This window comes from Aeromonas sp. 30P, assembly GCF_051919805.1.
GTDB lineage: Bacteria > Pseudomonadota > Gammaproteobacteria > Enterobacterales > Aeromonadaceae > Aeromonas > Aeromonas veronii.
In genome coordinates this window covers 4707501-4763637 of the sequence record NZ_JBQBEA010000001.1, presented here as the reverse complement: position 1 = coordinate 4763637, position 56137 = coordinate 4707501, and the positions used below count along the sequence as shown (strand labels likewise).

The following is a 56137-nucleotide window of genomic DNA, read 5'->3' as shown; positions in this document are numbered from 1 at the left end:
GGCGGGATCACCAGCCGCCGCGCCACCTTGTTGGCGATGGCCGAGCCGTGGTACTGGCGTACCAGATAGAGGCAGCAGTCCAACCCGGCGGCAGTGCCTGCCGAGGTGACCAGCCCATCGTCATCCACATAGAGGGCGTTGGTATCGAGCTGCACGCAGGGAAAGCGGCGGCAGAAATCCTGTTCGTACTCCCAGTGGGTCGATGCTTTGCGACCATTAAGTAGGCCGGCGTAGGCGAGCACATAGGTGCCAAGACAGAGCCCGACCAGCCGGGCACCTCTGGCTCTGGCGGCAATCAGGGCATCGAGCAGCGCTGCGGGTGGCCGTGCTGCCGGGTCGTGCCAGAAGGGGATGACGATGATTTCCGCCTCGGCCAGCACCTCCAGCCCATAGGAGGCCTGAATGGTGAAGCCTTGTGCCGAGTGTGCGTGGCGGTTGCCATCGCCGCAGCAGATCTTGAGCTCGAACAGCGGCTGGCCCGGCAGAATATCGCCGAAGATGAGGCAGGGGACGGCGCAGTGAAAAGGGCTGAAGTGATCGAAGGTCACCACGGCAACGATCGGGGTGGTCATGGTGTTGGATCCTCTCTACGCGCAGACCACTCATCATAAGCGTCAGGCTGTGAAAGCCGAAGGGCCATGTCTGGCATGGCCCTCTTGTGGATCATAGCGATATCGCCTCGCCATCTTCTGGCACCCGTACCCGATCCATCATGCCCCGTTCCGCCAGATAGTCGCGCAGCTCCTGGCGCGACAGCACGGCGTGGTTGACCGCCTCCATATGGCTGGCGATCAGCGTGGCCTGCGGTGCGGCCTGATAAACGGCGGCGACATCCTCCTTGCCCATGATGATGGAACCGAGTCCGGGCACCTGTGCATCGCCACAGTTGAGGATGATGACCTCGGGTTGATGCTGTTGCAGGGCTTGTTCGACCGAGGGATGCCAGATGGTATCACCGGCCAGATAGAGGCACTGCTCATCGGGGTGGGAGAAGACCACGCCGCATACCTCTCCCATGCGCTCGCCCAGTACCGCCATCAACGGGTCGCTGCCGTGCTGGCCACCGGTCTGCTGCAGGCGAATGCCGGCAAACTCGGGCTGGTCGCTCAGCAGCCGCACATCCTCAAAGCCACTGGCACGAATGGCATCGGCATCTTTTTTATGTTGTACCAAGAGCGGCAGATGTTTGGGGATCAGGGCTCTGGCGGCGTCATCCCAGTGGTCAGGGTGATCGTGAGTGACGATCACGGCGTCCACATCGACCAGCTCATCGATCGGTAGCGGCAGCTCGACCAGCGGATTGCGCAGATGGCTGTTGGCGGTGCCCTCAAAGCCGGGGAAGGCTCCCTTGGCCGAGAGCATGGGGTCGATCAGAAAGCGGGTGCCGGCATAGTCGAGCAGCAAGGTGGCGTTGCGAACCTGAGTAATCTTCATGGGATGGCTCCATGTTGGCTGGTGGGTATGCAACCAATTATGGGAGACGGAGCGAGTTGTCATCAGTGGCCCACGGGTCGATTATCATCACTATCGGGCCAACAGGTTGATGTTCTACAGGTCGGCGCGGCCATTTAAAAATTTGAAAAAATCCCCTTGAAAGGAAAAAGTGAGCCCCTATATAGGTAACAAGGCCGGAACGCTCGACAGAGGTTTCGACCAGGCGCCCGTCCATAAGGAGGGCAAAACATCCGTTATCGCTCACAAGAGGGTAATACTATGCGTTCTATCGACTTTTCTCCGCTCTATCGTTCTGCCATCGGTTTCGATCGTCTGGCCAATCTCATCGAATCTGCGGCCAGCAATGGCAATGCCGGTTATCCCCCCTACAACATCGAGCAGCTGGGTGACAACGACTACCGCATCAGCATGGCGGTGGCGGGCTTTACCCAGGAAGAGCTGGAGCTGAGCTTCCAGGAAAATCTGCTGACGGTGAAGGGCAACAAGCAGGCCGATACCGAGCGCAACTATCTCTATCAGGGGATCGCCGAGCGTGGTTTCGAGCGCCGCTTCCAGCTGGCCGACTATGTGCGGGTGAAAGGGGCCGACCTGAAAAACGGCTTGCTGCACATCGAGCTGGTGCGTGAAGTGCCCGAGGCGATGAAGCCGCGCAAGATCGAGATCAACTGCTGATAGCCTGAATTCACTGAAATTTTAAAATTTCCCGGGTGCCGATGACGGGCCTGTGGAGAGTTGAACCTGTTGCTTATTAGAAGGATAGGATTATGCGTAACCTCGATTTCTCTCATCTCTATTCCAACGCCGTCGGCTTCGAGCGGATGGCCCGTGAGCTGGAAGGTCTGTTCGAGCAGAAGACCGCCGCTTACCCCCCGTACAACATTGAAAAGCGCGATCAGGATGGCTATCGCATCACGGTCGCCGTGGCTGGCTTCGAGCGCGAAGAGCTGGAGCTGGAGACCGAAAACGGCACCCTCAAGGTGAAGGGGCGCAAAGGGGCTGCGGCTGGTGAGCGTCAGTTCCTCCATCAGGGAATTGCCGAGCGTGACTTCGAGCTCGCCTTCAAGCTGAGCCAGCACGTGGAAGTGCAGGGCGCCAAGCTGGAGCATGGTCTGTTGACCATCGATCTGGCTCGCGAGTTGCCCGAGGCGCTCAAGCCCCGAGCCATCCCCATCGGTAAACCCGAGCAGCTGGCGTTGCCCAGCTAAGCAAACCGGATCGCGATAAACAACAAAGGCCTGCATTTGCAGGCCTCTCCGCTATTTACTTGATCCCATGCAGGGCATTCTCTGCGGGTAAATCGAGAGGGGAAAACCGTCCTTCACGCAGTTCGCTTAGAGCATAAAGCAATCTTCCCATCCGGCCATTTCCATCAGTAAAGCCATGGAAACCAACAACTGCTGCAAACAGTTTTTTGCCCAGTTGAGGATCCTGGTTATCAAGCGTAGTCAGATGCTTCTCCAGCACAGCAGCTCCACCGATGCTCGATGGCAGGCTGCCTCCACTGATCGCTGGCCCACGATAGTCCCGTGTGAGATTGGGAACAAGCTGGCGATGAAGTTGCTTGAGAACCGAGCTGTCTGTCAGGTCTTGAGACCCCTTACTATATTCCTTGAGCAAGGCGGTAAAATTGTTCCACTCATTGCCACCGGATGTTGATGCCTTAAGAATCCATGCCGCTGCGCGATCCACATTGTCGGTAAAACCGGTTGGATTGTAGAACGATTCGTCTAGGGTGCCAGCAAAGACGCCTTGACCCAGATTCTGAGTGAGAAGTGCTTGCTGGTGTTGTCGGGCTGCTTGCAGGTTTTTCACTTCTATCTGCAACAGAGGATCAAGGGCGTTGATTGCCTGTGCTGCTGAGGGTTGCCGGTAAAGTTGATCCAGGCTGGTCATTGACTGTTTTGGATCGGTCAGCTTGTTCAATAGCTGAGTCAGAGCCTGTTCTCCAACTAGGGAGAGCAGTTCATTACCGGTTGGGCTCTGCCTGAGCGCTTCTGACATAGCCCGTTGAAACAGCATGGTATGCTCGTTGTCATGTGCAGTTGGTTGCTGGGTTCTCAGTCGTTCCAGCACATCTTCCGGTGTTGCAATAAGACGGTCTTTAAACAGCATGCGAGCATGTGCAACAGAATTGTCACTTTGCAGGCGCTGTTGTTGGGCGCCTGGGGTCGAGAAGATCTGCTGAGTTGCCACTTTGGCGATTGAGGCTGAAGAGCCCTGACTGAACAGCTTGCCAACACCCTCAAAAAAGCGAGCAATCTTGCTGTTCTGAGGATGGGAGCGCAAAACCTGCTGCAGGTTGGCATCGATGTGATACTCCTTGCCAGCGATCTTAAGGGTACCCTCATTTTTAAATTGTTCCTGCTGCTGTTGCGTAGCATGCAGCAAGGCGGTCACACTTTTAAATTCGATCATGAATACCTCTTTCTGTTGGGATTGTCGGGGTAGTGCGAGGTAGCGAGGCTACGAATGTACGTGTCCACTCGATGAAAGTGCCCACATGCTGTGCTAGCTGACAGCCTGTCATTCCATCCAGCATATGGCGTCGATAGGCAATCAAATGGAGCTCGGGATGCCAGCCAATACCTGGTTCTTTGTCGAAAGCCGGGTTCAAGGCTGCAGTGAGAATGCGCTGCTGCAACTCGGTATTATTGAATGAGAAGGTGGGGAGCATTAAAGGGGCCATGATGAGCAAGACACATGGCTCCAGGTGCAAGATGAGTGGCAGTTCGCGGTCGATAAGAAGCGGGCAACTGCCGCTCTCATCAACGGCAAGCGAAGATAGTTGTAACTCTGTGGCCAGTTCGGCCAGCAGTATTTCACCAATACCCATGATTAGCCCTTCAATATGATGATATGGAAGGGGATTCTAAGTGGGCTTCTTATATATCTCTGTCTGATTCAGTCCGGCTTTTTTAGAGTCAGATTGATACTCAGCGTCAGTTTCATGCATAGAGGGCGTTGATCTCGTCGGCCAGAATGGCGATGCCGCGACGCACCAGCTCCTCGCTCTGGGAGTAGTTGAGGCGGATGCACTCCTGGCTGTGACGCCACTCGGGGTCATCAATGCCGGGGAAGAAGTAGTGACCCGGCACGATCAGCAGGTTCTTCGCCTTCAGTCGCTCATAAAGTTCCTGACAGTGGATCGGCAAGCCCTCGAACCAGAGCCAGAGGAAGAGGGCCCCTTCCGGTTTATGAATGTGGAAGCGCGGGTCGGGGATCGCTTCGCGCAGCAGCTGCACCGCCAGCTCCGCCTTCTGTTGATAGAAGGGTTTCACCACCTGTTCGCTGAGGGCGATGATCTCGCCGCTCTCGATCATCGGGATGGTGATGGCGGGGCCCAGACTGCCCGGTGCCAGATTGATGATGCCGCTCAGGTTGGTGATGGCCTGAATGATCTTCTCGTCGGCAATGACGATGCCGCAGCGGGTGCCCGGCAAGCCGAGCTTGGAGAGGCTCATGCAGAGGATGGTGTTGGCGTTCCAGAACGGCTTGGCTTCGCTGAAGATGATGCCCGGGAAGGGAACGCCGTAGGCGTTGTCGATCAGCAGCGGGATTCCCTTGTCGCGGGCGATCTGGTCGAGGTGTTCGATCTCTTCGTCGGTCAGCACGTTGCCGGTCGGGTTGGTCGGGCGGGAGACGCAGATCACCCCGATATCGTCACCTACCTGCAGGCTCTCGAAATCCACGTGGTATTTGAACTGGCCATCGGGCAGCTTCTCGATGGTGGGCTTGTAGGCCACGAAGTAGTCGTCGGCCAGCGCTGAGTCGGCATAGCCGATGTATTCAGGGGCGAGCGGGAACAGCACCTTCTTCTTGCGGCCATCGGCAAATTCGCCAGCCAGCAGGTTGAACAGGTAGAAGAAGGCATTCTGACTGCCGTTGGTCAGGGCGATATTGCGGGCCGAGATATCCCATCCCAACTCCTTGCTGAGCAGGGCTGCCAGCGCTTTGGTGAACCTGTCTTTGCCCTGTGGGCCGTCGTAGTTGGCCATCGCTTTGACCAGCTCGCCGTTGTCGAGCAGGGTATTGGCCTCGGCCTGAAAGCGTTCCAGCATGGCGGGGATCGGGGCCGGATTGCCGCCACCCAGCATGATGGCGTCCGGATTGGTCAGCCCCTGATTGAGGTCATCCATGAGTTGGGTAATACCGGCGTGGCGAGTGAACTTCTCGCCGAACAAGGAAAATTCCATTCAGTGACAGATCCAGATTTGAGTTACGGGGATGTAGCACCATAGCTCAGTTTAAAAGCGGGTGTCGATCAAAAAGATGGGACGTTCCACGTGGAACATGGTGCAAAAATCAAGCGTGGTTAAAAGCACCAACTGTTGGTTTAAAAATGACCGAGCGGGATGCATTTTGCGACTCAATTTGGTATCGAGATATATTTAATTTAAACAAAATCATCATGTTATGAATTGCGTGAGGATTGGCACAACTATTGGAATAGCTATCGGTCATCTCAACCATACCGGAGCAAACCAGATGAAAAGCCTGATCGCTACCCTGATTGTGAGTGCCCTGAGCCTGAACGTGATGGCCAACGAAAACCCGCGGCCCGAGCTGGAGAGTGCCAAGCTGGAACAGGATGTGCAGAGCGAGTTGCAACAGGCATCCCATGCCGTGGTGCAGGATGCGTTGCATAACCTCAAGCCGCTGGCGCTGGATACCCTGGTTGTGGAAGCTAGTCAGGCTGTGGCGACTCACCCCGAGAGTTGAGGTAGCGCAGGGGGGTCTGTCCTGTATGTTGTTTGAAGAAGCTGATGAAGGCGCTGTCGCTGGAGAACTCCAGCGCAGCGGCAATCCGGCTGATGGACTCGCTTTCGGCCAGCAGCTCCATGGCGCGCAACAGCCGCCACTGCTGACGCCACGCCTGATAGCTCATGCCGGTCTCCCGCATGAAGATGCGGCCAATGGTCTTGTCACTGGCACCCACCCGTTCGGCCAGCCGGTTGAGCCGATCGGGCAGGGCATCCCCCCGTTTCAACTGCTGTAGCCAGTCGCCCAGTCTGGGATCGGTCGGCAGCGGCAACTGCCACGATTCCCGCGGTGCCTGCCCCAACTCCTCCATAAACAGTGCCACCGTCCGTTGTTGCTGCTCTTGCGGTTTGTCCCACGGCCAGAGCGCCATCCGTTCGATCAGTTCGTGCAGCAGCGGATTGACCGCCAGCACTTCGACCGTGCCGGGCAACTCGGGGTGCGGCTGGAAGTAGAGGGAGCGGTAGGCCACCACACCGCGCATCAAGATCCGGTGTGAGGTGCCTGCAGGCAGCCAAGCGGCGCGGGTAGGCGGCAGCAGGCAGACCCGACCTTCCAGCTCCATGGTCATGCAGCCGGATTGGGCGAACAGCAGCTGATGGCGCTGATGTTGATGCAGGCCCGAGTCGTGCCAGCCGAGGGCGGAGGCAATGCCGATCACGCTGCCCGTCAGCTGGTCGGGGTCAAAAGGGTGATCGGGAAGAATAAAGGCCATATGTCCGATTTTTGATGTTTATAGTCCTGTTTATTGTAATCAGACAATTGGCATCTCTCTAGAATGGCGACCTCTTGTGAAGGAGGTTTGTCATGAACAACAAGTTGCCACCGCTCTGGCTGGTGGTGGGATTGATGATGTTTCCCCAGATTGTGGAGACCATCTACAGCCCGGTCCTGACCCACATCGCCACCCAGTTTCGGGTGAGCGAGGGGCAGGCATCCCAGACCCTGTCGGTCTATTTTCTGGCGTTTGCGGTGGGCGTGGTCTGCTGGGGACGGCTCTGCGATCTGATTGGGCGGCGTCCCGCCATGCTGGCCGGTCTGCTCACCTATGGTGTCGGCACCCTGCTGGCGCTGCTGGCCAACCAGTTTGAAACCCTGCTGCTGGCCAGGATCATCTCGGCCTTTGGCGCTGCAGTGGGTTCCGTGGTGACCCAGACCATGCTACGTGACAGCTATCAGGGTAGCGATCTGGCGCGGGTCTTCTCGGTGATGGGCATTGCGCTCTCACTCAGTCCGGTGCTGGGGCTGCTGAGTGGCGGGCAGCTGGCGAGCGGGTTCGGCTATCTCGGGGTGTTCAGTGGTTTGCTGATACTGGCGGTAGGCTTGCTGCTGGTTGCATGTTGGCAACTGCCGGAAACCCGTCCGGCCACCACCCTGCAAGTCGCACTCTGGCCGCTGGCGTGCCGGATGATGAAGGATGGCGGGCTCTGGCGCAGTGCCATGCTGGTCGCCCTGTTCAACACCATGCTGTTTGGTTACTACAGTCTGGCGCCATTCCTCTTTGCTGGGTTGGGGTTGAGCACTGGCGAGTTTGGTTACTCGGGGATCTTGCTGGCCTTGGCGACTCTGCTCGGCAGCCTGCTCAACAAGCATCTGCTGGGGAGGGGGTGGCTGCCGTCATCTCTGGTCAGATTGGCTTGCGCTCTGGCGCTGGTTGCCGGGCTGCTGGTATGGGCGACTCAGGCCAGCCTCTGGTTCCTGTTGCCCATGATGGGTGTAGTCATCGCTTTTGGGCTGGCGATCCCCAATGTGCTGAGTCAGGCGCTGCTGGCCTATCGCGAGGTAGCGGGCAGTGCTGGTGCCCTGTTCGGGCTTGGCTACTACCTGCTGCTCAGTCTGGGGTTGGCGGTGGCGGCCGGATTGCAGGATCTCGGCCTGTTGCTGAGTGGCTGCGGTTTGCTGGCGCTGATTTGCTGCGGGCGCCGTTCCACGTGAAACATCAGTTGCCGATAAAGCGGTAGCCGATACCGGATTCGGTCTCGATAAGCGTCGGTTGCTGGGGGTTATCCCCCAGCTTTTTGCGCAGACTGGCGATGACGATGCGCAGGTAGTGGGTATCCTCCTTGTGGCTCGGCCCCCAGATGTCGTTGAGCAGCTGGGTCTGCATCACCAGCTTGCCGGGGTGGCACACCAGCGCCTGCAGCAGGGCGAACTCCTTGCGGGAGAGAGGGATCTCCTCGTCTTTCATGGTCACCTTGTGGCTGCTGACATCCAGCGTCAGGCCGCATTGGGGGAAGTGGCGCCGCTCGCCGCTGCTGACGCCAGCCCGCTGGCGCAAGAGCACGCGAATGCGGGCCATCATCTCGCCGATGCCGAACGGCTTGCTCATGTAGTCGTTGGCGCCGGCATCCAGCAGCCGCACCTTCTCCTGCTCCGAATCGCGGGCCGACAGCACCAGCACCGGGTTAGGGTGATGCTCGCGAATGGCTTGCAACACCTGAATGCCATCGCCATCCGGCAGGCCGAGATCGAGGATCACCAGATCGGGGTTGAGATGGCGATACTGCTCCAGCCCTTCATTGACCCCCACCGCCTCACTCACCTGATGCCCCTCGGCAATCAGGCTGATCCGCAGAAAGCGACGGATCGCCGCTTCATCATCTATGACCAGAATGTGCGCCATCGAACCTCCAGAGGCGAATGGTGGGAGGGGCTGAGTGACCCGAGCTGGCGGTCAGCCATCAGACCTCCGGTGAATTGAGGGCGAGCGGCAGGGAGATGCGCATGCAGGTTCCGTTGCCATTGGGACCGGAGAAGGCCCAAATCTTGCCGCCGTGGGCCTCTATCATAGCGCGGGAAATGGCGAGGCCAAGCCCGGTGCCACGGCTGCCGCAATCACCCACCGGCTGGGTGTAGAAGAGGTTGAAGATCTTCTCCCGATCCGACTCGGCGATACCGACCCCGATATCGATGATGTCGATGATGAGGTCGGGTTCGGCCACCATCACCTTGAACTCGATGGGGGTACCTGCCGGCGAGTAGCGGGAGGCGTTGTCGAGGATGTTGACCAGCACCTGCTCGATCAGGGCGCCATGGACATAGAGCTGGGGCACATGCTGATCGATGTGTACCAGCAGCTTGTGCTGGCGCCAGGAGGAGTCGAGCCGCTTGCGGGCGCTCTCCACCAGATCGGTCAGGTCGACCCAGTCCCGCTTCAACTGGAAGTCGGGGGAACCTATGCGGGTCATATCCAGCAGGTTCTGCACATAGCTGTGCAGGCGGCGTGCCTCGTCCTGTACCGAGTGGAGCAGTTCGTTGCGATCATCCGGCGGGATCCGGTCACCATATTCCAGCAGAGTGCTGCCGGCACCCATGATGGTGGCCAGCGGCGTCTTCAAGTCGTGGGAGACCGAGGAGAGCAGGGCGGCCCGCATCCGGTCGGTTTCCGCCTGCAGCTGGCTGTCGGCCAGCCGCTCGTTGAGGTCGATCCGCGCCAGCGCGGCGCGAATGTCGGTGAGCAGCGCCTGCAGCTGATGTTCGGCAGAGGAGGAGAGCGGATTGGCCAGCGTTATACCGATCACCAGGTCATCGCTGAGGTGGTGATACTGCGCCTCGGCGGCATTGAGGGTGGCGGTGTGGGCACCGGCGCTCTGCTTCTGGGCCAGACACCAGTCGATGGCCGCCTTGTCGGTCTGGCCGGGTCTGTGCTTCTCGTTGCCGAGGCGGTCGTGAAAATCCTTGTCGATCACTACGGTCGGCTGGCCAAGCGCCAGCGAGATCGCTTGTGCCCCTTGTCTCAGGACCTCCTCCGGGCTGCTGGCGGTCGCCAGCCCCTGACTGAGGGAGAGCAGGGCATTGCCCAGCTGCTGGGTCTCGCGCAGGCCTATCAGCTGCTGGCGCTGGCGGGAGGCGAGGCGCCCCGCGGTCATGCCGACGATAAGCAGCACAAACAGGGTGAGCAGGTCGCTGTGGTTGGCGACGCTCAGGGAGAAGTAGGGGGCGGTGAAGAGCAGATTGTGGGCGATAAAGCCCAGCACCGCCGCCAGCGTTGCGGGCACCAGACTGGTGGTAAGGGCTGTCGCCAGCACCCCCAGCACGAAGATGAGCGGCAACGCTGCGGGGGGCAGCCAGTAGGAGAGTCCCCATGCAATGGCCGAGGTGATCCCCATGATGGCCACCGCCAGCAGGCTGTGGTGAATATCCTTCGGGGTCGGGACGCGCATCCCCACTTCGGGCTTCTGCTTCTCGGTATCGACCAGCGTGATTTCGAGCCCCTGCGCCTGCTTGAGCAGGTGCTGCACCAGCGAGCGGCGCCATGGCGCCTTGTGAGGTTTGCCGAGCAGAAGCTGGGAGACCTGCTGCTGTTCGGCGGTCTCCAGCAGGGTGTTGGCGACCGCCGGACTGGAGAGGGTCAGCACCTTGGCGCCGAGGTGGGAGGCGAGCGCCAGCGCCTGCTCCACATCGGCCGAGCGGCGGCCATTGCTGTCGACATGCACTACCAGCCAGGGGAGTTGGCGGCGCTGGGCAAAGCGGTGGCCGTAGCGCACCAGCGCCGAGCCGTGCAGGTCACCGAGGCAAACCATCAGCTTGCCCCGCAGCGGCAAGGTGCTCTTGCCTGCTGCCTGCCACTGCAGTTGCAGATCGCCCTCCACATGGCTGGCGGCGGTCTGCATCGCAAGCTCCCGCAATGCGGTGAGGTTGTTGAGGGAGAAGAAGGATTGCAGCGCCGCCTTGGCCTGATGGGGCACATAGACCTTGCCCTCCTTGAGGCGGCCGAGCAGCTCCTTGGGGGGCAGGTCGATCAGCACCAGACTGTCGGCTTCCAGCAGCACCTGATCGGGCAGGGTCTCTTTCACCCTGACCCCGGTCAGCTGCCACACCAGATCGTTGAGACTCTCCAGATGCTGCACGTTGAGGGTGGTGTAGACGTCGATCCCGGCGTTGAGCAGCTCCTCCACATCCTGCCAGCGCTTCTCGTGGCGGCTGCCGGGGGCGTTGCTGTGGGCCAGCTCGTCCACCACGGCGATGGCCGGTTTGCGGGCGAGCAGGCCGTCGAGATCCATCTCCTCCAGTCGCTGCTGGCGGTGCATGTGGATCTTGCGCGGCATGATGGCGAGCTTGTCGAGCAGAGCCAGGGTCTCCTGCCGGCCGTGGGTCTCCACCACGCCGATCAGGATGTCGACCCCCTCCTTGGCCTGTTCCCGCACCGCCTGCAACATGGCGTAGGTCTTTCCCACGCCGGGAGCTGCGCCGAGAAACACCTTCAGCTTGCCCTTGTGCTCCTGTTCCAGGCTCGCCAGCAGGGCGTCGGCCCTTACCTCATCACGCATCCCCATGCTCCTGCATCAGACTCGTCTGCAGGGCATCAGCGCTTGCTACATCAGCCATTGTTATCCCTATCGAGCCAACCGCCCGTTGCGAAAATCGAGGTCATCACCAAACCGGAATGGGCGCCATCAGGCGCCCTTTTTGTGATCCAGTTGCAGATTCAGCTGGAGAATGTTGACCACCTGCGGGCCAAGGATACCAGCTTGTGTGGCCGACTTGACCTGCTCCGTCAGTTGGGCGGGATCCAGTCCACGTTCTTTGGCGACGCGGTCGACCTGAGCCAGCACCGCATCCAGCGGCAGGTGGGGATCGAGGCCGGAGGCGGAGCGGGTCAGCATGGCGGGGGAGCGGGTTCCAGGCTGTGCCTTGGCCACCTGTTCTGCGAACTCTGCCCGCAGCGGTGAACTCATCCCCAGATTGCTGGCGCTGCCGCCTATGGTGTTGAAATCGCTGGCGGAGGGGCGGGGATGGAAGTAGTCAGCCCGCTCGAATTTCTGCCCCAGCAGGGCGCTACCGATCAGTTGCTGCTTGCTGTCGGTCAGCTGGCTGCCGTTGGCCTGCCAGGGGAACAGCAGTTGGGCCAGCCCGGTCACCGCCAGCGGATAACCCACTCCCAGCAGCAGGGTCAGGGTCAACAGGGTTCTGATTGCTATCATGATTCTCTTGCTCCAAAAGGATGGTTGGGGATGCGGGTCTGACCCGCATCCCGGTTATGTCGTTACACCAGACCCAGGCCGGTAATGACCAGATCGATCAGCTTGATGCCGATAAACGGCACCAGCAGGCCGCCGACACCGTAGATCAGCAGGTTGCGGCGCAGCAGGCTGGCGGCCGACCCCTTCAGGTCGACACCGCGCAGTGCCAGCGGCACCAGCGCCACAATGATCAGGGCGTTGAAGATGATGGCCGACAGGATGGCGCTCTGCGGGCTGCCCAGCTGCATCAGGTTCAACGCGCCCAGTTGCGGGTAGGCGGCGATGAACAGGGCTGGCAGGATGGCGAAGTACTTGGCCACGTCGTTGGCGATGGAGAAGGTGGTCAGGGCGCCACGGGTCACCAGCAACTGTTTGCCGACCAGCACCACATCCAGCAGCTTGGTGGGGTTGGAGTCGAGATCCACCAGGTTGCCCGCCTCCTTGGCGGCCTGGGTACCCTCGTTCATGGCCAGCCCCACGTCAGCCTGTGCCAGCGCGGGCGCGTCGTTGGCGCCGTCACCGCACATGGCGACCAGACGACCATCGGCCTGCTCCTGACGGATATAGGCGAGCTTCTTCTCCGGCGTCGCTTCGGCGATGAAGTCATCCACCCCGGCTTCGGCGGCGATGGCGGCGGCGGTTTTCGGGTTGTCACCGGTGATCATCACGGTGCGGATCCCCATATGGCGCAGGATCTGGAAGCGAGCCTTGATACCGGGCTTGATGATGTCCTTGAGGTAGACCACCCCCAGCAGTTTCTCCTGAGTGCAGACCAGCAGCGGAGTCCCACCCTGACGGGCGATGCTGTCGACTGACTTGAGTACCAGCTCAGGTACCGCCTTGCGGTCGAGGCTGAGGTAGTTCAACACGGCATCCACCGCACCCTTGCGATATTGATGACCGTTGCGATCAAGTCCGCTCAGGCGGGTTTCGGCGCTGAAGGGGATCACCTTGTCGCTCTCCAGCTGGCTCGGCTTGGCCATGCTCTTGCTGGCCAGAGTCAGGATGGATTTGCCCTCCGGGGTGTTGTCACCCAGCGAGGCCAGCATGGCGGCTTGTGCCAGCAGGGCGGGGTCGACGCCCGGTGCTGGGATCAGTTCGTCAGCCATCCGGTTGCCGAAGGTGATGGTGCCGGTCTTGTCCAGCAGCAGGGTACGCACGTCACCAGCCGCTTCCACGGCACGGCCAGACTTGGCGATGACGTTCAGCTTCACCAATCGATCCATACCGGCAATACCGATGGCGGAGAGCAGGCCACCAATGGTGGTCGGGATCAGGGTGATGAAGAGGGCGATCAGGTAGAGGCGCGGTACCTGGGTGCCGTTGTAGTCGAGGAACCAGGGCAGGGTAGCCACCACCAGCAGGAAGATCAGGGTCAAGCCCACCAGCAGGGCGTCGAGCGCCATCTCGTTGGGGGTCTTCTGGCGCTTGGCCCCTTCCACCAGTGCGATCATCCGATCCAGCGTACTTTCGCCCGGATTGTTGCTGACGCGCACCCAGATCTCGTCGGAGACGACCGTCGTGTTGCCGGTCACGCCGCTGCGATCGGTACCCGATTCGCGGATGACGGGGGCGGATTCGCCGGTGATGGCGGCCTCGTTGACCGAGGCGATGCCGGCGATCACCTCGCCGTCGGCCGGGATCATCTCGCCGCTGCGTACCAGCACCAGATCCCCCTTCATCAGGCTGGTGGCGGGTACCCACTCGCCCTGACCATCTTTGGCATTCGCCACCCGACGGGCCTTGAGCTGGCTCATGCCCGCTTTCAGGCTGTCGGCGCGGGCCTTGCCGCGCCCCTCGGCCAGGGTTTCCGCGAAGTTGGCAAACCAGAGAGTAAGCCAGAGCCAGGCGGTCAGCTGCCAGGCCAGCGAGGGGGCGACGCCGGAGAAAGGCTGCCCCAGCAGGGACTCCACGGTCGCCATGACTGCGGCCAGCCAGAGGGTGAACAGGATGGGGCTGCCAAACAGCGCCTTGGGATTGAAGCGATAGAGGGCCTCAACCATTGCCTGGATGATCTGTGATTTCTGTTTTTTGCCCTTCACCAACATGGTGTCGGTGCTCATTGCAGTGGACTTGCTCATTGGAAAGCTCCCAGCATCAGATAGTTGGCCATTGGCATCCGGATGGTGATCGACAGGGTCTGGTTCATCAGAATGCACCTCCGATCAGACTCAGATGTTCGGCCACCGGGCCCAGTGCCAGCACCGGCAGGAAGGAGAGGCCACCTATCAGCAGGACGGTGATGATCAGCAGGGTAACGAACAGCGGGCCGCTGATGGGGAAGTCCCCTTCGCTCGTCTCCTGACGGCGCGCGCGGGCCAGCTGACCGGCGATGGCCAGTACCGGAATGATGTAGCCGAAGCGACCGAGCAGCATGGCCAGACCGATGGCGATGCACTGCCAGTTGTCACCGGCGGCAAAACCGGCGAAGGCGGAGCCGTTGTTGCCGGCAGCCGAGGCATAGGCATAGATGAGGCGTGACAGACCGTGCGGGCCATCATGGCCGATGATGGTGCTGGCATCCGGCATCAGCAGGGTGACACCACCGATCACCAAAACCCCCACCGGCATGACCAGCATGCTGGCGACGACCCACTTCATTTCGGTGATGCCGAGGCGTTTGCCCAGATAGGTCGGGGTGCGCCCTACCATCAGGCCGCACAGGAACACGGTCAGAAGCACGAACAGCATCATGCCGTAGATACCGGAGCCGACCCCGCCGAAGATGACCTCACCCAGCAGCATGTTGATCATGCCCACCATGCCGCCGAGCGGAGTAAAGCTGTCGTGCATGGCGTTGACGGCACCGTTGGAGGCGGCAGTAGTCGCCACTTCCCAGATGCTGGAGAGCACAGGGCCGAAGCGGCTCTCCTTGCCTTCCCAGTTGCCAGCCATGTTGCTGGCGTCAGTAGTGAGCTGGGCGAGGGCGGGATCCGGTTTCAGCTCCTGGGAGAGGGAGACGAAGAGCCCCAGCACCAGCATGAGGGTCATGGCACCGAGAATGGCGCGGCTGTGGGCCATGTCCTTCACATAGCGGCCCAGAGTAAAGACCATGGCGGCGGCGATGGTGAGCAGGGCGACCATCTCCAGCCAGTTGGAGAGGGCTGTCGGGTTCTCGAACGGATGTGCCGAGTTGATGCCGAAGAAGCCGCCGCCGTTGGAGCCAAGCTGCTTGATGGCGATCTGCGAGGCCGCCGGGCCGAGGGGCAGCAGCTGCTCCTGACCTTCCACACCGTGGAACGACAGATAGGCGGAGAGGCTTTGCGGCACACCTTGCCATACCAGCACCAGCGCCATGATCAGCGCGATGGGCAGCAGCACATAGAGGCAGAAACGCACCAGATCCTGCCAGAAGTTGCCAAGGTTGATGGTCTGCTGACGGGCGATACCGCGGAACAGGGCAATGGCGACGGCGGCGCCCGTCCCTGCGGAGACGAAGTTCTGGGTGGTCAGGCCCACCATCTGGCTGAAGTAGGAGAGGCTGGCCTCACCGGAATAGGCTTGCCAGTTGGTGTTGGTCATAAAGCTGACCGCGGTGTTGAATGCCAGTTGCCAGCTCAGACCCGGCAGTTGTTGCGGGTTGAGGGGCAGCAACCCCTGAGCCATCAGGATCAGGAACAGCAGACCGAAACCGGCGCCGTTGAAGGCCAGCAGGCTGAGGGCGTAGGACTTCCAGTCCTGCTCCCGTCCATCGGTGCCACAGCAAGCCAGCGTGGCGCGCTCGACCGGTGCCAACCAGCGGATTTTGCCTTCAAATACCCGGTAGATGTAGTTGCCCAGCAGCGGTGCCGGCAGCAGAACCAGCAGCACGAAGGCCACCGGATAGATTATTTCTTGCCACATGTTCTAGTTCCTCACTCGTGACTGCGCGTGAGTGCGCGCATCAGATAGGCCATCAAGGCGAGGACGAGCAGCAGATATAGCCAATTCATATCGACTCCATTGAGATAATTAGCTGCGAGAGCCGATGTAAGACCATATCGACTCTGTTGGTGTCATTGACGCTGAAAAGGGTATGTAAAACAGGCGTAAAGGCGCCATAAAGCGCCATGTGGCAGGCGTAAAATCGGCGTAAAGAACGACGGATTTGCGAGAGAAATAGCGAGGAGGGATCAAAAAACCCGGCCTGAGCCGGGTTTGGGAGAAGGGGTTAGATGGTTGTCGAAGCCGGCTCCTCGTGAAAGGTCAACTTCAAACGTACCTATCGCATTGTCACGAACTCTTCAGCACTGGTGGGATGAGGCATGGGAACGCAGTTGTTGAAGTTGGCCTGATAATGACAGGCCAACTTCATCTGCCCTTAACGCATAGTGACGAACTCTTCTGCACTGGTCGGATGGATAGCCACGCAGTTGTCGAAATCAGCCTTGGTGGCACCCATCTTCATGGCGACGCCGAAACCTTGCAGGATCTCGTCCATCGCAAAGCCGATACCGTGCAAACCGACCACCTTCTCTTCCGGGCCGACGCAGACCAGCTTCATCCGGGTGGGCTGGCGATGCTGGGTCAGCGCAGAGTACATGGCGGTGAACTGGCTGCGGTAGACCTTCACCTGGTCCTCGCCGTATTCGGCGATGGCTTCAGGTTCGGTCAGGCCTATGGTGCCGATGGGCGGGTGGCTGAACACCACGGTCGGCACCAGATCGTAGTTGAGGTGCTCGTTCGGCTTGTTGTTGAACAGCCGTTCGGAGAGGCGACGGCCCGCAGCGACGGCCACCGGGGTGAGCTGGATGCGACCGGTGTTGTCACCCACTGCATAGATGTTGGCGACGGCGGTGTTCTGGAACTTGTCGGTCGGGATAAAGCCCTTCTCGTCCAGCGCGATGCCTGCGGCAGCCAGATTGAGGTTGTCGGTAGCCGGTACCCGGCCGATGGCCCAGATCAGGCAGTCGACGGTGAGGTGGCGACCATCTTCCAGTTGCAGGGTCAGGCTGTTGTCAGCGTTTTTGAGCACGGCTTTGGGAATGGCGTGGGTGTGCAGCTTGGGCCCTTCCTGCGCCATGATTTCGACCAGTGTCTCGTGGATCATGGGGTCGAAGTTGCGCAGCGGCGCGTGCTTGCGCACCACCAGATGGGTCTCTGAGCCGAGCGCCTGCATCACCCCTGCGATCTCGACTGCGATGTAGCCCGCACCCACTACGGCAACCCGCTTGGGTTGGCTTTGCAGGTCAAAGAAACCGTCGGAGTCGATACCCAGCTCGGCTCCCGGGATCGCCGGAATTTCCGGGCGGCCACCGGTAGCGATCAGGATATGATCGGCCGTGTAATGCTCGCCATTGACCTCGATGGTGTTGCTGCTGACGAAGCGGGCGAAGCCCTTGATGACGGTGATCTGGTTCTTGCCCAGCACGTTCTGATAGGACTGGTGAATGCGGCCGATGTAGGCCTGGCGGGACTCGACCAGCTTGGCCCAGTTGAAGTGGTTGAGGGTGGTGTCAAAGCCGTAGTCGGCGCCATATTTCAGGGCATCGGCGATCTGGCCTGCATACCACATGGCCTTCTTCGGTACGCAGCCTACGTTGACGCAGGTTCCACCCAACTCTTTGGCTTCAATCAGGGCAACTTTCTTACCGTACATGGCAGCCCGGTTGGCAGAAGCAATACCGCCGCTGCCGCCGCCGATGGCGATATAGTCAAAATGCTGTGCCATTGCGAGGTTCTCCGCTCATTAAGAATGCAATCACAGCATGATGGGGATAAAGCGGCTGGCTCACAAGAGCCAGCGCTCAGTTATGTTGGATCGGCAGGCGAATATGGAACTGGGCGCCCTGGCCCGGTTCGCTGGCACAGCTGATACGGCCTTTCAGCAGTTGCACCACCAGGTTGTAGATGATGTGGGTGCCCAGACCGCTGCCGCCCTGACCCCGCTTGGAGGTAACGAAGGGATCGAAGATGCGCGGCAAGATTTCGGGCGGGATGCCGCGGCCGTTGTCCGAGTAGTCGATAAACAGCTCCTCTCCCTGCTGTTCCACCTTGATGGTGATCTTCTTCGGTTTGTCCCAGTTGTCGAACCCGTGGTTGATGGAGTTGAGGATCAGGTTCGAGTAGATCTGGGTAAAACTGCCCGGGAAGGAGAAGATAGACAGCTTGGGATCGCACTGGATATCCACTTCGCACTGGCTCTTCTTCAGTTTGTGGCCAAGCGATACCACCACCTGATGGAGGTTGTCGGCGAGACTGAAGTTGTAGCGCGCTTCCGATGACTGATCGACCGCTACCTGTTTGAAGCTGGCAATCAGCTCGGAGGCGCGCCGCAGGTTGCTCTGCAGCAGCTGCATCGACTCGTCGAGGTTGACGGTGAACTCGTTGAGATAGGAGCGCGACAGCTGCTTGGAGTCGATATGAGACTTGAAGTCGGCGACCCGCTCCTGCAGGTAGGAGGAGGCGGTCACGCTGATGCCGATGGGGGTATTGATCTCGTGTGCCACCCCGGCCACCAGCGAGCCGAGGGAGGCCATCTTCTCCGACTCCACCAGGGTTTGTTGGGCCTGTTTCAGGTCGTCGTACGCCTTGCCCAGCTGGTTGTTGGCTTCGCTCAGGCTGCGGGTACGCTCCACCACCTTGCCTTCCAGCTGCTCGTTGAGCTGGATAATCTCCCGCTCGACCTTTTTCAGCTGGGTGATGTCGTAGCCGAAGCCGATCTGGTACTTGAGGTTGGGACCATCGTAGAAGGGTACGAAGGTCCATTGCAGTACCAGCTCATGAGCCTGCTGGTCATGCATGATGACCTCTTTGTCTGATAGTGAACCTTCCGCCGCCAGAATATCGTTCAGCTCTTCCCGTTGCGCTGGGCTGACAAAGAGATCCAGCCAGTTGTGCTGCAACAGCTCCTGCTGGTGGTAGCCGGTCAGCAGTATGGCTGCCGGGTTGATGCTGGCGATGGTCAAATCTGGTTCCATGCAGCAGATGACCATGTTGGCGGAGTTGATCAGGGTGGCGGAGAAGTCCCGCTCCTTTTGCAGTTGTTCGACCGCCTGATGGCGGGCAACCAGCTCGTCACGCAGTCGGGTACGCATCTGGTTGAGGGTGGAGACCAGGGTATCCAGCTCATCGGGTTTCTTGCGTGGCTGCGGGCGGCCTTCCAGCTCCAGCGCCATGTCGAGCCGATCGAGGTTGAACTTCTGGGCGTAGTTGGCGATGCGGTTGATGTGCCTGACCACCAGATAGTAAATGATGATCAGGATGCAAAATGAGACCACCAGGGTCTTGATGGTCTGGCTGACCATGATCAGCACCGATTTTTCGATGAGGCGCTGGTAGATCTGCTCGAGAGAGGCGGCAACGAACAGCTTGCCGACGATTTCACCCTGATAGGTGAGGTTGAATTCGCGGGAGATATCATAGCTTTCCCGCTCGACCCCCTGGGTCAGCAGCGGGACTTCGGAGTTGCCGAGCATCTCCTTGACCATCACGAACTGCATGTTGGGCAGGTTCATGATCCCTTCAATTTGCACTTTGACCTGCTCTTCATCCAGGTTCCACAAGCTGGCGGCGATGGGTTGCAGGAACGAGGCCTCGATCTGGCCGATGCTGTCTTCGATGACGGCAACATCCTTGCGGTAATCCCAGGCGAGTTGCAGCGCCGTAATGATCATCGCCAATACGGTACTGCAGACCAGAATGTAGGAGAGCAGGCGATATGAGAGTCCGTTGCGGCCTACGGCCCTGGCGGTCTTGGTGAAGAGTCCTGACATGGCGTCCTTGCGGTCTGGATGTGGTGTTTTTTAGTTTAACTGCTTCATGCACTTATGTCGTCTTTCCTGCGAAGCATAAAAAAGGCCCCGTATCGGGGCCTTTGCATGTGATTGATGATTAATGTCCACCGTTTGCTTTGGGCGGAATGGTTTCATCGAATACCGGCAAGGGTTTGTGCTCGGAAGCCAGATAGGTGTAGATCACCGGCAGTACGAACAGGGTAAACAGGGTACCGATGGCAAGACCAGCCACGATGACGATACCGATACTGAAACGCTGTGCCGCACCGGCGCCAGCGGCGTAGAGCAGCGGGATCAGACCGGCAATCATGGCGGCCGTGGTCATCAGGATCGGACGCAGACGCACCTTGGCAGCCTGCATCACAGCTTCCATCCGGTTCATGCCGCGCAGCAGCTGCTCTTCCTTAGCTACTTCACAGATCAGGATACCGTGCTTGGTAATCAGACCCACCAGAGTGATGAGGCCCACCTGGGAGTAGATGTTCATGGTCGCCATCCCCCATGCCAGGGCAATCAAGGCCCCGCTGATGGCGAGTGGTACAGAGACCATGATGACCAGCGGGTCACGCACCGACTCGAACTGGATTGCCAGCACCAGGAAGATGATGGCCAGTGCCAGCGCGAAGGTGGCATAGAGCGCATTGCCTTCGGTGACGAACTGACGGGCTTCACCCATGAAGTCGTAACGATAGCCTTGCGGCAGCTTCTCGTCGGCGGTGGTCTGGAACCAGTTGATCGCATCACCCATGGCCACGCCCGGAGCCGGAACGGCGCCTATGGTGGCAGAGTTCAGCTGGTTGAAGTGGGGCAGGGCGCGGGGCTCGCCAACCACTTCAATGCTGATCAGGCTGCCGAGCGGGATCGACTTGCCGTCGGCGGCCCGCACGTAGTAGCCCTTGATGGACTCCGGATTGAGACGGTACTTGCGCTCGACCTGCGGGATCACCTCGTAGGAGCGGCCATCCAGGTCGATACGGTTGACGTAACCGTCCGCCATCATGGTGCCCATGGTGATTCCGATATCCTGCATGGTGATGCCGTAGGCACCCGCCTTGTCCTTGTCGATGCGGATCTTCATGGTGGCGGAGTCGTAGTTCAGATCGAGATCCGAATAGACGAACTGACCGTTACTCTGTGCCGCTGCCAGAATTTCACCGGCCACCAGGAACAGGCTTTCGAAGCTGTTCGGGGTGGTGATGACGAACTGGATCGGCAGACCACTCGATGCACCCGGCAGTTCCGGGAACTGGAAGGTGGTGATGGCCATACCTGGGATGTCTTTCACCAGATTGGCGACCCGGTCCAGCACCTCTTTCTGGCTCGCTTCACGCTGGCTCCAGGGCACCATGGAGGCGATACCGAACGCCTGGTTGGCGTTGAACACCCCTGAGAAGACCTGGGAGAAGGCGATCTCGGGCTGGTCGTCCAGGATCTTGTTCACATCCGCCATGGTGTTTTCGATGTAGTCCAGGTTGGCGTTGGACGGTGCGGTACCCAGCACGGCCATTACCCCCTTGTCCTCTGACGGTGCCAGTTCGCTCGGGATGAACTTGAACAGCAGCGGCAGGCTGGCGAAGACGATGACGGCGAATACCACGATGACGGGGCGCTTTTTCATCACGGCGTGCAGCATGCTGTCGTAGCGATCGGTCATCCGCTCCAGCAGGTGGTGGACTGTGCTCTCGAATTTGCCCGGCTTCTCGTTGGCCTTGAGCATCTTGGAACACATCATCGGTGACAGAGTCAGGGCGATGATGCCCGAGACGAACACGGCGCCAGCCAGAGTCAGGGCAAACTCCTTGAACAGGGAGCCTGTTATACCACCCATCAGGGCGATAGGCGCGTATACCGCCGCCAGGGTGACTGTCATGGCGATAACCGGTACCGCGATCTCGCGGGTACCGATAATGGCGGCCCGGAAGGGTTCTTCCCCCTCCTTGATATGGCGGTCGACGTTCTCCAGCACCACGATGGCGTCATCCACCACCAGACCGATCGCCAGCACCATCGCCAGCAGGGTCATCAGGTTTATCGAGAAGCCGAACATATCCATCATCATCACTACGCCGATAAGACTGAGCGGAATGGTGATGATCGGGATGATGACCGCGCGGAACGAACCGAGGAACAGGGTGATGACCACCAGAACGATAGCGGCTGCCTCCAGGATGGTCTTGATAACCTCGTGGATGGACTCGTTGATCGCCACTGTTGAGTCATACATCACGTTGAGACGCATGGTGCTCGGCATATTGCGCTCAAGGCTCGGCAGCAACGCCAGCACATCGTGGGCGATGTTGATGGGGTTGGCTGTCGGCGCAGCGTTGACCGCCATGACCACTGCTTCGCGGCCGTTGGCGCTGGCACGATAGATGTCGTGGCTCTTCTCGAGGGTCACCTTGGCAATGTCGGAAAGGCGGATCACCTTGCCGTCACGGGTAGCAACGACCAGACGCTTCAGCTCGTCGACATCCTTGACCTGGGTCTCGGCGTTGCCGTTGAACAGGGTGAAGTAACCGGTCGCCTGACCTGTCGCGGACTGATAGTTGTTGCTGTTGAGCACCGTCATCACGTCACTGGCAGTCAGGTTGAAGGCCGCCATCTTGGCCGGATCCAGCCATACCCGCAGGGCAAACTCGACACCACCGTAGAGATCAACCTTGGAGACCCCGCCCACGGTAAAGAGCTGCGGCTTGATAACCCGCTCCAGATAGTCGGTGATCTGGCTGGAATTGAGCTCCGGGCTGGTAAAGCCGAGGTAGAGCACCGCCGTGGTTGAACCGGTGGAGGAGGTGACCGACGGGTCTTCCGCCTCTTTCGGCAACTGGGAGCGCACCGAGTTCACCTTCGCCAGGATGTCGGACAGCGCGGCGTTGGGGTCGGTGTTGAGCTTCATGTACGCAGTGATGGTGGAGCTACCCAGCTGGCTGGAGGAGGTCATGAAGTCGATGTTGTCGGCTTGCGCGACCGCCTGTTCCAGCGGCTGGGTGATGAACCCCTGGATCAGATCAGAACTGGCGCCATAGTAGCCAGTGCTGACGGTGATCACCGTGTTGGTCACCTCGGGGTATTCCCGTACCTGCATCTTGAAGATGGCCTGAAAGCCCAGCAAGGCGATCAGGAAGCTGAGCGAGATCGCCAGCACAGGCCGTTTTATAAATATGTCAGTAAATCGCATCGCAGATCTCCGCGCTTACAGCATCGGGGTTTGTGCCGGAACGGCCAGGGCATCGTTCTCGACCACATGCACCTTGGTGTCGTTGCTCAGGCGAACCTGACCCGACAGTACGATCTGGTCACCGGCCTGGATGCCGGAGAGCACATGCACATCGTTGCCACGGCGCTCACCAGCCTTGACCACAACCTGCTTGGCTCGCAGCACTTTCACCTTGTTACCCTCTTTGTCGGTCTCTTCGCCCTCTTTGAGCACATAGACGTTCTGACCGTAAAGGGTGAAGGAGATAGCGGATTGCGGGATCACGATCTGATCTTTCACCGTCGGCAGAATGATGCTGGCGCGGGCGAACATACCGGAACGGAGCTGGCCGTCGTTGTTCGGAATGTCTGCCTGTACCTGGATCAGGCCGCTCTGGAAGTTGACCGCAGGCTCGATGGCGGTGATGTGACCATCAAACTGGGTTTGCGGATAGGCATCCACATTGATCTTGATGGTCTGGCCCAACTTGATTTTGGAGATATCGGTCTGGGGCACGGTGAAGCGCAGGCGCATCACGCTGGTATCTTCCAGGCGCACGATATCTGTGCCCGGCTGCAGATACTGACCGAGGAACACATTGCGCAGGCCGACCACGCCGCTAAAGGGCGCACGGACTTCACGACGGGCAATGGTCGCCTTCAGACTCTCGATATCCGCCTCCAGCGAGCGATAGGCCGCTTCCGCCTCATCCAGCTGCTCTTTGGAGATGGAGCTGGTCTTGTAGAGGTTCTGGAAACGATCGAACTTGGCTTTTGCCGCCGGTAGCTTGGCCTGGGAGGCGCGCAGATTGGCCCGCTCCACGGTGGAGTCCAGGCTCAGCAGCAGTTGGTCGGCCTTGACCGGCTTGCCCGACTCGAAGGTGATGGCGTCAATGGTACCTGCCAGTTCGGTGGAGAGGGTCACCCCCTGATTCGGCTCGATGAAGCCGATCGCTTCGATGGTCGGTACCCAATCCTGCGCCTTGGTCACCATGGCGGTGACGGGGAACTCGGGTTCCGGCCGGTTGGCCATGTATTGGGCAATCATCTTCTGTTTGAACAAATTGAAGCCGATGACGCTGCCAAACAAGGCGATCGCTATCAGCAACATAATGGCCATCCACTTTTTCATGAACAGGCTCCTGAGGTGGAAAGATTGGGGGATAAAATGGCATTCCAGCTGGCCCGGATCGCGGTTTCCAATTGCGATTCGGTCAGCGTGATGTTGTGAACCCTGCACTGCAGGGCTAGATGCATGACACTGTCCAGACTCAACACCTGGAGTGCCCGTATCGGTAAATCAATAAACAATCCTTGTTCAACGCCCTGTTCAAAAAATCGGTCCAGAGGCTCCCAGGCGGCCAGAATGACAGGATTGGTCTCCAATTCTGCCCCTAGCGGAGAGCTCTCGTACTGCAATTTGCACCGGATAGCGTTGGGTTCGTTAACAAAAATGGCATGAATATTGAGCCATAATTGGCGAAATTGTTGAAATGAAACTTTATCGATTGCTACATCGGCCATGACCATGGGCACACACTGCAAGATAGTGTGCTGGTGCAGTTGCCGGATCAGATCATCCTTGTCGCCGAAGTAGCGATAGATGGTGCCGGTGGCAACATTGGCCTTCTTGGCGACTTCCGCAATCGACAGACCATGAAAACCCCGTTCACCCAGTACCTCATGGGCCGCGTTGAAGATGCTCTCTTTTTTATCCAGAATCATCAGTGTGACTTTCGATTGAATGAACGTTCATTCATTCTAGATGGGCATCAAATCAAGTCAAGGCAGCAAGGCGATTTGCGACTGCGATCAGCCCCTTTTCGGCTGTCAGCAGGGGAATAGTGGAAGAAAAGTGCGCAATGTGCTTGAAAAAACAACGAACAGTGTTTCGGTGACAGAAAAGTGTAGACAAACCAGCAACCATCATTAATAATGCGCCCCGTTCGACAGCGTAGCGCCCGTAGCTCAGCTGGATAGAGCGCTGCCCTCCGGAGGCAGAGGTCACAGGTTCGAATCCTGTCGGGCGCACCATAAAAAGTGCGTCGGTTAAACGGGCGTTGTTGTGGAACGAAAACAGCTGTGGTGGCTGTAGCTCAGTTGGTAGAGTCCCGGATTGTGATTCCGGTTGTCGTGGGTTCGAGCCCCATCAGCCACCCCATTTTACAGCTTGTCAGGTACGCGAAGGTGGCGGAATTGGTAGACGCGCTAGCTTCAGGTGTTAGTGCCCCCCGGGTGTGAGGGTTCGAGTCCCTCTCTTCGCACCATACTTGCTGTATGACGAGGATGACCATCAGGTCGTCTTTGTTTTTTTGAAGTAAACTATTTTGAAAGAAATAGCCTCGGTGATTAGCGCAGTCCGGTAGCGCATCTGGTTTGGGACCAGAGGGTCAAAGGTTCGAATCCTTTATCACCGACCACATTTAGAAAAACCTCGCTTCGGCGGGGTTTTTTGCTTTCTGGCCTCCGCTGGGCCAGCACTCTCTCCCTGTTACGTCTGTTTACACTCTATTTGGGCAGCGCGCCCCGCCTTTCGGTTATGCTTCAGTCTCGAGTCACTGACAACCGGATGTCATCGGCCCATTTCAGGCATTTTTCCATGAATAACAAAATTTCCTTTGCTTGCTCTCCCGCCCTGCTGGCTGCCTTGCTGCTGGGTGGCTGTACCATCAAGCCGCCATCCACCGATGTGATGATGGGCTCCATTGCATCACAACCGCAGGAGGAGCGTTCTCTCTCCCCCTTGCTGACCAGCGGTGATTTTTGCGTTGCGGTGTCCCAACAGAAGGTGTTGGCACAACCTTGCAGCGGAAAAGACGATCAAGAGTGTTCGAGTGGGATCTGGGTGAGTTGCGCCTGCAGGATCTCTGCCTGCAAGCCAAAAACGACAGCGAAGTGATGCTGGCACCCTGTGACGGTCAGGCGCAGTGGGAGTGGCAGAAAGACAGGCTGTTCAACAGCAAGGTCTCCCGTTGCCTCGATGTGGCCGGGCGACGCCATACCCCCGGCACGCCGCTGCGACTGGCTGAATGCTACGGCGGAGCGAACCAGAGCTTCAGCTGGCAGCGGCCCAATCCCTGGCTGGAAACCCTGAAAAAACAAAGCCTCACATGGTGAGGCTTTGCTGAATCGGATGTCGGGATGAAGAGGATCAGGCAGCGCTGACGCTCTCCAGCTCGAACAGCTTCTCCAGATAGACGGCGACGCCATCTTCATCGGAGGTGAGGGTCTGCTCATACTCCGGCAGCGCCATTTTCAGGCGGTCATGGGCGTTGCCCATCACGATGCCGCGTCCCACCATGGTCAACATCTCGAAGTCGTTCATGCCATCGCCGAAGGCGATCGCCTCCGACATGTCGAAGCCGTTCTGCTCCAGCACGGCCCGCACAGCATTACCCTTGTGCACCCCGGCGTGCATCACTTCGAGGCAGTCCGGCAGGGAGAAGGTGACGTTGAGCTGATCGCCATAGCGCTGGTTGAGGTGCGCCTCGATCTTCAGCAGCTTCTCGTGGTCGCCGATGTAGAACACCTTGTTGATCTGCTCTTTCGGTTCCTGCTTCAGGTCATCGACCAGACGGTAGGTGAACCCTGACTCGTCGTGGAACTGCAGCAGCCAGGGCAGCTCCTCTTCCACCACCCAGTCATCACCCTGATAGACATTGAGGTGGATAGAGGGGTCGCGCTCCAGTGCAATCAGTTCGGCGGCGATCTCGGTCGGCAGCGGCTGGTTGAAAATCAGCTGATCCTGTTTGTCATGGACCACGGCGCCATTGGAGGTAATGAGGTAGATGTCCATCCCCAGCGCATCGCGGAAGCTGCGAACGTCAACATGATGACGGCCGGTGGCGACCACGAATTTCACACCTTGTTCTACCAGGCGGTGCAGGGTATCCCGGGTACGGGGAGAGATCTGGTGCTGCTTGTTGAGCAGAGTGCCATCGAGATCGGATACAACTACCTTGAACATCATTACCTCGGCATCGATTGAAAACAGGGGCAGTTTACCTTAGCCCGCACTGTCACCCCATTTATTTAGGGTTACAAAAAATAGCCAGCTCAGAAGCGGGCGAAAAAGTCGACCATCGCGGTCAGGGCGGGCTGGCGCTTGTCATCGGATTCGATAAACAGCTCGTGCCAGGCACCCTCGATGCGCAGTGGTTTGCCCCCTTCGCACTTGGCAATGGTGCAGAAGCGATCCTGTGCGGCATTGTCCACCACGCTGTCGTTGCCAGCTTGCAGCACCAGCAGCGGGGTTTTGATGGCGTCCGCATCGGCGATGGCGGCATCGGCACCGGTGATCCCCTGATAAATCCAGTGGGCGGTCGCGCCACCCAGCTTGATCTGCGGGTGCTGTTCGTAGATTTGGCGGAAGGCCTGATAGCGTGACTGACTGTGAGTCAGCTCGTTGTCGGCAAAGCCGTGATCCTGATAGGCGCCCTGACCGGGGCCGTAGGGAGGCTCGCCAAGCCAGCCGCCGACCGTGCCTATGGTGCTTGCCAATCCCTTGGCCAGCCACTTGGGCAGACCGCCGAGATTGATGCCCAGCATGGGGGAGGAGAGCACAGCCGCCTTGATATCATCGGGCCAGCGTTCCAGATAGCGGGCCGAGATGGCTCCGCCCATGGAGTGGGCCAGCAGGAACAGCTTGGCAGGCTGGTCCGCCATGATTATCTGGTCGTGAAACTGCTTGAGATCGAGCACATAATCGTCGAACTGGTCGACATATCCCTTCTGCGGGTCATTCAGCATCCGGCCAGACATTCCCTGGCCGCGATGGTCGATGAGATAGAGGCTGTAGCCCTGACGCCAGAGATCCCACGCCAGCTCCTGATACTTGAGGTAGCTTTCGACCCGGCCATTGACGATGAGGATGGCGCGATCAACCTTCTCCTGCCGCAGCGCGGCATAGCGGATGGTCACCCCGTCCTTGCCCTTGAACTCTCCTTCCACCGCATGCTGGCGCCAGAAGTCGGGCAGGGTTTGCTGGTAGAGGCTGGGTACATCGGCTTCGCTGGTGAGCTGATAGGTATTGGTCACGGCAAGGGCTCCGGCAGAAAACAGGGTCAGGGCCAACAGGGAAAGAGAGAGGGGTTTCATCAGGCACACTCCTGTTGCCAATGGTGATAAAGGGCGGCGATATCCCCCGAGCAGAGCAGCGCCATGCTGGCTTGCAAGCGGGGCAGGGGCCAGTCCCACCACTGCATCTCTTGCAGCATGAGGATCTGCTCATCACTGAAGCGACGGCGGATCGGTTGGGCCGGGTTGCCACCGACTATGGTGTAAGGGGCCACATCTTTGGTCACCACGGCGCGGGTGGCGATGACGGCGCCGTCACCTATGGTGATGCCGGGCATGATCATCGCTTCCGAGCCGATCCAGACGTCATTGCCAATTCGGGTGTCCCCCTTGCGCAGAAAGCCGCTGCGGGTCCCTTCGCCAAAGGTGTCGGGATTGAACGGGAAGGTGGAAACCCAATCCAGCCGGTGGCCCTGATTGCCTGCCAGCATGAAGGTGGCGCCCGAGCCGATGGAGCAGAATTTGCCGATGATCAGCCGATCCACCTCGCCCCAGAGGCCGCTCTCCCAGGTGTCGCGGGTCGAGCCATCGCCGAGCAGGTAGCGGACGCAGTGATCCTCGAACGGCTTGCCGTGGTAGTAGCCGGAGTAGTAGCTGTAGTCGCCGGCCTCTATGTTCGGGTTGGTCAGGTGATCCCGGATGATTTGCGATTCCAGCCAGCTGCCAAAAAGGTTATCCATCACTCCTCCTGCGGATCGTCCTGCTCGCTCTGCTGCGCCCACCCTTTGCGGGTCAGCTGCATCCGTTGCCACCACTCTTCGTCCGCCAGAATTTCACCGGCCGGGCCGAGCTGGGGGTAGGGCATCTCTTTCTCTTTGCAGAGCTGGGCATAGATAGGATAACCCCCCTCGAACAGGATGCTGTTCTGCTCCTCCAGCGTGAGCGGGCAGCCGCGTTGATAGCAGCCGGCCAGCTCGCGCTGGCGCTGGGCTTCGTAGAGGATGGCGGCAGCAGCCACCGAGACGTTGAGGGATTGCACCATGCCCACCATGGGGATGACGATATGGTGGTCGGCCAGCGCCAGCGCCTCTTCACCGATGCCGTGCTTCTCCTGGCCCACCAGAATGGCGGTCGGTTTGGTGTAGTCGATAGCGCGAAAATCGACGGAGCTGTCGGAGAGGTGGGTTGCCAGGATCTGCATGCCTGAAGCTTTCAGCTCGGCAACGGCTGTGCCGATATCCGGGTGCAGTTTTACATCCACCCAGTTCTGGCTGCCGCGGGCGGTGCCCTTGCGCTTGTGGATCCAGGTTTTGGGCCAGACGGCGTGTACCCGGTGGATGCCGATGGCATCGGCGGTACGCACGATGGCGGCCAGATTGTGAGGTTTGTGTACCTCTTCCATACAGACGGTCAAATCGAGCTGACGCTGGGCCAGCATATCGGTGATGCGCTTGAAGCGTTCGGGGGTCATGGTTGTCTCTTAAAAAGCAGCAGGCGGCTTGCGCCGCCTGTGTGATCAGTTCTTCTGTCGGCTCACCTTGAGCACGTTGGGCATCACGCGGATCTTGCGCATGATGTTGGCCAGATGGATACGGCTCTTGGTGGTGATGAGCAGGCTGACCTGATAGACCCGGCCATCCTTCTCTTCGGTGCTGATGGCGTGAATATTGGCGCCGGTGGCGGCAATCACGTTGGCCAGCTCGGCCAGCGCACCCTGATGGTTGACGATCTCGATGCTGATGCCGGTGCGGAACTCCTGTTCCTGCTCCTTGTCCACTTCCCACTGCACCGGCAGGTACTTGTCCGGCTCCTTGCTGTAGCCCTTGATGTTGCGGCAGGCTTCCTGGTGAATCACCAGACCCTTGCCCGGGCTGATGTGGGCGATAATGGCATCTCCCGGGATCGGACGGCAGCAGTTGGCGAAGGTGACCAGCATGCCGTCGGCACCCTTGATCGGCATCTTCTTGCTGCTGGACTTGGGTTGCTCTTCCGGCGGCAGTTCATCCCCCAGCATGCGGCGCGCCACCATTACGCTCATGGCGTTGCCGAGGCCCACATCGGCCAGCAGTCCCTGCAGATTCTCATGCTTGGTATCGGCGAGCACCTGCTTGATGCGCGGCTCGGGGATGTCTTCGATATTCTTGGCGCCCAGCGCATGGTTGAGCAGGCGGCGACCCAGCACCACCGACTCTTCGGTACGCAGGTTCTTGAGGAACTGGCGGATCTTGGAGCGTGCCTTGGTGGTCACCACGAAGTTGAGCCAGGCCGCGTTGGGGCGAGCCCCCGGCGCCGTGATGATCTCCACCGTCTGGCCCGAGTGCAGCGGGCTGCTGAGCGGGTAGGGGTGGCGGTCGACCCGCGAACCGACGCAGGCGTGGCCGATGTCGGTGTGCACCGTGTAGGCGAAGTCCACCGGCGTGGCGCCAGCGGGCAGCTCCATGATGCGTCCTTCCGGCGTGAACACGTAGATTTCGTCGGGGAAGAGGTCGGTTTTGACCCCTTCGATAAATTCAAAGGAGCTGCCAGCGCTCTGCTGCAATTCCAGCAGGCTCTGCATCCAGCGCTGGGCGCGGATCTGGGCCGTGGTGCCCGAGCTGTCGCCATCCTGCTTGTAGGCCCAGTGGGCGGCGACCCCTTTATCGGCCATCTGATCCATGAATTCGGTGCGGATCTGTACCTCGACAGGTACCCCGTGCGGCCCCACCAGCGAGGTGTGCAGCGACTGGTAGCCGTTGGTCTTGGGGATGGCGATGTAATCCTTGAAGCGGCCGGGGCGCGGCTTGTAGAGGCTGTGCATCTGCCCCAGTACCCGGTAACAGGTATCTATGTCCTTCACCTTGACACGAAAGGCGTAGATATCCATTACCTCATGAAATTGCAGCTCTTTTTTCTCCATCTTGTTGTAGATGGAGAAGAGATTCTTCTCGCGGCCACTGACCTGATGCTCGATCCCCGCCTCCTTCAGGCGACCGCTGATTTCGCTCTGGATGGAGTCGATGATCTCGCGGCGATTGCCACGGGCGCGGCGCACCGATTCGCGCAACACGCGGGATCGCATGGGATAGAGCGCCTCGAAACCCAGCTCTTCCAGCTCGTTCTTCATGGTGTGAATACCGAGGCGGTTGGCGATGGGGGCGAAGATTTCGAGGGTTTCCCGGGCGATGCGGCGGCGTTTGTCAGGGCGCAGGGAGCCCAGGGTGCGCATGTTGTGGGTGCGGTCGGCCAGCTTGATCAGAATGACCCGGATATCCTGGGTCATTGCCATCACCATCTTGCGGAAGTTCTCGGCCTGCGCCTCTTTGCGATCGCGAAATTTCAGCTTGTCGAGCTTGGAGACCCCGGCCACCAGTTCTGCAACCGCATTGCCGAATTGTTCGGCCAGATCGGCCTTGGTGACCGAGGTGTCTTCAATGACGTCGTGCAGCACGGCGGCCATCAGGGTTTCATGATCGAGGCGCATGTCACCCAGGATTCGGGCAACGGCAACGGGGTGGGTGATATAGGGTTCGCCACTGGAACGCATCTGACCCTGGTGGGCATCACGGGCCACCACATAGGCTTGCTTGAGCTTCTCAACCTGCTCTGGCGGCAGGTAGGAACTGGCTATTTCTTTAAGGTTTTCAAATAAATACAAGACAGTCCCCGCAGCGGTGAAACGGCAATTCGTGGAATTGAGGGTATAGCCCTGAGTTTGCGAGGTTTTCGAGCGGTTGTAAATGGGGATGAACAGTCGGCACCCGGGAGGGTGCCAACCGGAGGAATAACTTAACCGCGGCCTTCGGCGATGGCAGCAACGGCAGCCAGCTCGGCGGCTTCCTGCTCTTGCTGTTCGTAGCGGTCCTGGGTGTCCATCACTTGATTGTTCACCAGACCCAGCTCGATCTCACGCAGGGCGATCACAGTCGGCTTGTCGTTCTCTTCGTCGACCAGGGGATCTTTGCCTTGTACCGCGATTTGACGAGCGCGGCGCGCGGCGACCAGCACCAGGTCAAAACGGTTACCTACCTGTTTTACAGCATCTTCTACAGTAACGCGTGCCATGCAGGACTCCAGTGTTTGGGCTTTCTGTATTTAGAAAAGCAGTGTTTAAAAATGACGCAAAAGTTTACTTGTTTTTGGCTTACTCTGCCAGTAGCTGTTGCAGCAAGTTTTTTTGAGCCTGTTGCTGGTGACTCATCTCCAGCCGTTGGCACTCAATAATGGACCTGAGCTGGAACAGCGCCTGCTCGAAGTCTTCATTGATAATGACATAGTCATACTCGTCGTAGTGCACCATTTCGGCAATGGCTTTCGCCATCCGGCCGGCAATCACTTCGGCGCTGTCCTGACCGCGCCCAATCAGGCGGCGCTCCAGCTCTTCGCGGCTGGGGGGCAGGATGAAAATGGATTTGGTCGGCATCTGCTCGCGGATCTGGCGGGCACCTTGCCAGTCGATGTCGAGGAATACGTCGATCCCCTTGGCCAGACAGGCTTCGATGGCGGCGCGGGAGGTGCCGTAGTAGTTGCCGAACACTTCGGCCCACTCCAGAAAATCACCGCGTTCGATCAGTGCCTTGAACTCTTCCACCTGAACGAAGTGGTAGTGTACGCCGTGCTCTTCGCCAGGACGGGTGGCGCGAGTGGTGTGGGAAACCGACAGCTGCATCTTGCCCGCAGCGTTATGTTGGGTCAGCAAGGCATTGAGCAGACTGGATTTACCCGCGCCGCTCGGAGAGGAGATGATATAGAGAGTGCCTTGTTGCGCCATATTATTACCTTTAATCGAAACCGCTGTTTTGGTTGTAGCAGAGACCGCCGTCTTGTGCCCGAAAGGGAGACAGCCAAACGCAAAACGCGGAAAATTCTTGAGTCAGGAGGATGTAAAGGCGGTGAATTTTACCAGAATGCGGCGAATAAAAAAACGGCCGGAATCATATTCCAGCCGATCAAAGTATTCGTAGCTTGCTGCGGGAGCGTAACCCACATCAGCCTGCATTGTGCCTTTGGCTGAGGGCAGAGGCTATCAGGTTATCCCTGCCTGATGGCTCGGAATTCCCGAGGTGCCCTGTCATCACGGCAGCTGACGATCGGCACAGAGCCGATCGAAGGCGGCGATCACCTGCTCGCTGGTGATTTTTCGCATGGCCTCCGGGTCTTTGAGGCGGGTGCGCCAGCTCAATTCGGCTAGCGGCTTGCCGGTCTCCTGCTCGACCAGCTCCTGATAGACGCTGACCACGTAGTCGCGGCAGAGATAGGGGCCGGTGCGTGCCGGATTGTGGTGGGCATAGAGGCCGATCACCGGCGTGCCGACAATGGTGGCCATATGGGTGGGGCCGGTATCGGGTGCCAGTACCAGACTCGCCTCGCCAATCAGTGCCAATAACTGCTTGAGGTTGGTCTGTCCCAACAGATCGACCGGTTTACTCTGGCTTAAGCGCTGGATGTCGGCAGCCAGATCCCGCTCCAGCTTGGCTGGCCCGCCACAGAGATAGACCTGAAAGCCCTTGTTGGTGGCGTGATCCGCCAGCGCGGCATAGCCTGCGGCCGTCCAGTTCTTGAAGGCCTTGCTGGCGGCGGCGCAGATCAGCAGGGTCGGTTTGCCGCCAATCTTCTCCTTTGCCCACGCCTGATGTTCGGCGCTGATGGGCAGTTGCCAGTCCGGGGTCAGATCCTGGATGCCGAGTTCTTTGGCGAAAGCGAGGAAACCGTCCAGCACATGGGGGGAGTCGGGGGATGGCACCTTATGGTTGGTGAACAGCCACTGGCCGTCGTTGGCCCGTTCCCGATCAAACCCGAGTTTGACCTTGGCCTTGATGCCGAGGGTGGCGATGCTGGCCCGCATCGCCGCCTGCAGGTGGAGCAGGGCATCGAATTTGCGCCCCTTGAGGGTCTGCCAGAGATCGCGATAGCCGCGCCACCCCTTGCTCTTGTCGAAGAGGATTACCTCGACGCCGGGCAGATCGGCAAATAGGGTTGCCTCGATTTTGCCGGTGATCCAGGTGATGCGGGTTTGTGGCCACTCCCGCTGGATGACACGCACCAGCGCCAGTGCGTGGCAGCAATCCCCGATGGCGGAGAGCCGCAGGATGCAGATGGAGGAGGGTGGCGTTTTAAATAGCGGCATGATGTGGCGCACGGCTGGCAAAAAGGGTGGATGGCATTATGCAAACTCCCCTCCGGATTGTAAAATTGCGCACTATTGTCAGCCAGTATCCGCGGGGCTTAGCACCACGCCCGATCTCTGCAAGTAGCTGATACAGGTATTTATTGCGGGCATGCCAGAGCGGCAGCCTCATCGCCAATTGAAAAATTGCGATCCATGACCCACCAAGCGGGATCTCCACGATGCGAGTACAGACCGAACACAACCAGATCTGCTGGTATGCCGAAGGGGCCTTTCGCGACCCCTCTCCCCAGTTATTCGATCCTGCCTGGTGGCAGAACAACCGTCAGGTGGTGGGCACCTCCATCGGCCGGGGGGTGACCTGGTTCGTCAAGGATGAGTCTCGCCATCTGGTACTGCGTCACTACTATCGCGGTGGCATGGTGGGCAAGGTAGTGCGGGATCGTTTCTGGTTCGAAGGGGTCGAGTCGAGCCGCGCCATGGCCGAATATACCTTGCTGGCCAAGCTTTGTGATCTGGGGCTGCCGGTGCCGCGTCCGTTTGGTGCCCGCATGGTCAAACAGGGCCCCTTCTACCGCGCCGACATCCTGATCGAGCGGATCCGCGGTGCCAAGGATATGGTGGCGCTGCTCAAGCAGGGGCCGGTGGCGACCGAGGTGTGGCACAAGATAGGTCAGACAGTGCGTCAGCTGCACGATGCCGGGGTCTATCACGCCGATCTCAACAGCCACAACCTGCTGCTCGATAAAGAGGGCAAGGTGTGGGTGATCGATTTTGACAAGGGGGCGATCCGCTCCCCCGGCGAATGGCAGAAGGCCAATCTGGAACGCTTGTTCCGTTCATTCAATAAAGAGTCTCAACTGCATACCAGTTTCCACTTCGTACCGGAGAACTGGCAGACCTTGATGAACGGGTATCAGGGAAAAGCGCTCTGACCCTGTTGCTCGGCGTGAACGCCAATGTTACTTATTGAGCAGGTATTCAGATCCTGTTTCGAGGCGCCCCATGGAAATGCTCAAGACACCTTTGGTCGATGTGACTGCCCGGCTTGATCCGGGTCTGCTGTCTGATGCCATGGCGCTGCTGGAGGCGGGAATCTGGAGCTGGTCAGCCCAACACGGACTGCAGCGTGATCCCTCCTGCCTGCGCCTGTTGGGATTGGGAGAGTGCTGGCCGGATGATCTCGGCTGGCTGGATCGGGTTCATCCCGACGATGTTGCCCTGCTGGAAGATGCCCTGCTCGCCTGCCAGAGCGGCCGCAGCAGCGGTCTGCGCCTCGAATACCGCATTCTGCATCATCACGGTCACTACATCCGGCTGGAAGAGCGGATGCGTCGTGATGAGCGGGGTTATCTGCTGGGGGTTGTCCGTCACCTCGATCCCGCTGCCGTGCTGGTGGAGGAGCGACATGGCACCGATCCGCTGACCGGACTGGAGAGCCGTGGCCGTTTCGAGCAACTGCTTGAAGAGCGGCTGGCGACCGAGAGCGGCACTTTCAGTCTGCTGCAGTTTTCGGTCGATCACATGGCCAAAATCCAGCAATTGTTTGGCGAAGCGGCTTGCGACGCCATGCTGGCCAAGCTGGCGCGTATCGTGCGCCACGAGCTGCGGCGGGAAGATCCCTTCGCCCGCTGGGATGAGGACGGTTTTATCCTGATGCTCTCCCAGACCGAGCGGATGAGTGCGCTGGAGATCGCCGAGCGGCTGCGCCTCGAGATTGCCGATGCCAGCCTGCTGTCACAGCGGCCGGTCACCGTCAGCATCGGGCTGGTGCAGAGTCAGGCTGACGAGCAGCTCGATCATCTGCTGGCCCGGCTGGCCAGCTGTCACAGTCAGGCCAGACGGGAGCACAACACCGTCGTCGGCTGAGTGTGGTCAGGGTTGGCCGCGCTTGTCACGCTGGCAGATCCAGAGCGAGGCCAGCATCAGCAGGCCGCCGATGGTCAGCCGGGTCAGGTCGGTATCCTTGCCCCAGAGCAGCAGATTGACCAGCAAGCCGGCCGGAATGAGCGCATTGTTCATGATGGCCAGCACCCCGCTGGTGACCAGCGTCGCCCCCTTGTTCCAGAGGAAGTAGCCGAGGCCGGAGGCACCCACCCCCAACCAGAGCAGAATGCCCCACTGCAACCCTGACGTTGGGTATTGCGGCTTGCCCAGCAGCCACCAGGCGGGCAATGCGATCACCAGCGCTCCCAGATAGAAGCAGCCGAACACCGCCATTTGCGGCGGTTGCTCCGCCTCCCGTGCCAGCAGTACCTTGTAGCCCACTTGACCCAGGGCGAAACAGAGGTTGGCCCCCTGCACCACCATAAATCCCAACACATAGCTTTCGGTCAGGCCGTCGAAGCGGATGACGGCAGCCCCGAGCACCGCCAACAGGGCGCCCCACAGATAGGTGGGCTTGAAGCGCCCTTCCAGCAGGTCGTGGAGCAGGGTGACGTAGATGGGGGTGAAGATGGTAAAGACCAGCACTTCCGGCACCGTCAGCAGCAGGAAGGAGTGGTAGTAGAAGAGATACATGATGCCGAGCTGGATGGCGCCGAGGGCCATCAGCTTGGCCGCCAGATCGGGGCGCAGCCAGCGGCGGCGCAGGAAGGGCAGAAACACCAGACTGGCGAGGGCGATGCGGGTCAGCACCGAGAAGTAGGCATCCACCTGACCGGCGAGGTAGACCCCGATCAGGCTGAAGGAGAATGACCAGAGCAGGGTGGGCCCCTATCAAGTAGTTCATGTGTTTGATTTATCGTCAGTTGTCAATTTTAAGGGGGCTATGATGGCCGAGATGGAAGCGGCAATCCAGCGTTTATGGGCGCGATTGCCACAGGTCGGAGCATTTTCCTTTACCGCCAGTAATGGCGAGGGGTCGGCGACCGACTGGAATGGTCGGGGCGAGGGGCGTGTGCAGGTGACCGATCATCATGGTGGCTGGCTGTTTAACGAGCAGGGTCGCTACACCACGCCTTATGGAAGGGAACTCGCCATGCACAACCGCTTCTGGTGGCAGCGCAGTGAACGGGGGATCCGTCTCTCCCATCTGCGTTATCAAGCGCCGGTCGAACTGTTCGAGCTGCTGCCACAAGGAGATGGCCGCTGGCTGACCGCCGAGCCCCATCTGTGCGGGGCGGATCACTACAGTGCCGAGTTGACCGAGATCGACGGCGGTTTCTTGCTGAGCTGGCAGATAACTGGGCCGCGCAAGAACGAGCGACTCAGCTATCGCTATCTGATCTGACGCCGGTTGGCAGGCATAAAAAAACCGGCGCAGAGCGCCGGTAGCGGGGGACAAATCGGAGGTTTTTTAAAACAGTCCCAAAAACAGGAGAGATAGACTCTCGTCACACATTCAGAGATGGACTTCAGGCATTCAGGGCATAGCTCAACATGGCTTGCAGCTTGCTATCGAAGAACCAGGGCAGCAGTACCATCAGCAGGCCCAGGATCCCGGCCAGCCGCTGGCGATACTGCCAGCCGGCAATCAGAACCAGACCACCGCAAAGTGTGGTCAGGATGCCTGACATAGGGAGACCTCGCGCTGCATGCGACGCTGTTGCGCCCACTGGTTCATGGCGACCGAGCCGAGGATCAGTGCCAGAGCAACACCTGTGGTGGGGTGGATCTGCTCGCCGAGGAACAGGGCACCCAGCATCACGCCGAACAGCGGCACCAGATAGTTGCTGAAGGAGGCGAACGTCGGGCCGGCCTTCTGGATCAGCGCCATGTAGAGGAAGTAGACCAGACCGGTACAGAGGGTACCCAGCACGGTGATCGCGCTCAGGGCCTGGGTGCTCGGCAGGGTCAGGCTGCTGAGGTCAACCATGAAGGGGGCGACCAGCAGCAACTGGATTGCCGAGGAGATCAGGATATTGCGGGCGACCACGACCGGATGGTCCTTGGCGAAGCGCTTGATCATCAGCAGGCCGATGGCGAAGCAGCTGGCACCCAGCAGGATGGCCATGGCACCGAGCAGACCGGCGTTCATGCCCTGGGAGAGTTTCGGCCAGAACAGGGTGAGTACACCGGCAAAGCCGATGATCACGGAAAGCAGACCGGTTTTGGTGATTCTTTCACCAGAAATAAACAGCGGTGCAGCCAGAATAGTCACAAACGGGATACAACCCATGACCACGGCGGCGATGGCGCTATCCACATACTGTTGGCCCCAGGCGACCATGATGAAGGGGATGGTGGCATCCAGCAGGGCGATCAGCATATAGGTGCGCCACGGAGTGTGCTCACTCTTGAGCCGCATGAACAGGCAGAGCAGACCCAGGGTCAGGCTGCCGCACAGGGCACGACCGGCAGCCACCAGAATGGGGGGCAACTCGGCAACGGCCTGGTGCATGAAAATGAACTGGGAACCCCACAGCAGGCCAATGGCCAGCAATAACAGATAGCTACGCATTTGAATCTCCGATGTATTAAGCCAGCGCATTCTAGGCAATCTGTTACTATGGTAAAAATGAATTGTTGGCATTTAACTATGGCTAATATCGATGGATAGCTCGCTCGCCCGTCTCGACCTCAACCTGCTCGCCGTATTCGACATGCTGATGCAGGAGCGCAACGTCACCCGTGCCGCCGAACGGCTGCATCTCTCCCAATCCACCGTCAGTCACGCCTTGGGGCGGCTGCGGGTGGCGCTGGATGACCCGCTGTTCGTGATGAGTCGGCGCGAGATGATGCCGACCGAGCGAGCCAAGGCGCTGGCCGGTCCGGTGCGCCAGGCGCTGGCGATGCTGGAGCAGGGATTGCGGCAGGCCAAGGGGTTTGATCCCGCTACCGCACGGCGGATTTTCCGTATCGCCACCCCGGGCTCGGTGGAGCACGGGCTGGTGCCGGTGCTGGTGGACAGACTCCATCGGCAGGCCCCTCACTGTCGCCTTGAGGTGTGCGAGCTGGCGGACAGCGACTACGAGCGGGAGTTGGAAAAAGGTGAGCTGGATCTGGTGATCGGTTTCGCCGGGGCGAATCATCTCTCACCCCGTTTGTGGCGGGAGGAGTGGTTCAACAACCCGCTGGTCTGCCTGTCGCCCCTTGGCAGCGAATTGCCCGATGTGCTGACACCGGTCGATCTGGTGAGCCGTCCCCACATCCACACCTCCAGCTGGGGTCACAGTCAGGCGATGGTGGAGCTTTGGCTGGCTCGCTTCGGGGTGGAGCGGGAGTTGGGCGTGCGGTTGCCGAGCTTTATGGCAGTGCCGCCGCTGATGGCGACCGGTCGCTATCTGGTGGTGGTGCCCGAGATGATCGGGCGCCACTTCTGCCGCTACTACCCGCTGCGGATGCACCAGCTCGACCCCGCCATCCCCATCGTCTACCTGATGGCGGGGCACCCGCTCACCGCCCACGACGAGGCGATCGGCTGGTTCAAGAGCATGCTGCACCAGCTGGTGTTCGACCTCTACGGCGACGATGCGCTCGGGACTCCCGCTCAGCGGATGCTGGCGAAGTAGTCGAGCCCCATGGCGCTTTTCACCTCCGCCAATACCTCATCGGTGATGATGCGAGCCTGCTCGGTGCCCTGATAGAGCAGTTCCAGCAGCATCTTCTTGTCGGCGATGGCCGCGGTCCGGCGCTCCCGCATCGGAGCGAGCAGGGTCTGCAGGCAGTCGTTCAGCACCTGCTTGCAGCGCATGTCCCCCAGTCCGCCGCGCCGGTAGTGGGCCTTCATGTCGGCGACCAGCGCCTTGTCGGGGTGGAAAGCATCGAGATAGGCGAACACCGTATTTCCCTCCACCTGACCCGGATCGCTCACCTTGAGGTGGTTGGGGTCGGTATACATGGCGAACACCGCCTGTTTGACCTCTTCCGTCGGCATGCCGAGCTCTATGGTGTTGCCGAGAGACTTGGACATCTTGGCCTTGCCGTCGATGCCGGGCAGGCGGCCAGTGTCGCTCAGGATCGGTTGGCATTCGGTCAGCACCTCTTTGCCTACCAGAGAGTTGAAGCGGCGGACGATCTCGTTGGTCTGCTCCAGCATCGGCAGCTGATCTTCCCCGACCGGCACATGGCTGGCGCGAAAGGCGGTGATGTCGGCGGCCTGACTCACCGGATAGACCAGAAAACCGGCTGGCAGCGTGCGTTCGAACCCTTTTTGCTGGATCTCCGCCTTGACGGTGGGATTGCGCTCCAGCCGGGCAACGCTGACCAGATTGAGGTAGTAACAGGTGAGCTCGGCGAGGGCAGGCAGGGCGCTCTGCAGGCAGAAGGTGGTCTTGGCCGGGTCGAGACCGACCGCCAGATAGTCAGCCATCACCTCCAGCACGTTGTCGGTCACCTTGGCCGGATTGTGGCCGTTGTCGGTCAGCGCCTGCAGGTCGGCGATCATCACGAATTGACGGTAGTGGTGCTGGGCTTCGACGCGCTGGCGCAGGGAGCCGACATAGTGGCCGATGTGCAGTTTGCCGGTGGGACGATCACCAGTCAGGATAACGGGGTTGTGCATGTCACTCTCTCCAGTTGGGTGAGCCGGGAGGCGACAAAGGGATAAAAACAGTTGACCGCCTCTCGGCGGTCACGGTGTTTTCTTTGGGAAATTTACAATAGAAACGCGGTGCCGCCTGTTTAGGAGCAGCACCACCAGTAGTTGTGATTGAATGCGGTCATATTCATAGCAAATCAAACTACGCCGGTTTCATTACTTCTGCAAGGGGACGACCAGCAGATCGCAGGGCACCGTATTCATCAGCTGACGGGCGCTGGAGGTGAGCAGGCTCCAGAAGCTCTGGCGATGGCCGCACACCAGCAGGTCGATCTCGTACTCCTTGACTGCCTGATTGACCCGCTCGCTCAGATCGCCGCAGATCACCAGCTTCTTCTCGATGGGATAGTCCACCGAGGCCAGAAATGCCTCCAGCTTCTCTTTCGCTTCGGCGATCACCTGATCCTGCACGTTGTCGATGTCGATATCGATCATCTCGGTGTAGAGATCCTTGAGGTCCACATCGACATGGATAACCGACAGCTTGGCGCCGTTGGAGAGGGCTCTGTCCACCGCCTTGTCGATCACCTTGCGGTTGTCTTCAGAGAGGTCGATCGCAGCCAGAATATGCTTGTAATAGGTTGTTCCACTCATGGGGGTTCTCCTTACCGATCCTTCAGCCCACTATACCAATCTCTGCTGAAACTAAAATGGTGCCTCAGGCACAGTTTTGGGATTTAAATGAGTTTAATGACGTGCGACACAGGGTCCGCCACTCAGTTATTAACCACTATTTGCCTATAAATTAAACAAGAGTTTGACGCCGGTCACACCCCTCGGCTTGCCGATCAGGGGGGAGAAGCATAGGATGGGCCCGTGCTTCGCAATGAACACAAAACAACAAAAAGCATCTGAATACCGCTTTGGGGAGCCACGTGCTCCCTTTTGTTTTTCTGCCTCATTTCTTGCCGCTTTTCTGACTGATAGCGATCCGGCATCAAGTTAATCTCCTTCGATTTGGTTATGCTGTAGCCAGTTTCTTTGGAGGCCTTCCCATGATCATTCATCCCCAGATTCAGCAGTGGTGTGGCTTTGCCCGCAACGGTCATCCTTCATATCGTCTTGATGTATTGGAGATTCATTCATGATCATTCATCCCCAGATTCAAGGTTGTGTTGCCCGCAACTGTCACCCCATCGGCTGTCGCGCCGCCGTGCAGCAGCAGATCGAACGGATCAAGGCTGCTGGCCCGTTCAACGGCCCCAAGCGGGTGCTGGTGCTGGGTGCCTCCTCCGGTTTTGGACTTGCGTCGCGCATTGCACTCGCCTTTGGTGCCGGTGCCGACACCATCGGCATCTCCTTCGAACGTGGCCCTTCCGACAAAGGATTGGGCAGCGCCGGCTGGTACAACAACATCTGGTTTCGCAAGGAGGCGGAGCAGGAGGGGCGTATCGCCATCAACCTGATCGGTGATGCCTTCTCCGACGGCATGCGCCAGCAGGCCATCGACACCATCCGCCAGCAGCTGGGGCAGGTGGATCTGGTGATCTATTCGCTCGCGAGCGGCATCCGGGTGCTGCCCGACGGCACGCAAGTGCGCTCGGTGCTCAAGACCACCGGCCAACCATTCAGCGGTTGGGGGTTGGATCTGGAGCGCGATACCCTGGTGCAGCAGTCGCTGGCGCCAGCCACGCCGGAGGAGATCCGTGATACCGTCACTGTGATGGGCGGCGAGGATTGGCAGCTCTGGATGCAGGCGTTGCAGCAGGCCGATTGTCTGGCCCCCGGTGCCCAAACCGTCGCTTACTCCTATATCGGCCCCGAATCCACCTATCCCCTCTATCGGGATGGCACCATCGGTTATGCCAAGGAGCATCTGCACGCCACCGCCGAGACCATCAACCTGCAGCTGGCCGAGATTGGTGGCCATGCCTGGGTGTCAGTCTGCAAGGCGCTGGTAACCAAGGCGAGCGCCTATATTCCGGTGTTGCCGGTTTATCTGGGCCTGCTGATGGGGGTAATGAAGGAGCGCGGTGTGCACGAAGGCTGCATCGAGCAGATGCTGCGACTGTTTGCCGCCAAGATGTACGGGGCCAATGGGGTGGTGGCCGATGGTAACCGGCTGATCCGGATGGATGACCACGAGCTCGACCCGGCCATTCAGGCCGCCGTCTCGGCGCTCTGGCCCAAGGTGACGCCGGACAATTTCCACGCGCTGGGGGACTTTGCAGGGCTGCGGCAGGACTTCATGCAACTCAACGGCTTCGAGCTGCCGGGCGTCGATTATGCTGCGCCGGTGGATGTCGCCTCCCTTGGGGAGCTGACCCCCTGAGCTGAAAGAAACGGGATCTCCCTCTCGTTGGCGGGTTGATTCGCGGCGGGAGTGTGGCGACAATCGATACCAAATCACTGAGGAGAAACAAGATGCTGGCCCAAGCCATGATCGAGAAGTTGAACGAGCAGATTAACCTGGAGTTCTACTCCTCCAATCTCTATCTGCAGATGAGCGCCTGGTGCGAAGACAAGGGCTTTGAAGGGGCGGCGACCTTCCTGCGTCAGCACGCGGTCGAGGAGCGCCAGCACATGGAGCGTCTGTTCACCTATGTGAGCGAGACCGGCGCCATGCCAAAACTGGGTGCCATCGATGCCCCTCCCCACGAGTTCAAGTCGCTGGGCGACGTGTTCCGTACCACCCTGGAGCACGAGTACCACATCACCAAGTGCATCAATGGTCTGGCCCACGTAGCCTTCACCACTCAGGACTACTCCACCTTCAACTTCCTGCAGTGGTATGTGGCCGAGCAGCATGAAGAGGAGAAGCTGTTCAAGAGCATCGTCGACCGTCTGGGTCTGGTGGGTGAAGATGGCAAAGGCCTCTACTTCATCGACAAGGAGCTGGCCGAACTGGCCAAGGGTGCCCCGGCCAGCATCATGGACAGCAACGCCTGATAGTCGTGGACACTTAGTGTTCAGCCAGTACAATAACGGCCCTTTTAAGGGCCGTTGTTTATTCTGGTTGGCAGCCACTATGGTTCTGTTCCGCCAGAGGCAATCACGGTTCTGGCCAGGTGCCGTTTCTATTTTGATAAGTGAGTGATGATGAAGCAGGTCGATGTGGTGGTGATCGGGGCCGGTGCGGCCGGATTGATGTGTGCGGCGCAGGCGGGCTACCGTGGCCGCTCCGTGCTGGTGCTCGACAACGCCAAGAAGCCGGGCCGAAAGATCCTCATCAGTGGCGGCGGTCGCTGCAACTTCACCAACCATCAGGCGGGCGCTCACGCCTACCTGTCGGAGAATCCCCACTTCAGCAAGTCGGCGCTGGCTCGCTACACCCAGCAGGACTTTATCGATCTGGTGGATCGCCACGGGGTCAACTATCACGAGCGCACCCTGGGGCAGCTGTTCTGCCTCGAGAGCGCCAAGGAGATCGTCGATGTGCTGCTCACCGAGTGCGACTGGGCCGGGGTGACCCTGCAGTTCCAGACCGAGATCCTCACCGTCAGCAAGCAGGACGAAGGGTTTGTGTTGACCACCAGCAAGGGTGAGATCGGCTGCCACTCGCTGGTGGTGGCGACCGGCGGTCTCTCCATGCCCAAGCTGGGTGCGACCCCTTATGGCTTCAAACTGGCGGAGCAGTTCGGCCTCAAGGTGCTGCCGACCCGCGCAGGGCTGGTGCCCTTTACCCTCCATCAGGCCGAGAAAGAGGCGTTCGCCGATCTCGCGGGCATCAGCCTGCCGGTGGCGGTGACCGCCGAGGATGGCACCCGCTTCAAGGAGGCGATGCTGTTCACCCACCGCGGCCTCTCCGGTCCCGTTATCCTGCAGATCTCCTCCTACTGGCACGCTGGCGAGAAGATCCACATCAACCTGCTGCCGGAGCTGGATATTCCGGCTGCCCTGCGTGAATGGGCGCAGGCGCACCCGGCGCAGGAGCTGAAAACCGTGCTGGGGCGCGAGCTGCCCAAGCGCTTCGTCGACAAGCTGGTGGAGCTGGGTCAGCTGGTCAGCAAGCCGATGCGCCAGTACAACGAGCGGGAACTGGAAGCGGTGGCCAACCTGCTGGGTGACTGGCAGATCCTGCCCAACGGCACCGAGGGGTATCGCACCGCCGAAGTGACCCTGGGTGGCGTCGATACCAACGAGCTCTCCTCCAAGACCATGGAAGCGCGCAAGGTACCGGGCCTCTACTTCATCGGCGAAGTGGTGGATGTGACCGGCTGGCTCGGTGGCTACAACTTCCAGTGGGCCTGGTCCTCCGGCTGGGTGGCCGGTCAGTACTGTTGATGTCACAGGGGCTGGTTTATCCGGCCCCGATTTATTGGTCAGGATTAGGGTGATCGGTCGGGTTGCCGCAAGGGGGCGCAGATGCTTGAGAATCAGATGATGTTGTTGGCGGTGTTCGAGCGGGCAGCGCTGATGCTGATGACCCTCTTCTTCCTGACCCGCACCCGGCCGTTCCAGCGGCTGTTCCAGAAGCGGGATCACACCCCGGCGGAGCTGGTGCTGGTGGCCTCCATCTTCGGCCTGTTTGCTGTGTTCAGTACCTACACCGGCATTCCGGTGGAGGGGGCGCTGATCAACGTGCGGATCATTGCCATTATCTCCGGCGGCATTCTGTTTGGCCCCTGGGTCGGCATTCCGGCCGGGGTCATCTCCGGCCTGCACCGCTACCTCATCGATATGGATGGTCACACCTCCATCCCTTGCCTTATCGCCAGCATCATTGCCGGTCTGCTCGCCACCTGGCTGCACCTGCGCTGCCGCAAGTCGCGGCTCTGGCTCTACGGCATTTTGGCGGGAATGCTCTGTGAAGGGCTGACCATGCTGCTGATCTGGCTGCTGACCGAGCCCCACGAAGTCGGGGTGGAGATCGTCAACCATATCGCCTATCCGATGATCGCCGGGGCGCTCTGCATCGGCCTCATCATCAAGCTGGTGCAGGATCTGGATGACGAGAAGGAGCTGATTGCCGCCAAGCAGGCCAAGCTGGCGCTCGATATTGCCAACAAGACGCTGCCCTTCTTCCAGAACATCGATCGCCACTCCCTCAGTCAGGTGTGCGATGTGATCCGGCGGGATATCAGCGCCGATGCGGTGGCCATCACAGATACCCATGACGTGCTGGCCTATGTCGGGGTGGGCAAGGACTATTACGAGCTGGACGAGCACCACGCCATCAGCGGCATGACCCAGCAGGCGGTGCTGCTCGACCAGATCATCATCAACAACGATCTGCGCCAGTATCACCTCTCCGATTTCCACTCGGTCATCATTATTCCGCTGCGGGAAAACGGCTCGGTGAGCGGCACCCTCAAGATCTACTACCGCCGCACCCACAGCATCACCAGCTCGCTGCGGGAGATGGCGGTGGGCCTCTCCCAGCTCATCTCCACCCAGATGGAGGTGTCGCGCATCGAGCAACTCAAGGAGATGACCCGCAAGGCGGAGTTCACCGCCCTGCAGAGCAAGATCAACCCACACTTCCTGTTCAATGCCCTCAACGCCATCTCATCCTTGATCCGCATTCGCCCCCAGCAGGCGCGCCAGCTGATCGCCAATCTGGCGGATTACCTGCGCTACAACCTCAACAAGGGGGATGAACTCATCGACATTCAGGAGGAGCTGCAGCAGGTGCGCGACTACGTTGCCATCGAGCAGGCCCGCTTTGGCGACAAGCTGGAGGTGGTGTTCGAGGTGGACGATGTGCACATTCAGGTGCCGAGCCTGCTGTTGCAGCCGCTGGTGGAAAACGCCATCCTGCACGGCATCCAGCCCCGCAGCGCGCCGGGTCGGGTCACCATCGAGGTGAAGCAGCTGGCGGGCGGCATCCGGGTATCGGTACGAGACACAGGTTACGGCATCAGTCAGGCGGTGATCGACGGGGTGGCCGCCGGTCGGGTGGAGAGTCGCAGCATCGGCCTGATGAACGTGCATCAGCGGGTCAAGCTGCTCTATGGCGACGGCCTGCACCTCAAGCGGCTGGAGCCGGGTACCGAGGTGAGTTTCTATCTGCCGGATCAGGAGTCGATGCCATGCTGAGTGCCATCATGGTTGAGGATAAGTGTGTGCCGCGAGAGGTGTTGTCATGCTGAAAGCGATCATAGTGGAAGACGAGTATCTGGCTCGCGAAGAGCTGATCTATCTGGTGAACCAGCACAGCCAGATCGAGATCGTGGCGAGCTTTGAGGATGGGCTGGAGGCGTTCAAATACCTGCAAGATCACGAGGTGGACGTGGTGTTTTTGGATATCCAGATCCCCTCCATCGACGGCCTGCTGCTGGCCAAGAACTTGCACAAGTCGAGCCATCCGCCCCACATCGTCTTCGTCACTGCCTACAAGGAGTTTGCGGTGGAGGCGTTCGAGCTGGAGGCGTTCGACTACATCCTCAAGCCCTACAACGAGCCGCGCATCATCAATCTGCTGCAAAAGCTGGAGCAGGCGGGCAAGGCGCAGGCGGGGCAGGGGAGCGAGCCGGGGGCAGCGCAGAGTCGCACCGTCAATCTGGTGAAGGGGGAGCGCATCATCGTCACCCCCTGCGAGCAGATCTACTACGCGGAAGCCGACGAGAAGCTCACTTATGTCTACACCCGCGATGATCGCTACGTGATGACCATGACCATCAGCGAGTTTGTCAGCCGCCTGCCTGCCGAGGGGTTCTTCCGCTGCCACCGCTCCTACTGCGTCAACATCAACAAGATCCGCGAAATTGTCCCCTGGTTTAACAGCACCTACCTCATCCGGCTCCATGATCTGCCGTTCGAGGTGCCGGTCAGTCGCAGCAACATCAAGGCGTTCCGTCAGCTGATGCGGCTCTGATTGTCATTCATTCCCGCCGATCTGCATTTCATGCCTTAATCGATCGGCACGAGCTGCATCTTGCCTATAGTGGCCTCAATTTCCTTAAGGCCATCGACCGAGACGCATCATGACCATCGATCTGAATCGCACCCGGTACCTGACACTGATCGGTACCATCATCACCCAGTTCGCACTGGGTTCCGTCTACACCTGGAGCCTGTTCAACGCCCAGCTCTCCGACAAGCTGGACGAGCCGGTGAGTCAGGTCGCTTTCGCTTTCGGCCTGCTCAGCCTGTCGCTGGCAGTTGCCTCCTCCATGGCGGGCAAGCTGCAGGAGCGGTTCGGGGTGCGTAACGTGACCCTGGGTGCTGGCGTGCTGCTCGGCATCGGCTTCTTCCTCACCGCTCACGCCAGCAATCTGGCGATGCTCTACCTCTGCGCGGGCATTCTGGTTGGTTTTGCCGACGGTACCGGCTACCTGATGACCCTCTCCAACTGCGTGAAATGGTTCCCGGAGCGCAAGGGGCTCATCTCCGCCTGCTCCATCGGGGCCTATGGTCTCGGCAGTCTCGGTTTCAAATACATCAACCTGCTGCTGCTCTCCAGCTCCGGCCTTGAGACCACCTTCCAGCTGTGGGGCTTGATTGCGATGTCCATGGTGCTGGTGGGCGGCATGCTGATGAAGGATGCGCCCAAGCAGGCCGCCTCCGTGCAGCAGAGCGAGAGCCGTGACTTCACCCTGGCCGAGGCGATGCGCAAGCCGCAGTACTGGATGCTGGCGCTGATGTTCCTCACCGCCTGCATGAGCGGCCTCTACGTCATCGGCGTGGCCAAGGATATCGGCGAGAAGATGGTGGGTCTGCCTGCCGTGGTCGCCGCCAATGCCGTCGCCATCATCGCCATGGCCAACCTGGGTGGCCGTCTGGTGCTGGGTATCCTCTCTGACAAAATGTCCCGTATCCGGGTCATCACCATCGCCCAGCTGATTACCCTGGCGGGCATGGCGCTGCTGCTGTTCGTGCCGCTCAACGCCAACCTGTTCTTTGTGGCGGTTGCCTGTGTGGCCTTCAGCTTCGGTGGCACCATCACCGTCTACCCCTCGCTGGTGAGCGACTTCTTCGGTCTCAACAACCTGACCAAGAACTACGGCGTCATCTATCTGGGCTTTGGTCTGGGCAGCATCATCGGCTCCATCGTGGCTTCCCTGTTTGGTGGCTTTATGGCGACCTTCCACCTGATCCTGGTGTTGCTGGTGGTGGCGCTGGTGCTCTCCCTCACCATCCGCCTGCCGGCACCGGTAGCGGTGGAGCGGGCCTGATAAGCCTCCCTGCCATAGCAAGCAAAAACAGAGACCCGGGCCATGCCCGGGTCTTTGCATTTCCGATGGTCGATCAGCGCGGCGCTAGCCCCAGCAGCTGGCGGGCCTTGCGGCAGCTTTCCTCCACCGTTGACCAGTCGTCACCGGTTACCGTGATATGGCCCATCTTGCGGCCGGGGCGGGGTTCGCCCTTGCCATAGAGGTGCAGATGCAGGCCGGGCAGCGTCAGCAGGGTAGCCCAGTCGGGCGTGCCGTTTTGCCAGAGATCCCCCAGCAGGTTGATTAACAGGGCGGGGCGTACGGCGATCTGCTCCGGCAGCGGCAGATCGCACAGGGCCCGCACCTGCAACTCGAACTGGCTGCATGCGGCGTTGTCGAGGCTGGGGTGACCCGAGTTGTGGGGGCGGGGCGCCAGCTCGTTGACCAGCAGGCGGCCTTCCACCAGAAAGAACTCCACCGTCAGCACCCCGACGTAATCGAGGGCTGCGATCAGCCGCTCGGCTATTGCTTTGGCTTCGCTCTCCAGCACCGGCACATTGGCCGGGGAGCGGGTCTGATCGAGAATGCCACCGCTGTGCCAGTTCTGCACCAGCGGCAGGGCGCTGATGGCGCAGCTCGGGCTGCGGGCCAGGGTCAGGGCAAACTCCCCCTCCAGCGCCAGCCGTTGTTCCAGCACGCAGGGCACAGCACTGGCTGCCAGCGCGCTCGCCAGCTCATCCAGATCGCTCACTTGCCACTGCCCCTTGCCGTCGTACCCTTCGCGGGCCGTTTTGAGAATGGCAGGCAAGAGTTCGCTGGCATGTGCGGGGATGGGCGCTTCCGGCAATAGCGCCAGAGAGAGGGCTACCGGGATGTCAGCACCGCGCAGAAAGGCTTTCTCCTCGCGGCGATCCTGACAGACCCGCACAGCGCTGGCGGCCGGGCGCACCGGCTTTTGTTTTTCGAGCAGCGCGAGGGTGGCGGCGGGCACGTTCTCGAACTCGCAGGTAATGGCTTCGCAGCGGCTGGCCAACTCGACCAGTGCCCCAGTGTCGTCATAGGGGGCGACAATATGGTGATCGGCGGCGGCACCGGCGATGCTGGCCGGGTCGGGATCCAGCACCACCACCTTGTAGCCGAGGCGGTGGGCGGCCATCACAAAGTAGCGGCCAAGCTGACCGCCCCCCAGCATGCCGAGGGTGGCGGGGGGCAGGATCATGTCGGCTCCTCCAGCGTGAGGGCAAGCACCCGGTCGCGCTCGTGGGTGCGGAAGTCGTCGAGCTGCTGCCGGTAGCGGGGGGCGTCGCCGTCTTGTGCAACGGAGAGCAGAGAGACCGCAAACAGGGCGGCGTTGGCAGCCCCCGCTTCGCCGATGGCGAAGGTGGCGACCGGCACCCCCTTGGGCATCTGCACGATGGAGAGCAGGGAGTCCATCCCCTTGAGATGGCGTGATGGGATAGGCACCCCCAGCACCGGAAGAGTGGTCTTGGCGGCGACCATGCCCGGCAGATGGGCGGCGCCACCGGCCCCGGCGATGATGGCGCGCAAGCCGCGCTCGCGGGCTGTGGCGGCATACTCGAACAGCAGATCCGGGGTGCGATGGGCCGAGACTACCTGCGCCTCGTAGGGCACGCCGTGCTCCTTGAGGATGCGGGCGGCAGCCTGCAGCACTGGCCAGTCGGAGTCGGAGCCCATTACCAGGCCGATCAGGGGAGGGGTGTTCATTTTCTCTGAATCCTTGATGTTAAACGTTTGCTTTCGGTGAACAAAAAGAGCCGGCAAGCCGGCTCAGAATTTTTCAGGTCGCACGATTTCGACCGGCTGCAGAAAGGCGATCATGGCGTAATCGGGGTAGTAGCGACTCTGCAGGTGGGCCAGCAGCCGCTCCGCCTGCTCCCGGCTGCAGATCGCCTCCAGCCGGATGTTGCCGCTCTCGCTCCAGCTGGCGTTGCGCTCACCATGATCGCCCCGACCGCGGGCATCTGTGATGGTGTAGCCGCGCAGCCCCTCACGGGTGAGGGTGCGCAGCAGGGTCGGCTCCAGATTGGCTTCCGTGATGACGGTCAGCAGGGTGCGGGTCTCGGTCTGCATGTGGCTACTCCGTGAAGTGGCGGGCCCAGCTGTGGTAGAGCGGGATCCCCAGCATGATGTTGAACGGGAAGGTGACCCCCAGCACTGCGCTGAGGGATAGCCCCGGGTTGGCCTGAGGCACGGCGATACGCATGGTGGCCGGCACGGCAATATAGGAGGCGCTGGCCGCCAGGGTAGCCAGCAGGGTCAGGCCGCCGAGAGATAGCCCCATCAGCTGGCCAGCTGCCAGCCCCAGTCCCGCTGAAGCGAGCGGCATCAACAGGGCGAAGCCGAGCAGGAACAGGCCGTGGCGGCGCAGATCCTGACACTGACGGGCGACAATGAGGCCCATCTCCAGCAGGAACAGCGCCAGCGCACCTTTGAACAGGTCGACAAACAGCGGTTTGAGCGGAGCAATTCCATCCGGCCCGGCCAGATAGCCGATGGCCATGCCGCCCAGCAGCAGGGTCACCCCTTTGCCGAGGAAGGTCTCGTGGGCCAGCATGCGCCAGCGGGTCTCGCGGCTGATGCCCCGGGCCAGCACTATGCCCACCAGAATGGCGGGGATCTCCATCACCGCCAGGAAGATGGAGAGCTGGGATTCAAAGCTGATGCCCCGCTCGGTGAGCCAGTTCACCCCGACCGCAAAGGTGGCGACGCTGACCGAACCGTAGTGGGCGGCGGTGGCGGCGGCATCGACCCGGTTCATCTTGAGGCGTAGCACGGCAAAGCCGAGCAGGGTCTGCACCACGCCGAGCAGGATCACCAGCGCCAGTTGTGGCAGCAGAGGTTGCAGGGATTGTTGGGCCAGACCGACGCCGCCCTTGAGGCCGATGGCCAGCAGCAGAAAGAGGGAGAGGGTGTCGTAGAGGGCAGGAGGCAGTTTGAGCTCGGAGCGCACCAGACCGGCCAGCAGACCAAACAGAAAGAAGAGTACAACAACGTCCAGCATGATGGTTCGCAGGGCAGTTCAGATAATGGTTGCATGCTAGAGCCCGCAATGTTTCGATAAAATCAGATTCTCGCTGATGGTTGTTCGGTAAAAACTGATTGGGGACGGCATGCTCAACTACAAACAGCTCTACTACTTCTGGCATGTGGCACGCAGCGGCAGCGTGACGCAGGCCGCCGAACAGCTGCATCTCACGCCGCAGACCATCAGCGGTCAGGTTGCAGAGCTGGAGCAGTCCCTCGGGGTGGCGCTGTTCAACCGGGTGGGGCGGCGTCTGGTGCTGACCGCCGCCGGACGGCAGGCGCAGGAGCAGGCGGGGGCGATTTTCTCGCTCGGCGCCGAGCTGGAGCACACCCTGCGCCACGCCAGTCAAGAGCTGACAATGCAGGTGGGGATCGCCGATTCGGTACCCCGTACTCTGGCGTTCGAGCTGCTGGCCCCCGCCATGGCGCTGGCAACGCCGCTGCGGCTGGTGTGTCACGAGGAGCGGGCCGAGCAGCTGTTCAGTGAACTGGCCCGCCACAAGCTGGATATGGTGCTGATCGATCGCCCGCTTCCCCCCGACAGTGGCGTGCGCGGCTACAACCACGAGCTGGGGCGCAGCCCGCTGGCGTTGTTTGCCAGCCCGGAGCTGGCGGCGCGGGCGCGGGATGGCTTTCCCGCCTCGCTGGAGGGGTTGCCGTTGCTTATTCCCGGAGAGAAATCGGCTACCCACGATCGGCTGCTGGCCTGGTATCGCCAGCAGGGCATTCATCCCCATCTGGTGGGGCAGTTTGATGACTCCACTCTGATGAAGTCGTTCGGCAAGGCGGGGATGGGGATCTTCCCGGCGCCGCTGGCGATGGCTGACGAAATTGGTCGCCTCTACGGGGTGGAGCGAATTGCGACCCTCACCGACGTTACCCTCTCTTATTATCTGGTCTCGGCAGGGCGCCATCTCTCCCACCCCGGGGTACAGGCGGTGATGGAGGGGGCTCAGCAGCGGCTGGCGGCGCTGGCTGGCAAGAAATAGAAATCTGGATGGCTATACATCCAGCTTGGCTCTGCCTATAATCCTCCCGCTTTGGCGCATCATGCTTAATAGGGAATCCGGTGAGAATCCGGAGCTGGCGCGCAGCGGTAAGGGGGAACGAAGCGACATCAGGGCACTGCCATCAGGCGGGAAGCCGTCGCCGTAGGCTATCAGCCCCCGAGCCCGAAGACCTGCCAGAGTTCGTATTTCGGGCCGAGAGAAACCGGCCACGAAGTAGATACTTACGCGAACTTAAGGATCTCTCATGTCGAAGAAATTTCTGGCGGCTGCCCTGTTGCCGACGGCGGCGTTTGCCCAGCAGCTGACCATTCCCGTCAATCCCACCATGGTGGTGACCGCTACCCGCGTCGCCCAACCTGCCTCCAGCGTGCTTGCCCCGGTCAATGTGGTGACCCGGGACGAGATCGATCGCCTGCAAGCCCAGACCGTGACCGATGTGGTCAAGACCCTGCCCGGTGTGGAAGTGGTCAGCAATGGTGGCCGCGGCCAGCTCAGCTCGCTGCGGGTGCGTGGTGGCACCTCTTCCCAGACGCTGGTGCTGGTGGATGGGGTGCGCAGTGCCTCCCTGACCGCCGGGATGACCGAACTGAACAATCTGCCACTCAATCAGGTCGAGCGGATCGAGTATATCCGCGGCCCGCGCGCCACCATCTACGGCTCCGACGCCATCGGCGGGGTGATCAACATCATTACCCGTCCCGACAAGGGGACAAATCAGCACAAGTTCAATATCGGTGCTGGTTCCCATCAACAGCGTCAGGCCGCTTTCAGTAGTGCCAGCCAGGTAGGTGAGGCGGGTCAGCTCAAGGTGGCTGGCGGTTTTGATGATGAAGAGGGTTACAACGTACACCCCTTGCCCGGCATCAACGATGGTGACCGTCACGGGCATCAGGGCTACAACGCCATGCTGGACTACCAGCAGGCGCTCGGCAGCAATTGGGATCTGTTCGGTACAACCCGCTGGTTCCGCAATGTCGCCCAGTACGACCGCTCTTCTGCGGCTTCCGCCTGGGGGCCTGCCACTCATCAGCGCAACGAGACCTGGACTGAAAACCAGAGCTATCAGCTGGGGTCGCGCTATCACGATGATCGCTATCTGAGTGAGTTGCGTGGCGCCTTCTCCAAACAGGATGCGTACGACTATCAGGACAACAGTGGCCGCGATCAGGCCAATAACCGGACCTACACCCGCCAGTACAGCCTGAACTGGGTCAACAGCTTGAAATTGAACGAGAGCTGGACGCTGGGAGGCGGGGCCGATTGGCAGAGTGATCGACTGGATGATCGCTCCCTCTCTTCTGGTGTGACTTACCCAGCCGATGCCAAAGAGCGCGACAACACCGGCCTCTATGCCCTTGCCCAGTTCGACAACCATACCTGGCAGGCCGAGCTGAGCGGCCGTAGCGATGACAACGAACAGTATGGCCGCCACAATACCTGGCAGACCGGCGCTGGCTGGCGCTTTGCGGAGGATTACCGCCTGAGTGCCCGTTACGGTACCGGTTTCCGCGCCCCGACCTTTAACGATCTCTACTATCCAGGTTCTGGCAATCCCAACCTGAAGCCGGAAGAGTCGAAGAGCAGCGAGCTGATGCTTGACGGTCAAACTGCGGGTGTCGAGTGGCGTATGACCGGTTATCGCAATGATTTCGAGCAGATGATCCAGTGGGCCCCTAATGGTAATGGTGGGTCATCACCACAAAACGTTGGTAAGGCTCGCATTGAAGGGGTCGAGCTGGAAGGGGAGTTTGATACCGGCTGGTTGAGTCATCGGGTCTCTGCCGAGTACAAGGATCCCAAAGACAAGGTGACCGATAAACAGTTGCAGCTGATCTCCCGCAAAGGGGCCAAGTGGATTACGCAGGCGCAGTGGCAGCAGTTTGACGGCTCGTTGAGCTGGATCTATCAGGGGGAGCGCTATGGCAATGTGGCCAATACCACCGAACTGGGTGGTTACAGCCTCTGGAATCTGGCCGTTGGCTACAAGGTGACGCCGGCACTCAAGGTATCGGGCAAGATCAACAACCTGCTGGGTAAGGAGTATCAGACGGCGGTGGGTTACCCTGCCGATGAGCGCGCTTACTACGTGACAATGGATTACTCACTCTAAGCCGGACCCGGCCAAGCGGAAAAATCAGGGGCCCTGCCATTGGCAGGGCCTTTTCTATTGGCTGCAGGCGGGAGTATGATCGCCGCCTTGCACCAAAGGGGAGCTCAAGTGGCCAATATTCTCGTGTTCGACTCCGGTATGGGTGGCTTGACCATCTACCGCGAGATCCGCCGCGTTCTGCCGGCTCACAACTATTTCTACTGCTTCGACAACGCCCACTTCCCCTATGGTGAATTGAGCGAGCCCGCCCTGATTGCTGCCTGCACCCGCTTGGTGACCACCATGGTGGCCCGTCATCATATCGATCTGGTGGTGATTGCCTGCAACACGGCCAGCACCATAGCGCTGCCAGCCCTGCGTGAGGCACTGGATATTCCCGTGGTGGGGGTGGTGCCAGCCATCAAGCCCGCTGCTGCGCAGACTCGCAACGGTTGTATCGGTCTGCTTGCTACGCCGGGCACCGTCAGCCGCGACTATACCCATGAACTGATCGCCCAGTTTGCTCCCGGCAAGCAGGTGCTGCTCAAGGGCACCACCGAGCTGGTCATAGAAGCCGAACACAAGCTGGCGGGCCTACCGGTCAATATGGCACTACTGCACGAGGTATTGGCCGATTGGCTGGAGGGGGAAGAAAAGCCGGATACGCTGGTGCTTGGTTGCACTCACTTCCCGCTACTCAATGAAGAGATTGGGCAACTGATGCCGCAATGTCAGCTTATTGACTCGGGCAGTGCCGTTGCCAAACGGGTGGCCTGGTTGCTGAACAATTGCGGGCATGCCATCGTGCAGCCTGTACATATAGAAGAGGTAATTGCCAGGGCTTACTGTACCCGGCTGGATGGGGAGGCTCAAAAACTGACAGCCCCCTTGCAAGCATGGGGGCTGTCATCACTGGAAGAGGTGAAGTACTGACGAGCGGTTAGGCGTCAGTTTCGCTACCTTCTCTTTCCTCTTTATCACGTTTGTCATTCGCTTCACGCACCTTGAGGGTGCGCTGCTGATACTCTTTGTCATTCAAAGCGGCAATCGCCTTGGCGGCATCGGCGGCGGGCATCTCCACGAAACCGAAACCTCTGCGCTTGCCGGTTGCCTTGTCCTTCATCAACCGCACGGAAATGACCTGGCCCTGTTCGGCAAACAACTCGCGCACTGCGATCTCATTGGCGCGATAGGGCAGGTTGCCTACATATAAGGTGCAAGTCTCCTGATTGGCGATCGACTCGGCGACATTGGCCGGGGTCCGCTTCAGG

General features: G+C 60.0%; 51 protein-coding genes, 4 tRNA genes, 1 pseudogene and 1 riboswitch (2 of these 57 only partly in view). Of the genes and pseudogenes, 22 read left to right on the top strand and 34 right to left on the bottom strand.

Annotation, left to right across the window (positions count from 1 at the left end; translation table 11 throughout):
• Both ACTG2B_RS22695 and ACTG2B_RS22690 read right to left on the bottom strand, forming a co-directional pair.
• Window positions 1-572, bottom strand: the 5' portion of a protein-coding gene (locus ACTG2B_RS22695) for a helix-turn-helix domain-containing protein (RefSeq protein ID WP_439996883.1). The gene continues 388 nt to the left of window position 1, outside the view; the window shows 572 of its 960 coding nt (coding positions 1-572); the start codon lies at window positions 570-572; its stop codon lies beyond the left edge, outside the window.
• Between the two features lie 91 nt (window positions 573-663).
• Window positions 664-1434, bottom strand: coding sequence for an MBL fold metallo-hydrolase (locus ACTG2B_RS22690; RefSeq protein ID WP_439996882.1), 771 nt, complete (start codon window positions 1432-1434; stop codon window positions 664-666).
• 279 nt (window positions 1435-1713) lie between these two features.
• On the opposite strand from ACTG2B_RS22690, the gene ACTG2B_RS22685 reads away from it, so the two are divergent.
• Together ACTG2B_RS22685 and ACTG2B_RS22680 are read left to right on the top strand one after the other, a co-directional pair.
• A complete protein-coding gene (locus ACTG2B_RS22685; RefSeq protein WP_429202642.1) occupies window positions 1714-2127 on the top strand; it encodes an Hsp20 family protein in 414 nt (137 codons plus the stop codon).
• Between the two features lie 92 nt (window positions 2128-2219).
• Window positions 2220-2660, top strand: a complete 441-nt coding sequence (locus ACTG2B_RS22680) for an Hsp20 family protein (protein ID WP_100652154.1) — start codon at window positions 2220-2222, stop codon at window positions 2658-2660.
• 55 nt (window positions 2661-2715) lie between these two features.
• Here the strand turns inward: ACTG2B_RS22680 and ACTG2B_RS22675 are convergent, their stop codons facing one another.
• From ACTG2B_RS22675 to ACTG2B_RS22665, 3 genes are all read right to left on the bottom strand, one after another.
• Window positions 2716-3870: a VopS family T3SS effector adenosine monophosphate-protein transferase gene (locus ACTG2B_RS22675; RefSeq protein ID WP_128815757.1), complete on the bottom strand. Its 1155-nt coding sequence runs from the start codon at window positions 3868-3870 to the stop codon at window positions 2716-2718.
• Entirely contained in the window at window positions 3857-4288 is a 432-nt protein-coding gene (locus ACTG2B_RS22670; protein WP_439996881.1) for a CesT family type III secretion system chaperone, read from the bottom strand. Before ACTG2B_RS22670 ends, ACTG2B_RS22675 begins: the two co-directional genes overlap by 14 nt.
• Before the next feature lie 112 nt (window positions 4289-4400).
• Complete coding sequence (locus ACTG2B_RS22665) at window positions 4401-5648, bottom strand: valine--pyruvate transaminase (protein ID WP_439996880.1); 1248 nt, start codon at window positions 5646-5648, stop codon at window positions 4401-4403.
• A gap of 292 nt (window positions 5649-5940) precedes the next feature.
• On the opposite strand from ACTG2B_RS22665, the gene ACTG2B_RS22660 reads away from it, so the two are divergent.
• The gene (locus ACTG2B_RS22660; protein ID WP_236288220.1) at window positions 5941-6174 is read left to right on the top strand and encodes a hypothetical protein; all 234 of its coding nucleotides are present in this window, start codon (window positions 5941-5943) and stop codon (window positions 6172-6174) included.
• Here ACTG2B_RS22660 and ACTG2B_RS22655 read toward each other — a convergent pair.
• Window positions 6140-6928: an AraC family transcriptional regulator gene (locus ACTG2B_RS22655; RefSeq protein ID WP_439996879.1), complete on the bottom strand. Its 789-nt coding sequence runs from the start codon at window positions 6926-6928 to the stop codon at window positions 6140-6142. The two genes, ACTG2B_RS22660 and ACTG2B_RS22655, sit on opposite strands and share 35 nt — an antisense overlap.
• Before the next feature lie 92 nt (window positions 6929-7020).
• On the opposite strand from ACTG2B_RS22655, the gene ACTG2B_RS22650 reads away from it, so the two are divergent.
• Entirely contained in the window at window positions 7021-8148 is a 1128-nt protein-coding gene (locus ACTG2B_RS22650; RefSeq protein ID WP_439996878.1) for a multidrug effflux MFS transporter, read from the top strand.
• Window positions 8149-8152: 4 nt separating this feature from the next.
• Here ACTG2B_RS22650 and ACTG2B_RS22645 read toward each other — a convergent pair whose 3' ends face one another.
• The 10 genes from ACTG2B_RS22645 to ACTG2B_RS22600 form a co-directional block, all read right to left on the bottom strand.
• A complete protein-coding gene (locus tag ACTG2B_RS22645) occupies window positions 8153-8836 on the bottom strand; it encodes a response regulator (RefSeq protein WP_005357169.1) in 684 nt (227 codons plus the stop codon).
• Window positions 8837-8894: 58 nt separating this feature from the next.
• Window positions 8895-11483, bottom strand: coding sequence for a DUF4118 domain-containing protein (locus ACTG2B_RS22640; RefSeq protein WP_439996877.1), 2589 nt, complete (start codon window positions 11481-11483; stop codon window positions 8895-8897).
• Window positions 11484-11609: 126 nt separating this feature from the next.
• Entirely contained in the window at window positions 11610-12137 is a 528-nt protein-coding gene (locus ACTG2B_RS22635; RefSeq protein WP_100644740.1) for a potassium-transporting ATPase subunit C, read from the bottom strand.
• A gap of 62 nt (window positions 12138-12199) precedes the next feature.
• Complete coding sequence (gene kdpB, locus ACTG2B_RS22630; protein ID WP_005355771.1) at window positions 12200-14257, bottom strand: potassium-transporting ATPase subunit KdpB; 2058 nt, start codon at window positions 14255-14257, stop codon at window positions 12200-12202.
• A 67-nt stretch (window positions 14258-14324) separates the two neighbouring features.
• On the bottom strand, window positions 14325-16019 hold the full coding sequence (gene kdpA / locus ACTG2B_RS22625) for a potassium-transporting ATPase subunit KdpA (protein ID WP_439996876.1): 1695 nt from the start codon (window positions 16017-16019) through the stop codon (window positions 14325-14327).
• Between the two features lie 457 nt (window positions 16020-16476).
• Window positions 16477-17826 carry a glutathione-disulfide reductase gene (gene gorA / locus ACTG2B_RS22620; protein WP_005339280.1) on the bottom strand — a complete coding sequence of 450 codons (1350 nt, stop codon included), beginning with the start codon at window positions 17824-17826 and terminating at the stop codon, window positions 16477-16479.
• 76 nt (window positions 17827-17902) lie between these two features.
• A complete protein-coding gene (locus ACTG2B_RS22615; protein ID WP_005357149.1) occupies window positions 17903-19870 on the bottom strand; it encodes an ATP-binding protein in 1968 nt (655 codons plus the stop codon).
• A 118-nt stretch (window positions 19871-19988) separates the two neighbouring features.
• Window positions 19989-23069, bottom strand: a complete 3081-nt coding sequence (locus ACTG2B_RS22610) for a multidrug efflux RND transporter permease subunit (RefSeq protein WP_005339270.1) — start codon at window positions 23067-23069, stop codon at window positions 19989-19991.
• 15 nt (window positions 23070-23084) lie between these two features.
• Window positions 23085-24218 (bottom strand): efflux RND transporter periplasmic adaptor subunit, encoded by a 1134-nt coding sequence (locus ACTG2B_RS22605; protein WP_005339268.1) that lies wholly within the window; start codon window positions 24216-24218, stop codon window positions 23085-23087.
• Window positions 24215-24811, bottom strand: a complete 597-nt coding sequence (locus ACTG2B_RS22600; protein WP_005339267.1) for a TetR/AcrR family transcriptional regulator — start codon at window positions 24809-24811, stop codon at window positions 24215-24217. Before ACTG2B_RS22600 ends, ACTG2B_RS22605 begins: the two co-directional genes overlap by 4 nt.
• 232 nt (window positions 24812-25043) lie before the next feature.
• Between ACTG2B_RS22600 and ACTG2B_RS22595 the strand changes: the two genes are divergently transcribed.
• The 5 genes from ACTG2B_RS22595 (at window position 25044) to ACTG2B_RS22575 (ending at window position 26203) form a co-directional block, all read left to right on the top strand.
• Window positions 25044-25120, top strand: a tRNA-Arg gene (locus ACTG2B_RS22595).
• Window positions 25121-25171: 51 nt separating this feature from the next.
• Window positions 25172-25247: transfer RNA gene (locus ACTG2B_RS22590), tRNA-His, on the top strand.
• Between the two features lie 20 nt (window positions 25248-25267).
• Window positions 25268-25353: transfer RNA gene (locus ACTG2B_RS22585), tRNA-Leu, on the top strand.
• Window positions 25354-25429: 76 nt separating this feature from the next.
• A tRNA-Pro gene (locus tag ACTG2B_RS22580) sits at window positions 25430-25506 on the top strand.
• A gap of 406 nt (window positions 25507-25912) precedes the next feature.
• A complete protein-coding gene (locus ACTG2B_RS22575) occupies window positions 25913-26203 on the top strand; it encodes a ricin-type beta-trefoil lectin domain protein (RefSeq protein WP_439996875.1) in 291 nt (96 codons plus the stop codon).
• Window positions 26204-26237: 34 nt separating this feature from the next.
• On the opposite strand, the gene ACTG2B_RS22570 is transcribed toward ACTG2B_RS22575, so the two are convergent.
• From ACTG2B_RS22570 to ACTG2B_RS22535, 8 genes are all read right to left on the bottom strand, one after another.
• On the bottom strand, window positions 26238-27053 hold the full coding sequence (locus tag ACTG2B_RS22570) for a Cof-type HAD-IIB family hydrolase (protein ID WP_005339262.1): 816 nt from the start codon (window positions 27051-27053) through the stop codon (window positions 26238-26240).
• A gap of 89 nt (window positions 27054-27142) precedes the next feature.
• Window positions 27143-28183 carry an alpha/beta fold hydrolase gene (locus tag ACTG2B_RS22565; protein WP_439996874.1) on the bottom strand — a complete coding sequence of 347 codons (1041 nt, stop codon included), beginning with the start codon at window positions 28181-28183 and terminating at the stop codon, window positions 27143-27145.
• On the bottom strand, window positions 28183-28842 hold the full coding sequence (locus ACTG2B_RS22560) for a CatB-related O-acetyltransferase (protein ID WP_115522701.1): 660 nt from the start codon (window positions 28840-28842) through the stop codon (window positions 28183-28185). The genes ACTG2B_RS22565 and ACTG2B_RS22560 overlap by 1 nt, the downstream gene beginning before the upstream one ends.
• Entirely contained in the window at window positions 28842-29573 is a 732-nt protein-coding gene (trmH, locus tag ACTG2B_RS22555) for a tRNA (guanosine(18)-2'-O)-methyltransferase TrmH (protein ID WP_021230464.1), read from the bottom strand. The genes ACTG2B_RS22560 and trmH overlap by 1 nt, the downstream gene beginning before the upstream one ends.
• Before the next feature lie 45 nt (window positions 29574-29618).
• Window positions 29619-31736 carry a bifunctional GTP diphosphokinase/guanosine-3',5'-bis pyrophosphate 3'-pyrophosphohydrolase gene (spoT, locus tag ACTG2B_RS22550; protein ID WP_019446267.1) on the bottom strand — a complete coding sequence of 706 codons (2118 nt, stop codon included), beginning with the start codon at window positions 31734-31736 and terminating at the stop codon, window positions 29619-29621.
• A 131-nt stretch (window positions 31737-31867) separates the two neighbouring features.
• Window positions 31868-32143 carry a DNA-directed RNA polymerase subunit omega gene (rpoZ, locus tag ACTG2B_RS22545; RefSeq protein ID WP_005307060.1) on the bottom strand — a complete coding sequence of 92 codons (276 nt, stop codon included), beginning with the start codon at window positions 32141-32143 and terminating at the stop codon, window positions 31868-31870.
• A gap of 79 nt (window positions 32144-32222) precedes the next feature.
• A complete protein-coding gene (gene gmk / locus ACTG2B_RS22540; RefSeq protein WP_429074394.1) occupies window positions 32223-32849 on the bottom strand; it encodes a guanylate kinase in 627 nt (208 codons plus the stop codon).
• 303 nt (window positions 32850-33152) lie between these two features.
• Entirely contained in the window at window positions 33153-34205 is a 1053-nt protein-coding gene (locus tag ACTG2B_RS22535; RefSeq protein WP_439996873.1) for a glycosyltransferase family 9 protein, read from the bottom strand.
• A 221-nt stretch (window positions 34206-34426) separates the two neighbouring features.
• Here ACTG2B_RS22535 and ACTG2B_RS22530 point away from each other — a divergent pair, with 221 nt between their 5' ends.
• Window positions 34427-35140, top strand: coding sequence for a 3-deoxy-D-manno-octulosonic acid kinase (locus ACTG2B_RS22530; protein WP_429137676.1), 714 nt, complete (start codon window positions 34427-34429; stop codon window positions 35138-35140).
• 70 nt (window positions 35141-35210) lie between these two features.
• Window positions 35211-36074 (top strand): sensor domain-containing diguanylate cyclase, encoded by an 864-nt coding sequence (locus tag ACTG2B_RS22525; RefSeq protein ID WP_439996872.1) that lies wholly within the window; start codon window positions 35211-35213, stop codon window positions 36072-36074.
• A 6-nt stretch (window positions 36075-36080) separates the two neighbouring features.
• On the opposite strand, the pseudogene ACTG2B_RS22520 reads toward ACTG2B_RS22525, so the two are convergent.
• Window positions 36081-36936, bottom strand: a pseudogene (locus tag ACTG2B_RS22520) (carboxylate/amino acid/amine transporter).
• A gap of 39 nt (window positions 36937-36975) precedes the next feature.
• Between ACTG2B_RS22520 and ACTG2B_RS22515 the strand changes: the two are divergent.
• Window positions 36976-37437 carry a DUF6314 family protein gene (locus ACTG2B_RS22515; RefSeq protein WP_216949921.1) on the top strand — a complete coding sequence of 154 codons (462 nt, stop codon included), beginning with the start codon at window positions 36976-36978 and terminating at the stop codon, window positions 37435-37437.
• 124 nt (window positions 37438-37561) lie between these two features.
• Here the strand turns inward: ACTG2B_RS22515 and ACTG2B_RS22510 are convergent, their stop codons facing one another.
• Window positions 37562-37723, bottom strand: coding sequence for a hypothetical protein (locus ACTG2B_RS22510; RefSeq protein ID WP_005339236.1), 162 nt, complete (start codon window positions 37721-37723; stop codon window positions 37562-37564).
• Window positions 37708-38607: a DMT family transporter gene (locus tag ACTG2B_RS22505; protein WP_005355734.1), complete on the bottom strand. Its 900-nt coding sequence runs from the start codon at window positions 38605-38607 to the stop codon at window positions 37708-37710. The genes ACTG2B_RS22510 and ACTG2B_RS22505 overlap by 16 nt, the downstream gene beginning before the upstream one ends.
• A 91-nt stretch (window positions 38608-38698) precedes the next feature.
• Here ACTG2B_RS22505 and ACTG2B_RS22500 point away from each other — a divergent pair, with 91 nt between their 5' ends.
• Window positions 38699-39658 carry a LysR substrate-binding domain-containing protein gene (locus tag ACTG2B_RS22500; protein ID WP_439996871.1) on the top strand — a complete coding sequence of 320 codons (960 nt, stop codon included), beginning with the start codon at window positions 38699-38701 and terminating at the stop codon, window positions 39656-39658.
• Here the strand turns inward: ACTG2B_RS22500 and trpS are convergent.
• Together trpS and ACTG2B_RS22490 are read right to left on the bottom strand one after the other, a co-directional pair.
• Complete coding sequence (gene trpS, locus ACTG2B_RS22495) at window positions 39637-40650, bottom strand: tryptophan--tRNA ligase (RefSeq protein ID WP_005355730.1); 1014 nt, start codon at window positions 40648-40650, stop codon at window positions 39637-39639. The two genes, ACTG2B_RS22500 and trpS, sit on opposite strands and share 22 nt — an antisense overlap.
• Window positions 40651-40842: 192 nt before the next feature.
• Window positions 40843-41280 carry a universal stress protein gene (locus ACTG2B_RS22490; protein WP_439996870.1) on the bottom strand — a complete coding sequence of 146 codons (438 nt, stop codon included), beginning with the start codon at window positions 41278-41280 and terminating at the stop codon, window positions 40843-40845.
• Window positions 41281-41770: 490 nt separating this feature from the next.
• Here ACTG2B_RS22490 and fabV point away from each other — a divergent pair, with 490 nt between their 5' ends.
• From fabV to ACTG2B_RS22460, 6 genes are all read left to right on the top strand, one after another.
• Entirely contained in the window at window positions 41771-42958 is a 1188-nt protein-coding gene (gene fabV / locus ACTG2B_RS22485; RefSeq protein ID WP_201902769.1) for an enoyl-ACP reductase FabV, read from the top strand.
• A gap of 92 nt (window positions 42959-43050) precedes the next feature.
• Window positions 43051-43575 (top strand): non-heme ferritin, encoded by a 525-nt coding sequence (ftnA, locus tag ACTG2B_RS22480; protein ID WP_005339225.1) that lies wholly within the window; start codon window positions 43051-43053, stop codon window positions 43573-43575.
• A gap of 150 nt (window positions 43576-43725) precedes the next feature.
• Window positions 43726-44910 (top strand): NAD(P)/FAD-dependent oxidoreductase, encoded by a 1185-nt coding sequence (locus tag ACTG2B_RS22475; protein WP_005339223.1) that lies wholly within the window; start codon window positions 43726-43728, stop codon window positions 44908-44910.
• 81 nt (window positions 44911-44991) lie between these two features.
• Entirely contained in the window at window positions 44992-46665 is a 1674-nt protein-coding gene (locus ACTG2B_RS22470) for a sensor histidine kinase (protein ID WP_005339222.1), read from the top strand.
• A 46-nt stretch (window positions 46666-46711) separates the two neighbouring features.
• The gene (locus ACTG2B_RS22465) at window positions 46712-47443 is read left to right on the top strand and encodes a LytR/AlgR family response regulator transcription factor (protein WP_236357985.1); all 732 of its coding nucleotides are present in this window, start codon (window positions 46712-46714) and stop codon (window positions 47441-47443) included.
• 109 nt (window positions 47444-47552) lie between these two features.
• Window positions 47553-48743 carry an L-lactate MFS transporter gene (locus ACTG2B_RS22460; protein WP_005339218.1) on the top strand — a complete coding sequence of 397 codons (1191 nt, stop codon included), beginning with the start codon at window positions 47553-47555 and terminating at the stop codon, window positions 48741-48743.
• Window positions 48744-48816: 73 nt separating this feature from the next.
• Here ACTG2B_RS22460 and ACTG2B_RS22455 read toward each other — a convergent pair whose 3' ends face one another.
• From ACTG2B_RS22455 to ACTG2B_RS22440, 4 genes are all read right to left on the bottom strand, one after another.
• Window positions 48817-49941, bottom strand: a complete 1125-nt coding sequence (locus ACTG2B_RS22455; protein ID WP_439996869.1) for a 5-(carboxyamino)imidazole ribonucleotide synthase — start codon at window positions 49939-49941, stop codon at window positions 48817-48819.
• Complete coding sequence (purE, locus tag ACTG2B_RS22450; RefSeq protein ID WP_047439822.1) at window positions 49938-50447, bottom strand: 5-(carboxyamino)imidazole ribonucleotide mutase; 510 nt, start codon at window positions 50445-50447, stop codon at window positions 49938-49940. Before purE ends, ACTG2B_RS22455 begins: the two co-directional genes overlap by 4 nt.
• Window positions 50448-50510: 63 nt before the next feature.
• The gene (locus tag ACTG2B_RS22445) at window positions 50511-50813 is read right to left on the bottom strand and encodes a P-II family nitrogen regulator (protein ID WP_005321666.1); all 303 of its coding nucleotides are present in this window, start codon (window positions 50811-50813) and stop codon (window positions 50511-50513) included.
• Between the two features lie 4 nt (window positions 50814-50817).
• Complete coding sequence (locus ACTG2B_RS22440; protein ID WP_005342109.1) at window positions 50818-51744, bottom strand: sodium-dependent bicarbonate transport family permease; 927 nt, start codon at window positions 51742-51744, stop codon at window positions 50818-50820.
• A 109-nt stretch (window positions 51745-51853) separates the two neighbouring features.
• Between ACTG2B_RS22440 and ACTG2B_RS22435 the strand changes: the two genes are divergently transcribed.
• From ACTG2B_RS22435 to murI, 3 genes are all read left to right on the top strand, one after another.
• Window positions 51854-52756 carry a LysR family transcriptional regulator gene (locus ACTG2B_RS22435; RefSeq protein WP_064334979.1) on the top strand — a complete coding sequence of 301 codons (903 nt, stop codon included), beginning with the start codon at window positions 51854-51856 and terminating at the stop codon, window positions 52754-52756.
• Window positions 52757-52791: 35 nt separating this feature from the next.
• Window positions 52792-52969: riboswitch (cobalamin riboswitch) on the top strand.
• 52 nt (window positions 52970-53021) lie between these two features.
• A complete protein-coding gene (locus ACTG2B_RS22430; RefSeq protein WP_429202612.1) occupies window positions 53022-54887 on the top strand; it encodes a TonB-dependent receptor domain-containing protein in 1866 nt (621 codons plus the stop codon).
• Window positions 54888-54995: 108 nt separating this feature from the next.
• On the top strand, window positions 54996-55799 hold the full coding sequence (murI, locus tag ACTG2B_RS22425; protein ID WP_115545143.1) for a glutamate racemase: 804 nt from the start codon (window positions 54996-54998) through the stop codon (window positions 55797-55799).
• Between the two features lie 7 nt (window positions 55800-55806).
• Here the strand turns inward: murI and ACTG2B_RS22420 are convergent, their stop codons facing one another.
• On the bottom strand, window positions 55807-56137 hold the 3' portion of the coding sequence (locus ACTG2B_RS22420) for an RNA recognition motif domain-containing protein (protein WP_005339200.1). The gene runs 161 nt beyond the window's last position; only the last 331 of its 492 coding nucleotides appear in the window; its start codon lies off the right edge, out of view — the gene reads right to left on this strand; the stop codon is at window positions 55807-55809.

Coding starts and splice junctions, on each gene's coding strand:
- ACTG2B_RS22690 (WP_439996882.1), bottom strand. CDS start 1,434: ATGAAGATTACTCAGGTTCGCAACGCCACCTTGCTGCTCGACTATGCC.
- ACTG2B_RS22685 (WP_429202642.1), top strand. CDS start 1,714: ATGCGTTCTATCGACTTTTCTCCGCTCTATCGTTCTGCCATCGGTTTC.
- ACTG2B_RS22680 (WP_100652154.1), top strand. CDS start 2,220: ATGCGTAACCTCGATTTCTCTCATCTCTATTCCAACGCCGTCGGCTTC.
- ACTG2B_RS22675 (WP_128815757.1), bottom strand. CDS start 3,870: ATGATCGAATTTAAAAGTGTGACCGCCTTGCTGCATGCTACGCAACAG.
- ACTG2B_RS22670 (WP_439996881.1), bottom strand. CDS start 4,288: ATGGGTATTGGTGAAATACTGCTGGCCGAACTGGCCACAGAGTTACAA.
- ACTG2B_RS22665 (WP_439996880.1), bottom strand. CDS start 5,648: ATGGAATTTTCCTTGTTCGGCGAGAAGTTCACTCGCCACGCCGGTATT.
- ACTG2B_RS22660 (WP_236288220.1), top strand. CDS start 5,941: ATGAAAAGCCTGATCGCTACCCTGATTGTGAGTGCCCTGAGCCTGAAC.
- ACTG2B_RS22655 (WP_439996879.1), bottom strand. CDS start 6,928: ATGGCCTTTATTCTTCCCGATCACCCTTTTGACCCCGACCAGCTGACG.
- ACTG2B_RS22650 (WP_439996878.1), top strand. CDS start 7,021: ATGAACAACAAGTTGCCACCGCTCTGGCTGGTGGTGGGATTGATGATG.
- ACTG2B_RS22645 (WP_005357169.1), bottom strand. CDS start 8,836: ATGGCGCACATTCTGGTCATAGATGATGAAGCGGCGATCCGTCGCTTT.
- ACTG2B_RS22640 (WP_439996877.1), bottom strand. CDS start 11,483: ATGCGTGATGAGGTAAGGGCCGACGCCCTGCTGGCGAGCCTGGAACAG.
- ACTG2B_RS22635 (WP_100644740.1), bottom strand. CDS start 12,137: ATGATAGCAATCAGAACCCTGTTGACCCTGACCCTGCTGCTGGGAGTG.
- kdpB (WP_005355771.1), bottom strand. CDS start 14,257: ATGAGCAAGTCCACTGCAATGAGCACCGACACCATGTTGGTGAAGGGC.
- kdpA (WP_439996876.1), bottom strand. CDS start 16,019: ATGTGGCAAGAAATAATCTATCCGGTGGCCTTCGTGCTGCTGGTTCTG.
- gorA (WP_005339280.1), bottom strand. CDS start 17,826: ATGGCACAGCATTTTGACTATATCGCCATCGGCGGCGGCAGCGGCGGT.
- ACTG2B_RS22615 (WP_005357149.1), bottom strand. CDS start 19,870: ATGTCAGGACTCTTCACCAAGACCGCCAGGGCCGTAGGCCGCAACGGA.
- ACTG2B_RS22610 (WP_005339270.1), bottom strand. CDS start 23,069: ATGCGATTTACTGACATATTTATAAAACGGCCTGTGCTGGCGATCTCG.
- ACTG2B_RS22605 (WP_005339268.1), bottom strand. CDS start 24,218: ATGAAAAAGTGGATGGCCATTATGTTGCTGATAGCGATCGCCTTGTTT.
- ACTG2B_RS22600 (WP_005339267.1), bottom strand. CDS start 24,811: ATGATTCTGGATAAAAAAGAGAGCATCTTCAACGCGGCCCATGAGGTA.
- ACTG2B_RS22570 (WP_005339262.1), bottom strand. CDS start 27,053: ATGTTCAAGGTAGTTGTATCCGATCTCGATGGCACTCTGCTCAACAAG.
- ACTG2B_RS22565 (WP_439996874.1), bottom strand. CDS start 28,183: ATGAAACCCCTCTCTCTTTCCCTGTTGGCCCTGACCCTGTTTTCTGCC.
- ACTG2B_RS22560 (WP_115522701.1), bottom strand. CDS start 28,842: ATGGATAACCTTTTTGGCAGCTGGCTGGAATCGCAAATCATCCGGGAT.
- trmH (WP_021230464.1), bottom strand. CDS start 29,573: ATGACCCCCGAACGCTTCAAGCGCATCACCGATATGCTGGCCCAGCGT.
- rpoZ (WP_005307060.1), bottom strand. CDS start 32,143: ATGGCACGCGTTACTGTAGAAGATGCTGTAAAACAGGTAGGTAACCGT.
- gmk (WP_429074394.1), bottom strand. CDS start 32,849: ATGGCGCAACAAGGCACTCTCTATATCATCTCCTCTCCGAGCGGCGCG.
- ACTG2B_RS22535 (WP_439996873.1), bottom strand. CDS start 34,205: ATGCCGCTATTTAAAACGCCACCCTCCTCCATCTGCATCCTGCGGCTC.
- ACTG2B_RS22530 (WP_429137676.1), top strand. CDS start 34,427: ATGCGAGTACAGACCGAACACAACCAGATCTGCTGGTATGCCGAAGGG.
- ACTG2B_RS22525 (WP_439996872.1), top strand. CDS start 35,211: ATGGAAATGCTCAAGACACCTTTGGTCGATGTGACTGCCCGGCTTGAT.
- ACTG2B_RS22515 (WP_216949921.1), top strand. CDS start 36,976: ATGATGGCCGAGATGGAAGCGGCAATCCAGCGTTTATGGGCGCGATTG.
- ACTG2B_RS22510 (WP_005339236.1), bottom strand. CDS start 37,723: ATGTCAGGCATCCTGACCACACTTTGCGGTGGTCTGGTTCTGATTGCC.
- ACTG2B_RS22505 (WP_005355734.1), bottom strand. CDS start 38,607: ATGCGTAGCTATCTGTTATTGCTGGCCATTGGCCTGCTGTGGGGTTCC.
- ACTG2B_RS22500 (WP_439996871.1), top strand. CDS start 38,699: ATGGATAGCTCGCTCGCCCGTCTCGACCTCAACCTGCTCGCCGTATTC.
- trpS (WP_005355730.1), bottom strand. CDS start 40,650: ATGCACAACCCCGTTATCCTGACTGGTGATCGTCCCACCGGCAAACTG.
- ACTG2B_RS22490 (WP_439996870.1), bottom strand. CDS start 41,280: ATGAGTGGAACAACCTATTACAAGCATATTCTGGCTGCGATCGACCTC.
- fabV (WP_201902769.1), top strand. CDS start 41,771: ATGATCATTCATCCCCAGATTCAAGGTTGTGTTGCCCGCAACTGTCAC.
- ftnA (WP_005339225.1), top strand. CDS start 43,051: ATGCTGGCCCAAGCCATGATCGAGAAGTTGAACGAGCAGATTAACCTG.
- ACTG2B_RS22475 (WP_005339223.1), top strand. CDS start 43,726: ATGAAGCAGGTCGATGTGGTGGTGATCGGGGCCGGTGCGGCCGGATTG.
- ACTG2B_RS22470 (WP_005339222.1), top strand. CDS start 44,992: ATGCTTGAGAATCAGATGATGTTGTTGGCGGTGTTCGAGCGGGCAGCG.
- ACTG2B_RS22465 (WP_236357985.1), top strand. CDS start 46,712: ATGCTGAAAGCGATCATAGTGGAAGACGAGTATCTGGCTCGCGAAGAG.
- ACTG2B_RS22460 (WP_005339218.1), top strand. CDS start 47,553: ATGACCATCGATCTGAATCGCACCCGGTACCTGACACTGATCGGTACC.
- ACTG2B_RS22455 (WP_439996869.1), bottom strand. CDS start 49,941: ATGATCCTGCCCCCCGCCACCCTCGGCATGCTGGGGGGCGGTCAGCTT.
- purE (WP_047439822.1), bottom strand. CDS start 50,447: ATGAACACCCCTCCCCTGATCGGCCTGGTAATGGGCTCCGACTCCGAC.
- ACTG2B_RS22445 (WP_005321666.1), bottom strand. CDS start 50,813: ATGCAGACCGAGACCCGCACCCTGCTGACCGTCATCACGGAAGCCAAT.
- ACTG2B_RS22440 (WP_005342109.1), bottom strand. CDS start 51,744: ATGCTGGACGTTGTTGTACTCTTCTTTCTGTTTGGTCTGCTGGCCGGT.
- ACTG2B_RS22435 (WP_064334979.1), top strand. CDS start 51,854: ATGCTCAACTACAAACAGCTCTACTACTTCTGGCATGTGGCACGCAGC.
- ACTG2B_RS22430 (WP_429202612.1), top strand. CDS start 53,022: ATGTCGAAGAAATTTCTGGCGGCTGCCCTGTTGCCGACGGCGGCGTTT.